Origin of the sequence: Rheinheimera sp. (assembly GCF_037442525.1) — a bacterium.
In the GTDB taxonomy this organism is placed as follows: domain Bacteria; phylum Pseudomonadota; class Gammaproteobacteria; order Enterobacterales; family Alteromonadaceae; genus Pararheinheimera.
This window is the reverse complement of record NZ_JBBIQD010000011.1, coordinates 31092-88762: the sequence shown is the minus strand read 5'-3', so window position 1 is coordinate 88762 and position 57671 is coordinate 31092. Positions and strand designations below refer to the sequence as shown.

The window sequence follows — 57671 nt, the reverse complement described above, 5'->3', positions numbered from 1 at the left end:
TACATATAATTTTTTAATTAATTTATGGTGTAACGTTCAGTACCGCTATATCAATATCTCTGGTATCACCAATAACAAGATAAATAAAACGCTCGTCTGGACTAAGGCTGAAGCGGCTTGTATACAGCTCTGACCCTTCTCCGGTGGCCACTATATTCCGTTCCTTAAAAGAATAAAACAGCACATTGTTGTTATTCTTTTCATCCTGACCACTAAAATAAATTCCTTGTTCAGAAACTTCGATTCGAGGATCGAATACCAGTCTGTTAAGCAATTCAGCAGACAATTCCATTTCTTTATTCTGATACAACAAGCTATATTTTCTGGTTTCCGCATCTCTTGTTAACAAATAATTTCCTTTTCCACTGTGTTCATATAGGTCATCTCCAACAGAAATAAGCTCCGAGCTGTCATTGTCAGGATTGTATTTCATCACCCGCCAACGCCCTAACTGATTGCTTACATAAAAGAAGCTATCGCTGAATGGGTCAACACTAATGTTTTTCATAGGGGAGTTGTCTTCAGCCAAAGCTTTTTTTCCGCCATTTTCAGTAAAGATCCAAAGCTCTTGATCAACCAGCGCCAACAAATAGCGCCCAGATTGGGAAAACTTCAATTGGGAAATAATCACCTGTTTATCAAAATTACTGATCATCTTCTGCTCGCCATTTTTAGAAGATAACCAAATTTGTGGAAGGCCAGTTCTCCTGGATACAACTGCCAAAGGCTTATCAGCTTTTGGATGGACATCAACTAATGTCTCATCGCGATTCGATTTAAACACCGGCTCATTAAATTGTTCTGAGTTAAATACCTTATTGTTGTATTTCTTCACATGATAGGCACCAAAGCGCCCTATACTGCCAATATACTTGCCATCCGGAGCCATCAGGAGTTCATAGATCCTGTTGTCCGTTACTATCGCAGTTTTCTGGACTGGTTCTGCCAGATCAACTTTCTCTATACTGTTGGCAAAGCCCGGAAATAAGATCGTTTGATCATCTTTCGACCAGACAATATCCCCTGGGTAAGCATTTTCTAATTGCAGCAGCATTGCAGTTTCCTGGCTTTTCAAATCCATCAGCCATAACTGCACCGCCTCACTGGCAATATCCCGTAAAAAAGCGATCTGATCGCCTTTATTGGAGTAACGAGCAACAAAATCACCAAAGCCCAAAGGTGATGGTAACAACAGCTGCCTGACGTTCTTGGTTTGAAAATCATAATTGAATATGGCCATCCGTGCTTCTTCAGACTCGGAACTCGAATACAACAAAGAATTCCCATCCGGTGACCAGCTAATTCGGGCTGAAACGCTGTTTTTGCCGCAGTCTGTCAGCTTTTCGTCTTTCAATACGGAGCGGTATTCATCGTCAGCCAGGGTTAATAAGCGGATTTCGCAGCTTTCTCTGAAATGCAGACGTTGGTAAGCAATCTGACGCCCATCCGGGCTGAAACCCGCCCCGAAATTGTCTGTGCCATTGTCCACCAGGGCGTATTTTTGCTGGGTGGTTAAATCCTGCAGCATCAGTGCATGTTTCAACTGGCCGGCTTTGGCATAGCTGTACACCAGATAGCGGCCATCTTTGGACAAGCTTGGGTAGTACTCAAAACCATCCATAGAGGACACCGGAGCCCAATGACCAAACAGGACTTTATCTTCAGTTTTTTCGGGGCCTGGTTGCAGATAAAACCAGCCGAACACCCCGATGATTAGAGCACTGGCAACCCCAACAGCCCACAACCAATGTTTAGCTGTTTTCACTGGTTCAGAGTCAGTAGGCGCAGGGGCTTTGATTTCGACGATTTCCACCGTTGCGATAAAGCGATAACCCCTTTTATTGATCGTTTCGATATAAGTGGGGGATTTCACATCGTCAGACAACACATCACGCAGAATGCTGATCACCCGGGCTATCCGGCCGTCTGTGACCGAACTCAAATGCCAGACTTCTTTTAACAGCTCTTCTTTACTGATCAGACGGCCTGGGTTCAGTAGAAAATAATTCAGCACACTCTGGCACAAATTATCCAGCTCCAGCTTCTGCTGAACCTTTGCCTGTTCATCCAGCTTCACCAGTTTGTCGAGCTGGGGTAAATACCACCAATCCCCAACTTTTAATTGTGCCGAAGGTCTGTTCAATGTGTCTCCGTGTTCAGTCGCAGTCCGATAATGGAAGCCGGGTTATAATCTTAGGCAAAATCAATGCATTATCACAGTAGTCTTCCACTTCCTGACCAGAAAAAACAGAAAAGCGGCCTAATGTTACATCCACAGGTACAGCCCTGAACAAGGAATTCGGAGGTGTCTGGCGGAAGTATTGCGCAAAGAGCGTCAGTGCACCTGAACCACCAGTTAAACCTATCGCTTTGTTGTCATCCCGTCCCAGCCAGATGGTCACCGATGTTTCATGATCAAAACCGGTAAACCAGCTGTCCCGATGATCGCTGGAAGTGCCGGTTTTTCCAGCAAAACGGATTCCGGGGAACTGAGTGGCCAGTGATTTTGCGGTACCACTGCGGGCAGCCTGCTGCATAGCATACTGCAGCAGATAATCGGCTTCTTCTGTAATTCTTTGTTGCACAATGTTTCTGCGCTGATAGATGGTCTGGCTTTGTGGCCCGGTAATGGCCTCAATGGCAGCCAACTGCTGGTATTTTCCTTTATTCGCTATGGTCTGATACAGCTGAGCCACTTCGGCCGGAGTCAGCTCTATCGCGCCTAAAAAGGCCGAAGGTTGCAAGGTTAAATCGCGCTGCAATCCCAGCTGTTGCATACCACTTTTTAATGCAGGTAATCCCAGCATCAATCCCAGCCGCACCGTCGGCACATTCAGTGACTCCGACAATGACTGCAACAGGGTCACATTGCCTCTGAATTTTTTATCGAAATTTTTTGGGACCCAGGGCCCCTGGCTGGTTCGCAACGAAATGGGGCTGTCATCCAGCACAGTCGCCAGACTGAACTCGGCTGGCCTGCTTAAAGCCTGCAAATACAGTACTGGTTTGACAATACTGCCAATTTGCCGCCTCGCATCGAGCGCTCTGTTGTAACCGGCAAAATGCACATCCCGCCCGCCGACTATGGCTTTGTAAGAACCGGCCTGATAGTCCGTCACCACCATGGCTGCTTCAAGCTTATCTGACAACGCACTCAAACGTTGCCGCACCGCTTCCTCCGCCGCCAGCTGAGCCTGTGGGTCCATATAAGTGTAAATTTTTAAACCAGATTGCAGTCTATCCTGCTCAGGAATAATGCTTTTAAGCTCGCGTTTGACCGCATCCAGATAAGCGGGCGCTTTGGCTTTTAAATGTTGCCCCATGGGTATCACTGCCAGAGGCTGCTCAACAGCGGCCTGGTAGTCTGCAGCACTGAGCAGCTGTTCGTCGCGCAGCACTCTGAGTACCAAATCACGCCGATCTTTTGCCCGGGCACCAAAACGGCGCGGATCATAATAGGAGGGGCCTTTGACCAGAGCTATCAGCAGTGCGTATTCGGCAGGTCGCAGTTCATTCAGTGGTTTACCAAAATAAAACTTACTGCCCAGACCAAAACCATGCACTGCATTGTTGTGAAACTGGCCGACAAAAATTTCATTCAGATAAGCTTCCAGAATTTCGTCTTTGCTGTATCTGTAATCCAGTATCAGGGCAATCAGTGCTTCATTCACCTTCCGGATCAGCGTTTTATCTTCCGTCAGGTACATATTTTTTGCCAGTTGCTGGGTCAGGGTTGACCCCCCCTGAACAGTACGGCCAGCCTGCAAATTGACCCAAAATGCCCGTAACACCGACCAGAGCGACACACCGTGGTGCTGATAAAAATCCCGATCCTCGACCGTCAGCAGTGCATCTTTGATCTTTTCAGGTACATCCTGCAGGCTCACCAGTTCACGGTCTTCCTGCTGTTTGGATACCAGATGATGAATCAGCTGAGGCTCAAGCCGCGCCTTGTTGACTGTTTTTTTCAATTGATGATCATAAATGGATGCCACCCGGCCAGCACCAAAACTGACAGTAAAGACCTCCTGCTCATCAAAACCATCGGCAAACTGGGCACTGCGCCGGTAAATAATCACCTGCCCCCCTTTTGTCTGGTACTGGCCTGGACCTGTCAGCTTGTCTACCTTGCGGTACTGCAATAGTTCCAGCTCCTTCAGTAACTGGCCCTGAGTCAGGTTTTTGCCAGGTTTTAACTCCAGACTGCGGGCATAGACCTGTGCAGGAACTTCATACTGATGATTGGAAAACAGCTGGGTAATTTTACTGTCGAGGTAAATCAGGTAAATGCCAAGTGCCAGCATGACCGCCAGGCTCAGTTTAATGCTGAGCCACAGCAGGTAGCGGCCAAAACCTGAGGTCTTTGCTGTGGCTTTCTTTTTTGTCCGGCTGGTTGTTTTGGTTTTGTCTGTCATTGGTGCATAGCTTTTTTGGTTTTATTGGTTGGCATCGCCTGGGCCGGGTCGTCAGGCCAATAATGTTTCGGATACCGTCCCTTCATTTCCTTTTTCACGTCCTGATAGCTGTTGCGCCAGAAACTGGCCAGGTCCTGCGTCAGTTGCAAGGGGCGACGGGCAGGCGATAACAGTTCAATACGTACCGATTTTTTCCCATGAACAACGGTAGGAGTGTCAAGCTGTCCGAACATTTCCTGAATACGGATGGAGAGCAACACTTCACCATCGTCCTGATAATGCAAGGGGATCATAGAGCCTGTAGCTGAACGCCAACTGTCTGGACAGAGTTGCTGCAGTTGCTGCTGGCTCTGGTAGTCCAGCCGTTGCCAAAGCAGCCTGTACAGATCCAGTTTGGTTAAATCGGCCAGCTTATAAGTTCGCCCCAAATAAGGTAACAGCCAATCAGCGGCTTCTTGCAATAAGCTTTGTTCATCCATGGCTGGCAGGCTGCTTGCCGACAGGCGTCGTGCCAGTTCAACCCTGTGTTGCAGCTGTCTGGCCTGCTCAGTCCAGGGTAAGGGAGCCAGTCCCTGTTCCGTCAGATAGGCTAACCAGCCTTGTTGGATATCCTGCTCCGACAATGCCTGCGTCAGAGTTTTGCGTTCCAGCACCAGTTTACCCAGACACAGCTGCTGCTCAGCGATGAAACGCCCGGCTTTGTCATCAAAGCCGACAAAATGCAGCTGTTGTAACTGCGGCTTCCAGTTGATCTTCAGTTCATCCAAAGACCAGGGCACCGCCAGACTGGCAATGGCCGTTTCACGAAACACCACATCGGCCACGACCAGCAGTTCTGCACCCTGCAGGCTGCTGTCCGGAAACAGCTGAACCCCGGCACCATTGGCAAGCAAGTACCCCTTACCGCGTTTTTGCGCAATACGGTCCGGAAAGGCCCGGCTCAGTAATAAAGCGGTCAGATGCAAAGGAAACTGAAATGCGCTGTTGATATTCAACTGGCGGGCCTGCAGCCTGGCCTGTTGTAACAAGGCCGCAGGCAATGGCCGGCTTAGCAGCTGATCCAGGTTCTCCTCGCCACCGGGCCGACGTTGTTCCAATAAGGTCATCAAGACCACGGCTAACCAGGCTGCGCCTTGCTCACCTTGCAGTTCCAGCTCCTGGCCATAGTGCAGCATAGCCGCCAGCCGGGGGTCACTACCTCGTTGCAGTAGTTGGCGGCCAAGCGCAGTAATTTGCTGCTTAGAATCCAAAGCCCCCAGTTGCTGCAACACCCAACGTGCCTGCGACAGATTGGCCGCAGGCGGAGCATCGAGCCAGAACAGCTGTTCAGCAGGACAGCCCCAGGCGGCAGACTCCAGCACCAGACCTGTCAGTTCGGATTGAAGAATGGCAGCTTTGGTATACGCCTGTCGGCGTTGCCACAGTTCGGGGCTGTCAAGCCGGTAACAGAGCCCAGGCCCTAGACGACCAGCCCGACCAGCCCGCTGTGTGGCCGACGCCTGACTGATAGCTACGGTTTCCAGCCGGGTTAAGCCATGCCGCGGATGAAAGACCGCCTCACGCGCAAGGCCGGAATCAATGACCAGGCTGATGCCTTCTATGGTCAGGCTGGTTTCAGCAATATTGGTACAAAGCACTATTTTACGCCGCCCGGCCGGGCTTGGGGCTATCGCTAACTGTTGTTGTTCCAGTGTGAGCGCACCGAGCAAGGCGTAACAATCCAGCCTTGGGTCTTGATGGTGTTCCAGCAAAAATTGCTGAGCTTGTTCGATTTCACGCTGGCCGGGCAAAAACACCAGCAGACTGCCTTGCTGCAGCTGGCTTTCCCGCAGCGCCAACCTGGCACATTGCAGCCAGACAGGCTCGGAGGAAGGAGCCTGATAGCGGATCTCCACCGGGTAACTGCGGCCCTCACTTTGCAACACCGGAGCCTCCAGCTGCTTCGCCATCGCATCCAAATCCAGAGTGGCCGACATAATCAGCAGCTTTAGCTGTTCATTCAACTGCTGTACTTCCAGACACAATGCCAGCGCTAAATCGGCCTGCAATGAGCGTTCATGAAATTCATCGAAAATGATCAGATCGATGCCGGACAGTTCAGGGTCTGACTGAATTTTTCGCAGCAGAATCCCTTCAGTAACAATCAGCAAACGAGTGTGGGCAGAAAACTTCTGTTCATGACGGATCTGATAACCAATACGCTGTCCCAAAGGTTCATTCAGCTGAGAAGCCAGATAAGCCGCAATGCTTTTCGCCGACAGACGCCGGGGTTCCAGCATCAAAATAGTTTTGTGCTGCCATTGTGGCTGTTGCAGCAAAAACAGCGGCAAATAAGTGGACTTGCCTGCCCCTGGTGGCGCAGACAACAGGACTTTGCTGTGACGTTGTAGATGGTCCAGCAGAGCAGGACAAATGTCAGCGACAGGTAAGGTCATCGGGTTCTGCAGTTCAGTTTAGATATACCCATGGTAACGGCTTTTTCCGCTGAACCGAAGCTTGAAAACCCTGACTGCTGAATTGTACAGCAGCCAGCGCTTTAGGAATTGAACTATTCTGCTTGCAGAGTATGGGCGATTAAACGAATGCCCTGGCCTGTGGCACCAGCGCCCCAGAAACCATTGGCACTGCTGTTGAAGGCCGCAGCCAGATCCAGATGCAGCCAGCCTTTGCCGTCATTTGGTACAAAACGGCTTAAGAAACCTGCAGCGTTGCTGGCACCGCCGGTACCCCCGCCTTTAATAGAACGACTGTTGGCCGTATCGGCATAAGGCGAAGGGCACTGCCCCTGATGCCATTTTTCCAGCGGTAATTGCCAGGCCGGTTCTGACACCTGCTCAGCATAGCCCAGTACCCGGCCAGCCAAGGCTTTATCCAACGCAAAAACCGCGTTGTATTCAGTGCCCAACGCCATCATGGCAGCCCCTGTTAAGGTGGCGGCATCAATAATCAACGGCGCTTTGGATTCAGCAGCACACATCAGGCCATCAGCCAGCACCAGACGGCCTTCAGCGTCCGTGTTGACGATTTCGACACTGACGCCATTTTTATAGGTCAGAATGTCGCCCAGCTTGTAAGCACGGCCGGAGATCAGGTTTTCTGCACAGCACAGCACCAGTCGAACCCGTTTGGTTAAACCTTGCAGAATGGCCAAAGCCAATGCAGCCGTGACTGTGGCGGCACCGCCCATATCGCATTTCATGGTGACCATGCCTTCACTGGCTTTGATTGAATAACCACCGCTATCGAAGGTGATGCCTTTACCTACCAAAGCAGCAGCCACTGGCGCATCGGCCTGGCCTGTCGGGTTGTAATCCAGCACCAGCATCGCCGGATCACGGTCGCTGCCTCGCCCTACGGCGTGCAACCCGACCCAACCAGCATCCAGCAAGGCGGTACCCGCAATCACCTGCGAGCTGACACTGCCTTGGGGTGCCACAGAGGTGATAAAAGCAGCGGCCTGCTCGGCCAGCACCTGCGGTGCTAACTGGTCCGGCGTCTGGTTAATAATGGCTTTGGCCCAGCTGAAACACTGGTGCAGCTGCTGCAGTTGTTGCTGTTCGGCTGCAGAGCCGGTCCAGCCGACAGCGCCAAGCTTTTTCGCATTACAAAAGCCCTGATACAAAGCCCACTGCGCATCGACAGTCCAGCCTTCACCCACCAGTTGCAATTGCTGTATACCCAAGCCGTCCAGCTGACGACCGGCTTTTTGCACTGAGCGCAGTAAATCATTGGCGTTGGCATGCAGCTGATAACCGGCAGCAGCAGGCGTGAGTAACACATTTTTACCCCAACGGCTTTCCGCCGCCTGGGTGCCAAAATAAAGTTGAATGGATTCAGACATCACAAAATTCCTATAACTGCAGGCCATGGCCTGCCAGACGGGCCAAGTTTATCACTTTTTAGAGGGCCACTAATACGCTATGCAACATCTTGGCGCTCAGCAGCACCAGTAATGCGGCAAAAATTTTCTTTAAGGTACTGACCGGCAGCCGATGCGCCAGCTTCACCCCCAAGGGGGCTGTGAAGAAGCTGACCACTGAGATACAGACCACGGCAGGCCAGTACACATAACCACTACTGTACTGTGGTGTGTTCTCTACCGCCCAGCCTGACCACAAATAGCCAACAGTTCCCGACAACGCTATTGGCAAACCCACTGCAGCCGAAGTGGCAATGGCATTCTGCAGCCGCACATTGCACCAGGTTAAAAAAGGCACCGTCAGCGAACCACCGCCTATGGCAACTAAGGCAGAAATACCGCCTATGCTCAGCCCGGCCAGGCTGAGCCCACCCCAGCCCGGCAGCTGACGGCTGGCTTTGGGTTTCACATTCAACAACATTTGCAAAGCGATATAACTCATAAAACAGCAGAAAAACACCGCCAGCGCGACCGAAGGTAAAGCACCGGCTATCAGCGCTGCGCCTATAGTACCAGCCACTATAGCCGGGCTTAAACGCCAGACTACAGGCCATAAAATGGCCCCATGCTGGTGATGACTGCGGATACTGGAAACAGAGGTCAGCACTATAGAGGCCATGGATGTCGCCAATGCCAGATGGACAGACTGGTCGCCCAAGCCCTGGGCTAAAAACATGGAGGTCAGGACCGGCACCATAATACCGCCGCCGCCCACCCCAAGCAGACCGGCAAAAAAACCTACCACAGCCCCCAAGGCTAAATAGGCCAGCCACCATTCCCACAGCATCGCCATCTCCATCATGATAAAAATCAATATTTTAATCAAAGATACCACGAAATAACCTGTTGAATTCCGGCGCCAGACAGAGAAAAAGTGTTCAAAATTTCGAAAAGCGGATGACGCTGCCCCTTTGCCTCTGTATACTTCGGCCGCTTTTTTAATAGTGATTGCGGCTGACATAAATTTCTGCTATCACTAGCCGCCAACTTTTTGCTTGGCACTGTTTTACAGGAGATGATCATGCCAGAAGGCAAAACCATAACAACTCTGGGTCTGTTGGCCCTGGCCGGTGTTGAGCCCTACCAGGCAGCACCAGGCGAAGAGTATATGAACTCAAAACAGCTGGAGCATTTCCGTAAAATTCTGGATGCATGGCGTCAGCAGTTACGTGAAGAAGTCGACCGCACCAAAAACCATATGGCGGACGAAGCAGCCAACTTCCCGGATCCGGTCGACCGTGCCGCTCAGGAAGAAGAATTCAGTCTGGAATTACGCGCCCGGGATCGTGAGCGTAAATTATTGAAAAAGATTGAAAAGACACTGCAAAAAATTGAAGACGAAGATTTCGGTTATTGCGATACCTGTGGTATCGAAATTGGTATCAAACGTCTGGAAGCCCGTCCAACAGCCGATATGTGTATCGACTGTAAAACACTGGCGGAAATCAAGGAAAAACAACTGGGCGGCTAACGATGCCTGAGTTGAACTCCCGCTACAGGGGCCGGTTTGCGCCATCGCCATCCGGCCCTTTGCATTTTGGCTCCTTAGTCGCGGCAGTCGGCAGCTATCTGCAGGCCAAATCCCAACAAGGCGACTGGCTGGTCCGGCTGGAAGATATTGACCAGCCCAGGATGGTCAAAGGGGCTGCCGATGCCATTTTGCGCAGCCTCGAACTTTATGGGTTGCACTGGGATGGTGATGTCTGGGTGCAAAGCCAGCGCTTAGAGCGTTACCAACAGGTACTGAACCAATTAAGCCAGCAGCAGTTGGTCTATGGCTGCGACTGCCCCAGAGCCAGAACGTCCCAACTCGCGCAAGGCTACGATGGCCATTGCCGGCAACGTCTGTTGAGCCAGGGGTCTTTGGCGTACCGGCTGAAAGTTCCGCCGACCGCCACTGAATTTACCGACCTGCTACAAGGTCAAACTTTGGTCCCTGCAGCTCTGGCGCAGGAGGATTATATCCTTAAACGTCGCGACGGCCTCTTTGCTTATCAGCTCGTGGTGGTGGTGGATGATATCGACCAGGGCATCACCCAAGTGGTACGGGGCGCCGATCTGATTGACGTCACCACCCGCCAGCAGGCGCTGTTTACCCTGTTGGGCGCTCAGGCACCTTCTTACCTGCACCTGCCTCTGGCGGTGAAAGAGCCAGGCTTTAAACTGAGCAAACAAAACCATGCGCCCGCTATTTCGGACTGGCCCATCAGCCAAACACTGAGCACGGCGTTAAGTTTTCTGGGCCACCCTCCCCCATCAGAGCTGAAAGGCGCCCCCGTTCATACATTATTACACTGGGCGGTCTGTCACTGGGATCTGGCTGCTGTACCTGCAGTCAGAGAATTGCCACTCACCATGACGCTTCCTGCGCTTTAACCTTTCATTTTCTCCTTACGCTGCGGTATCATAAGCCGCTTTTTTCAGCGCTTGTTCAGGAGCATTATCATCATTTCGCGTGTTTTGGAATTCTGCCGCCGCACTTTCGGCCAGAGAGCATCAGAGGCAGCCGTCAAGGTAAAAGACGGTGAAAAACGCAGCACAGTGTTGCCTGCGATGAAAAAAATCCCCCGTGACGCCCATGCAGTGTCTCGCAAAGATATCAGCCCTAATGCGTTAAAAGTCTTGTACCGGCTGAAAGACGCAGGTTATGAAGCTTATCTGGTCGGTGGCTGCATCCGCGACTTGCTGCTGGGACTGAAACCGAAAGACTTCGATGTGGTCACCAATGCGCACCCGGAGCAAATCCGCCAGGTATTTAAAAACTGTCGGCTGATTGGCCGGCGTTTCCGTCTGGCGCACGTGGTGTTTGGCCGTGAAATCATCGAAGTAGCGACCTTCCGTGGTCACCACAGCGGCGATGAAAGCACCCCGAAATCCAGCCAGAGCGATGCCGGCATGATCCTGCGTGACAACGTCTATGGCAGTATCGAAGAAGATGCAGAACGCCGCGACTTCTCGATCAATGCACTGTATTATTCGGTCAATGATTTCTGCATTTATGATTTTGCCAACGGCATTGAAGCCATAGCCGAGCGCAAAATTGAACTCATTGGTGACCCCGAAACCCGTTACCGCGAAGACCCGGTACGGATGCTGCGTGCCGTTCGTTTTGCCACCAAACTGAATATGCAAATCGCCCCGGACACACTGGCTCCCATTCAGGAGCTGTCGGTGCTGCTGAAAAACATCCCTGCTGCACGGATGTTTGAAGAAGCTCTTAAGCTGTTCCTGGCTGGCAAAGGCTTTGACAACTTTATGCTGTTGAACGAGCTTGGCATCATCAAGCAAATTCTGCCTGGGGTAGCAAAAAGCCTGAAACAGGACAGTGAAGGCAAAATGCTGCAGCTGATCACCAGCGCCATGCAGGACACCGACGAGCGGGTTGCTATCGACAAACCTGTGACACCGGCTTTTACCTTTGCGGCTTTGTTATGGTACCCGGTGGAAGTGCGGGCTCAGACCTTACTGATTGAAAGCGGCCTGAACGAGCTGGACGCCTTTAATATTGCCATGATGGAAGTGCTGGACGACGTGCAGCGCAGCATCGCAATCCCGAAACGCTTTACCCTGACCATCCGCGATATCTGGTCTTTGCAGTCCCGTTTAAGTAAAAGAGCTGGCCGCCGTGCTTTTAAGCTGCTGGAGCAGACAAAATTCCGCGGCGCTTACGATTTCCTCTGCCTGCGGGCTAAAGCCGAAGGCGGTGATTTACTGGAGCTGGCCCAATGGTGGCAACGCTTCCAGCAGGAAGATGAAGCCGGCCGGGAACAACTGGTGCAGCAGTTGGGTAAAGAAGGCATTGAACGTCGGCCAAAACGCCGCCGTTCTTACAACAAAACCCGGCGCCCCCGCACCGATCAGAGCGGGTCATGATCCGCTGTTATATCGGCCTTGGTGCCAATCTGGACCAACCAGTGCTGCAGCTGGAACAGGCGGTGCTGGCGCTCAGGCAGCTGCCTGACACTGAGCTGGTTGCCGTTTCGGATTTCTATGGCTCCAAGCCTATGGGACCGCAGGACCAGCCGGATTATGTCAATGCAGTGGCAGCGCTGAATACCGAACTGGCCCCGGAAGCCTTGCTGGACCAATTGCAACAGATTGAACAGCAACAAGGCCGGCAACGCAAAGCCGAACGCTGGGGCCCCCGCACACTGGATTTAGACCTATTACTTTACGGCAACCAGTGCATCAACACAGAACGCCTGACCGTGCCGCACTACGGCATGAAACAACGTGAATTTGTGCTTTACCCTTTGCACCAGTTGGCTCCCGCTCTGGTCTTGCCGTGCGGAACCGCACTTGCCAGCCTGCTGGAGCTGGTCCCTGAAAAGGGCCTGACGATACTTTAACCCTTGCTGGCAGCGTAAAATTATGCGAAGGTTCGCGCCGAAAACTCCCTTCGTGGTCGGATGAGAACAAGATGGCCAAAATTACCACTTCAGCTCTGCTGAAAATGAAACAGAAGGGCGAAAAAATTACCGCCCTCACCGCTTATGACGCCAGTTTTGCCAAGCTGTTTGCTGACGCTGGTGTAGAAGTACTGCTGATTGGCGACTCGCTGGGCATGGTGTTGCAAGGGCACAGCGACACCCTGCCGGTCACCACCTCCGATATCGCCTACCATACCCGCAGCGTCCGTGCCGGTGCGCCTTTGGCTTTTGTGATTGCCGATATGCCTTTTATGAGTTACGCCTCGGTCGACCAGGCACTGCACAACGCCACTCCGCTAATGCAGGCGGGCGCCAATATGCTGAAACTCGAAGGCGGCGACTTCTTATTACCCACCATCAAAGCCATGACAGAACGCGGCATTCCGGTCTGCGGCCACCTGGGTTTAACGCCTCAATCTGTGCATGTGTTTGGCGGTTTTAAAGTGCAGGGGCGGGACGAACAGGCGGCAGAATCCATGTTGCAACAAGCCCTGGCTTTGCAGGACGCCGGTGCTCAGTTGTTGGTGCTGGAATGTATACCCTCCACCCTGGCGAAACGGATCAGCCAGGCCCTGACCATTCCGGTGATCGGCATAGGCGCCGGTGCCGACACCGATGGCCAGATTTTAGTGATGCACGACTTACTCGGCATCAGCTCTGGTTATATTCCGAAGTTCTCGAAAAACTTTCTGCAGGAAACCGGTGATATTAAGCAGGCGATTGGCAAGTATATTCAGGACGTCAAATCCGCTGCTTTTCCTGGCGCAGAGCACAGTTTCAGCTGAGGTCGGTATGAAGATTATTCAGGATATCCACGAGTTACGTGCCACAGTTCGCGCCTGGCGTCAGGCCGGTGAGCGCATTGCTTTTGTGCCCACCATGGGCAACCTGCATCAGGGCCATTTCAGCCTGATTGATGTTGCCCGCCAGCAGGCTGATCGGGTCATTGCCAGTATTTTTGTCAATCCGATGCAGTTTGGCCCAACCGAAGATTTGGATAATTACCCAAGAACCCTGCAACAGGATTGCGAAGGTTTAACTGCCCACCAGGCCGATGCAGTTTTTACCCCGACACCACAACTGATGTACCCGCGTGGCCTGGATGTGCAAAGTTATGTCGAAGTGCCCCAACTTGGTGATCACCACTGTGGTGGCAGTCGTGCCGGCCATTTCCGTGGTGTATCCACCATAGTGACCAAGCTGTTTAATCTGGTGCAGCCCGATGTCGCCTGTTTTGGTCAGAAGGACTACCAACAGCTGGCGATTATCCGCCAGATGGTGACCGACCTGTCGATGCCTATTGAGATTATTGGCGTGCCGACCTGTCGTGCAGAGGATGGCCTGGCGCTGAGCTCACGTAATGGCTACCTGAGCGCAGAACAACGGGCCGTTGCACCAGCGCTTTACCAAAGTCTGCAATGGTTAAAAGCCCAGTTGGTTTCGGGCGCAACAGATTTGCGCGCTTTGGAGCAGCAAACCAAACAACGTTTGCAGCAAGCAGGCTTCAGACCGGATTACCTGAATATCAGCAACCAACTGACGCTGGAACCGGCCAAGTTGGCCTCTGAGCCGCTGGTGGTACTGGCTGCCGCTTACTTAGGCACCACTCGCCTTATCGACAATATTGAAATTTAAATCTGGCCCCAGGGAACACCAGTCTTGGTCCCTGGGAGTTCCCCCCTGAGTCAATACTCTGCTTGCCTGAAAATCTGTTCAGCCACAATTCATTAACAAATGTTTATAACACGACAGCTCACTCCACACAGGCAGTTCATTGACTCAGTGCGGAACAAGAGGTTGAAACTCCCCCTATTGACGATCACAAGGAATCTTAAGTGAATAAACATCTGTTATTTTCTCTGGCGTTATTATCGTTTTCTTCTCTGGCTGACGACCAAATCGGCCTTTCCATCGGTACCCCGGCGGCAATAAACTTTGTCTACAAAGGCGAAATTGCCGACTTACCGCTGCAATTGTCCGGCGGTTATTGGGGAGATGCGGCCCGGGGCATCGAACTGGGTTATCGATTTATGGAGCAAGACTCAGCATTCTCCAGCGCTCAGTTTTTAGTCGGTTACTCCAGAACTGAAGATAGGCATGATGAAGTCGACGAATGGTCTTATGTTGGGGTATCCGCCACATTTACGTACAAAGGATTTTATCTGGAGCCTGGTTTGTCCATCGGTACGGGTGACTACTCCAACCCTCAGCTGCTGTTGCAAGCTGGTTATATGTGGAGTTTCTGATCCGCCCGTACGGAACAAGGATGTCAGTCACTGACACCTTGTTCCAGTCAGTTAATCCGATTTTGGCATCAATAACCACAACACCAGATACACCAGAATACCCGGGAAGGCCGCAGACAATACGCTGACCAACACATACAGCAGCCGCACCGCGCCCGCAGACCAGCCAAAATAATCGGCAATGCCACCACAAACCCCAAAAATCCATTTGTCGTTGGACAGTTTCAGTACTTTTTCGCTCATCAGCAATCCCCTTTGGCCTTTTGCTCTACCCTAAAGGGCCTGGTGCTGAACTGCAAGCGGCAAAACGCAACAAAATTTGTCTGAAAAAAAACAGCGGCAAGCCACTGTTTTAGATTCTGTTCGCTGCCTTTATTCAAGCTGCACTGTCACGCACCAGCTGCAACAACTTGGGTAAATACTCAGTGTCCTGTGCCGCGATCTGTTGTTGCTCAACCAACACATCCTGCAGGATCTGATCAGTCGTCAGCGGGTTGGCCAGTACCACCCGGAATACCACTGTGCCTTGCCTGTGGTATTGTGCTGGCTGAATACGGGTACGGGACACAAAAGACAGACCCTCTTCGCGCTGACGTTTCTGAATAAAACGGGTCAGGCCGTTGAGCAGCTCATTAAATTTTTGCAGTCGCTCAGCAGTAGCCCCTTGCATAGCGGCCTGAACTTCGGCCGGTACATAACGGTAAGTCAGCAGGCAGAGTTCAGGTTCTGTGATCAGTTCAAATTCGCTGTGCTGCTGAATTAATCCGGCAAAATAACGCGCTTTGTCCAAAGAGCGGTTAATCAGAATTTCATAACCTTTGCGGCCAATCACCTGCAGACAGGCATGCACCAGCATCGCCATGCCGGGACGGGACCCCTCCAGCGTCTGGCTGCCTAAGTCTTTGGAGCCTTTACGCAGAATATATTCGGCATGATGTTCAATCACATGGGCGGATGACGGGTGTTTAAACACCACCATACCAGCGCCCATTGGCACATACATTTGTTTATGAGCGTCGATAGTGACCGAATCAGCCCGCTCAATACCAGAGAGCAAGTGGCGGTATTTCTCAGAAAGTAAGGTCGCGCCCCCCCAGGCGGCATCCACATGGAAATGACAGCCCAGTTCGTGCGCTAAATCAGCCAGTTGATGCAAAGGGTCGACATTACCGGTTTCAGTGGTGCCGGCCACGCCAACAATCGCCATCACCTTAATCTGCTTGCTTTGCAGCTCTGCTGCTACCCGGCGCATTTCATCAAGCCGGACTTTATTGTTCTCGTCAGTCTGCACCGGCACCAGGTACTCACGGCCTATGCCTAACAAGTCGGCTGCTTTGCCCAGTGAATAATGACCACGCTCCGACACCAGAATGGCCAAACCTTCATAGCCATAATGCTTCATGGCGCGGAACAGCCCTTCTTTGGCGACACCTTTAAAGTCGCCGTCGGCTTTTAACAAACGGTTACGGGCTATCCAGAGTGCCGTGATATTGGCAATGGTGCCGCCAGAACAGAAAGCGCCCAGTGAGTGGTTGGCGCTGTGCATCCATTTTTTATAAAAACCGTCCGTTTCGCCGTAGACCAGATGGTGCATCATGCCCAGTACCTGACGCTCCAGCGGGGTAAAGGCTTTGGAGGTTTCAATCTTCACCAGATTCTGGTTCAGCCCCACCATCATTTTCGACAGTGGCAACACAAAATAAGGCAAAGCCGAGGTCATATGCCCAATAAAACTGGGCGCGGCCGTGTGGACTGAATGCGCCACCAGTTGCTGCATAATCTGTTCAGCATAGTCAGAAACAAAACGCGGATCGGCCGGGATTTGATGCGCCTGAAAATCACGTTCAATTTGCCACAGGGGTTTTTCAACTGCGACAATACTTTCACGCAGAAAACCCGCCAGATTCTGCGAGATGTTCTGTTCAATAATGCTTAGCGTAGAATCTGGTGCCTCAGGCACAGTAAAAATCCGCCACAGTGCCTCTTCTGAAGCCGTGGCCAGACGTTTGCTCTGTTCTGTCATTCTATCCTGTCTCGCCGGGTCGGAACTGGCCTGTAATTTTTATTCAGGTGGCCAGATTTTCAGGTCGTTCTAAAAGTCGCCACTGTAATCAATTGCCCGGAAAATGTCTTTAAAAAAATTCATCTGGCAGTCATATTGCGGTGACTGGCAGAAATTGTGCAAAGTCAGTGCAGAGCCAGAAATCAGCTAAAAGGCTGTCAGGCCGAACGAAATCGGCTAAGCTATCAAAGCTTTGTTTTTAATTCAGTTTTTTTGGGAACATTCATGCTGCGGATCCGTTCAGTGCCTTTTGTGTTGTTTAGCCTGGTGGTCTACCTGGCTGCAGTCAGTGTGTACTGTTACCAGCATTACCAGCACAACTTCCAGAGCCGTCTGGCTCAGGTGGATCAGAAATTGCTCGACGCTGCTCAGGCAGTTCCTTATTTGCTTGGCGAAAACTACCACAACGGCATCCAGGGTGCGCAGCATATCTCACGCAGCCGTTATCTGGAGCTGGCGAAAAACCTGAGTGATTACGCCAAAAAAATCAATATTCAATACCTGTATTCGATGGTGCTGGTGGATGGCAAGGTGCATTTCACTTCGTCCAGTTATACAGAAGAAGATTTACTCAAAGGCCAGTTAAGTTACTTCTACGACTACTACCCTGAAGCCACCGAAGCGAACAAAGCCGCTTTCGCCTCCACCACACCAGTGTTTGAACAATCCGAAGACCTGTTTGGTGAATTCCGTTCCGTGTTGGTCCCCATGACGAGTTCAGATGGCACCGTCTACCTGGTCGGAGCGGATATAGCGCTGGCCGACATTGAGCAGTGGCTGGTGCAAAGTTTAACGGAAGCCATTTCCTCCAGCGCCGTCTTCTTCGCCCTGGCATTATTATTGGCGCTTTGTTATGCCACTTTGCTGCGGTACAACCTGACGACAGATCCCTTATCCGGCTGCCGCAATGGCCTGGCGCTGGAAGATCATTTACGCAGTGGCAGGCCGTCAAACAGCCAGCTGGCCATAGTGCAGGTCAACAATCTGGAAGAAATCAGTCACCTCTATGGCACAGCAGTAGCAGAACAGGCCATGCAGCTGTTTATCCTCAAGCTGCAAAACCATACCGGTGACGCCTTCAGTATTTACCGGCTGGCCTTTGAAAAACTGGCTATCCGACGCACCCGTGCCGTGCCTGATCAGGAATTGCATGAGCTGCTGACCCACTTTGATTTCAATGAAGCGGTGTCAGACGACCCTTACCTGATATTCACTGTAACTTTGGGCATTGCACAGGGGGACGCTCAGTCAGTGCTGGAGAATGCGACTCTGGCAGTCAACTCAGCCCGACTGCAACAGCAACCGCTGCTGGTCTATTCCGATTCGTTATTAGCATTAAAACAGCACCTGCACACCAATATCAAAATGGCCCGCGAAGTGCGTGAAGCCATAGGCCATGAGCAAGTGGTGCCTTATTTTCAGCCAGTGGTTCATATCAGTACCGGCGAGATTTATCAGTATGAATGCCTGGCGCGGATTTTACGCAGTGACGGCAGCATTCTGACACCGGATCAATTCTTAAGTATTATCAACCGCAGCTACCTTGATGCCGAACTGACCAAAATGATGTTTATCAAAAGTGCCAGTCAGTTTGCCCAGTCTCAGGTCAGCTGGTCGATGAATATTAACTGCCGGGATTTGCTGGATGATGACTTGCAGCAGTTTTTCCTCGACTATCTGTCGCATTATCCGCAGCCACAACGGGTCTGTTTTGAACTGGCCGAGGCTGGCGTATTGCCACAGCTTGATCGCTGTAAAACTGCGGTGAAAGCCTTGCAACAGGCGGGAGCCAAAGTAGTGCTGGACGATTTTGGCAGCGCCAGCGGCATTGGCCTGGCCGATTTACTGCAACTGCATGTGGATGGTCTGAAACTGGATGGCAGCCTGACAGAGCTAATCAGCCACGACCCGGACGTGCAGCTCTTTATTGAACATATCAGCTCCTTCGCCCGGCAAACCAATTTACTGCTGATTGCTGAAATGGTCGAAAGTAAACAGGCGCTGGATATGCTGGAGCGCAGCGGTATCCGCTATGCTCAGGGCTATTATTTTGGCCCGGCCGCGCCGGTGCCGCTGCGTTACCACGAACAAGGTCTGTAATTAGACCAAACCAGTGGTCAGCGCCGCTAACTGCTCGGGGTCCAGCGGGATCTCAAGCAGCAGCGCCATAACATAGAGCAGCAGCGATTCCTGCGCATTGAGCAATTGGTCGGCCTTGACGGCCGCCTGCAGCATCTGCCAGAGCTGCTGTTTGACAGCCGGCGCTGAATGGATCAGCACAGGCAAGGCCTGGCTAAGCTGTTCCAGACTGGCTTCAGACACCGCAGTGTCGGGTGCCAGCCTCAAAGCCTGCAAGCCTGCAACCCGGCTTTGCTGCTGTAACTGTTCAGACTCCGCCAGCCCGGCACAGGCCGCCAGCAATACAAGAGCCTGAGGCTGGATTTGGCTGAGCTGCCGGCAACTGTCGCTGCGGTGCAACAACTGGGCATCAAACTGCGCCCCCACCGTATGCTGCAGCCAGCTGATCACACACCACTCATACAAATCTGTCTGCTGGTCATGTCGCACCAGCTGCTCACAAAGCACTGACAACTGGCGAAACTGCGCCGCACTGAGTTGCTTTAAACCAGGCACAGCCACTTGCAACAACTGCAATTTGTGCAGCGCACTCAGTGGCATCACATCAGGCAACAAGCGCTCAACACTGCGGGCAAACTCCTGCCCCAGCTGCCTGGCTATCAAGGCCAGCTGGTTATCTTTCTGGGGTTGTTGCAGCAAACAGGCACAACAGAGTACCGGCGCCTGCGCTGTCTGCCGAAGCTGACTTAGCAGCACCAGCGGCAAAGCGGCAAATGCGCTGGCTGCCTTCGGCTGTGGCGTTTTAGCCACTGCGGGTGTCGCACTGGCAGTTGGGTTGATGGACGAACCATCCCACTGTGGGTCCAGCCGTAAAATACGTTCTTTCAGTGGCGGATGGGTGGCCAGCAACCGGGTAAAACGCGGCAAGGCATCGGCGAAAAACAAATGACTCATTTCAGCGGCATTCGGATGACGGAGCCGGCCATGCTCAGCCAACAGACCAATCCGCTTCAGCGCACCGGCAATACCGGCCGGGTTGCGGGTAAACTGCACCGCACTGGCGTCGGCCAGAAACTCACGCTGCCGGCTGACCGCGGCTTTAATCAGGCTGCCAAAAAACACCCCCAAGTAGCCCAGCAGCATAAGGCCAAGGCCTAACAGCAGCAGTGCGTTGCCATTATCTTTGGAATTTGAGCTGCGGCGGCCGCCGCCATGACGCAGCAAAAAGTAACCACTATGGCCAATAAATTCGATACCGTGCAGCAGTGAAATCAGCCGGATATTCAGCCGCATATCGCCGTTGAGGATATGGCTGAACTCATGGGCTATGACCCCCTGCAGTTCATCCCGGTTCAACTGGTCCAGACAGCCTTGTGTCACCCCCACCACGGCATCTGCAGGTGAATAACCAGCCGCAAAAGCATTGAGGCCCTGCTCAGGCAGCAGATAAACAGGAGGCACAGGCACACCTGAAGCAATCGCCATTTCTTCCACCACATTGAGCAGTTGGCTCTGCGACGCATCAGCCAAAGCCCGGTCCAGCCGTTGGCCACCTAATGCCTGAGCCACGGCTGGTCCACCCTGCCCCAAGGCCGCCTGTTTAAACAAAATGGCAAGAAGCACAGCGCCACAGACAGCTGCGCTCAGCACACCCATAATGCCCCAGGGCAGGCTATGCAGCCAACGGCCATCAGCCCACTGGTGCAGATCCTGGTACTGTGCCGGTTCCAGCAGCCCCAAGGTCACCAGTAGCAACAGATTGGTCACCAGCAGCAATAACAACAAGGCCACCCCAAACAACAACACCAGAAGACGGGTATTGCTGCGGGCCTTGTCCTGCTCGGCAAAAAAATTACGCATCGCAGTACTTAGAAGCTGACTTTAGGTGCGGCCTGAATAGCGGCACTGTCGGCAAACTCCAGCAATCGGGCGTCCTGTTGATGACCAAACAGGGTGGCAAAAATCAGCGGAGGGAAACTTTGTTTGTAGCTGTTGTATTCGGTGACTGCATCGTTAAAGGCCTGCCGGGCGAACGCCACTTTATTTTCGGTGCTGGTCAGCTCTTCCGACAGCTGCATCATGGTCTGATTGGCTTTTAAATCAGGGTAGGCTTCCATCACCATGCTGAAACGGCTCAGTGCGCCTTGCAATGCCGACTCAGCACCAGCCAGCTGACCAATAGCCGCCGCATCCGCAGGCTGAGCAGCCGCTGCCTGCAATGAATTGCTGGCACTGTTACGGGCGGCAATCACGGCTTCAAGGGTGTCGCGCTCATGCGACATATACCCCTTGGCGGTTTCAACCAGATTGGGGATCAGGTCATAACGGCGCTTCAACTGCACTTCTATCTGGGCAAAGGCATTCTGGAAACGGTTTTTCAGCAGCACCAGCCTGTTGAAGATACCCACCGCATAAAACACCAGTATCAGTGCTACCACTGCGGCAACAATCGCAACCCACATAGCCACTCCTTGTTTATCTTTTAACCGATAAGTTCAGCTTTTGTCTGATAAAGCAGCAATGTAGCACCGATACTCTGGAATAAACAGTCTAAGGTCTGCGGCGCAAGGTGCAGCCATGCACAGCGTAATACAGGATCATCGCATAACAAGGCAGCATGATGCTGTAACCGGCAATGGCGCCAAACTGCTCAGACAAAGCGCCGTAGCCCAACGGTAACAAAGCCCCCCCAGCAATGCCCATAATCAATAAAGCCGATGCCTTTGGGGTTAAGGACGCCAGACCAGACAGCGCCAGTGGCCAGACCGCGGGCCACACCAGCGCATTGGCCAGCCCCAGCAAGGCCACCCAGGCCACAGGGTCTGGCAAAGTGCCGATGCCTGCCCAGCCCCACAGCAGCTCAGACACCCCATCACTCTGCGGGCTTGAGCCTAAAATGCCAAAGGTGCAGACCAAACCCAAGAGGGCAGAAGCCGCCAGCGCCTGGCGTTGTGACAGGAAACGAGGGACCAGTAGCAAGCCAAGGCTATACCCCAACACCATAAAGGCCAGGGTGTAGGACGTCAGAGTGGTGACATTGGGCAGCTGCAATGCTGCACCCAGCATGCCGATGGTGTCACCGGCAATCACCTCCACACCAACGTAACAGAACAGGGTCAGCACACCCAGCAGCAAATGCGGGTACTGCCAGACCGACAAGGTCTCCCCGTCGGCTGAGGCCGCGGGTTCCTCCGGCAAATCGGGTAATGCAGAAAAACGCAGCGCCACCGCCAGCAGCAGCATGGCGAGCGCTATACCGGCATAAGGCCATATCAGCTGATGCGCCAGCTGCTGCAACGCCTGCTGTTGTTCAACCGGCGCCATCGCAGCCAGACTGCTTGCGTTCAGATGGCCCAAATCCGCCAGCACCAGCCAGGTAAAGACGATAGGCGCCAGCACCCCGGCACTTTTATTCAGAATGCCCATCAATGAAATACGGGCCGCCGCCGACTGCTCTGGCCCCACCCGCACCAGATAAGGGTTGGACGCGGTTTGCAGCAAGGTTAAGCCTGAGCCCACCACAAACTGGGCCAGCAAAAATACCGAAAACTGTTGGCTCAGTGCCGCCGGAATAAACAAAGCGCAGCCCAGAGCAATCAGGCCCAAGCCAATGGACATCGCGTTTTTATAGCCAGACCAGGCCAGTACTTTGGCCATTGGCAGTGCCATCACGACATAGGCAATATAAAAGCTGAAGGCAATCAGCAAAGCTTCAAACTCACCCAGCTGACAGACCAGCTGCAAAAAGGGGATCAAAGCGCCGTTCAGCCAGGTAATAAAACCAAACATAAAAAACAGCACGCCAATAATGGCGATAGGTTGCAGGCTCTGCTGCGGAGTCACGGGATGGGTCATTCTGCCTTCCTCTGAGTTAGCTGTTGGGGTTCGCCATGCAACCAGCACTGGCTGAGGTTCAGTTGCGGGTCCAGCAGCAGCATGGAGGCTGAGCTGCCAGCCGCTAATACGCCAAGCTGCGACAAGCCCAGCATACGGGCCGGATTGGTACTCAGGGCTTTTAATGCAAAGGACAATGGCAGTACCAGGTCGGTGCAAAAATGCTGCAGCGCCGTCATCATGTCCAGCGCCGAGCCAGCCAGGGTGCCATCCGGCAGGGTTAACTTCAGGCCGTCACGGCGGATCTCAGTGTCCAGATAGGCCAGGGTCTGCAAGGGGCTGCCGGTATGAGCCATCGCATCTGTCACCAAAATCAGCTTGTCTTCGCCTTTGCAGCGCGCCGCCAGCAGCGCTGACAACGGATGCACATGCAAATGGTCCAGGATCAGCCCACAATAGGCCGGGCTGGTCAGCGCCGCGCCGACCATGCCTGGCTCCCGGCTGGTCAGTGGCGACATGGCATTAAACAAATGGGTAAAGCAGCAGGCTCCGGCATCCAGTGCTGCCAGGGCCTGCTCGGCGGTGCAGGCCGAATGCCCCAGACTGACCAGCACGTCTTCGGCGCACAGCTCACGGATTTGGCTGACCGGCACCGTTTCCGGTGCCACAGTCAGCAGCACTTTGCCGAGATCTCGCCGGCACACCAGCCGCATTTCAGCGTCCGTCAGAGGCCGGATCTGCGCGGCAGGGTGAATACCGCGGCGCGCCACCGACAAATGCGGACCCTCAAAATGAATACCCAGCACCGTATGACCGGTTTGCGGCAACAGCTCGGCGACCGCATCGGCGCCTTGTTGCATCACCTCAAGGCGGTCGGTGATCAGCGTTGGCAGCAGACCCGTCGAGCCAAACTGCAGGTGGGCATCACTGATCTGTTTAAGCGCCGCCACAGTCGGCTGCTGGTTAAACAACAGCCCACCGCCACCATTGACCTGAATATCAATAAAACCAGGGCACAAGGTGCCTTGCAACTGGATCTGCTCCGGCGGCGGCCGGACTCCGGCCTGCACAGCCAGGATCCTGTCCTGCTGCCAGTCGACCCGGACGTCGCGCAGCAACTGCTGGCCATCAAAGCAATGGGACACGTACAGGCTGTTCATCGGGTTATGGTTACCTTATTCAATCCCACAGGGGCATCCGGGTTTTTCCCCATGGCCAGCGCCACAGCTTCAATATCCAGATAAAAACGCTGCATCAGCAGCAAGGGCTGCAAGCGTGAATGCACAGCAGACAGACCCGGTATTAAATGCAGTACCTTGCCACCACGGCGCTGTACTTCAGCAACCTGCGCCTGATGGGCTTGCAGCGTCTCGTCACTCAGGTCCACGTCCAGCAGGGTCAGTGGCTGATTGAGCAACGAAATAGGCCCGTGCAAAAACTCAGCGCTGCTGAAGGCTTCGGCCTGAATGCCACAGACTTCTTTAATCTTTAACGCAATTTCCCGTGCTATCGCATACCCAAAAGCCCGGCCAAGCACTACAGAATGGCGCAGTTCCTGTACCTGCTCCGCCTGCAGCTGAGCTGGCTGGCTTAACACCTGTTGCAACTGAGCTGGCAGTTGCTGCAGCGCGCCCAGCAATTGCTCGTCTTGCTTCCAGTGCGCCACCAGCGACAACAAGGCCGACAAGGTGCACAGGTAACTTTTGGTTGCGGCGACCGCTTTTTCCGGGCCAGCCAGCAACGGGATGGCATAGTCCGCCAGTGCAGCCAGTGGCGAGCTGATGTCATTGACCAGTGCCACCACCAGAGCACCACTTTGTCTGGCGGCTCTGGCCTGCGCCAATAAATCTTCACTGCGGCCAGATTGTGAAATCAGCAGCACCAAAGCGCGCTGCAACCGCAACTGCTGGCCAAACAGGCTGGCGACAGAGGGCGCAGCAGCTGCCACCACCACGCCCAGCTCCACTTCAATCAAATACCGGGCAAACACGCCGGCATGGTCAGAGGTTCCGCGCCCGACAATGTACACAAAGGCCGGGTCAAACTGGCGGATCTGCTGCGCTATGGTCTGATACAAGGCCGCGTTGTCTCTGATTTGCTGTTCAATCCGCTGCCAGCTTTCGCTGGCTTCCTGACGCATTAAGGTCATACCGAAGTCTCCATAAAAAGTTGTCGTGCCAGCGTGACTGCACCGGCTTCAGCTGAGCTCAGCACCGGGCTGAGTTGTTGCGAAAATGAGTCGGGCAACAGCTGGCTCCAGGCTGGTGCCAGGCCGCCCAGCATGGCAATCCGGTTGGCGCCGGTTTGCGCTAGCCGCTGCAGCAGTGCCTGGATATAAGCCCGCCCCTGCTCCACTATGGCCATAGCCTTGGCGTCGTGCTGCTGGTGCCACTGCAGTACTAAAGGGGCTAAGGCGGCAAAGTCGGCCGCTTTGTAAGGCAGGCAGCAGGCAATCAAATCCATATTGCTCTGCACCGCTAAAGTACGGCACAACGCCTGGGTCAGACCGCTGGGCGGCTGCAAGCCATCCAGTACGTCCAGGGTGGCACCTACAGCCTGCCAGCCCAGCCAGGCCCCACTGGCGCGGTCGCCAAGCGGAAACCCCTGGGCACTGAATATGTGCTGCTCACCAGCAATGCTCGAAAAGGCTGAAGTGCCGGTACCGGTGATCAGAATGCCGCCGTCCTGGCCACCATGGGCACCGACGCAGGCAATATGTAAATCAGTGGTCACCCGCATCCGGCCAAAGGGATGCCCCCATTGCTCCATCTGTCGCAACGCCGTGGGCACATTGACACCAGCCAGACCCAACACCACCTGGCAGTTGCCAAGCGCCGATTCAGTAAAACCTGCGCCCGCCAGCGCCTGGCGACTGGCATCCAGCACTGAGGCAATCGCCTGCTCCGCATCAGTTGCCGGATTGGCAGGCCCGGATAATGCCTCCGCCAGCAGATAACCTGATGCACTTTCCAGTCGGGCCCTGCATTTGGTGCCACCACCATCGATCCCGATAAAAAGTTGTTGTTTGCGCAGCACAGTTCCCCCTGTGGTTGAAGCCGCTGATTTTGGGCAAGCCGAGGCCATTCCCCCCTTCGTCAGGGAGAAGTCCTGCAACACTGCGTTAAATTTTTACGAATATCTTGCGCTTGTAGAGCCACCAGACCGGCAGGTAACACAGCAGCAAAAAGGCCACTATCCAGAGCGCTGCACTAAAGAACTTATCCAGTCCCAGCTGCTGGGCAAACTGCAGATAAGCCTCATGCACAGAACTGCCGCCGAGCGGCACTTCCAGCAGTTTTTCCAGCGCCACATGCAGCACATAAGCCACAATGGCATTGGCGCCGAAGATCAGCGGCACCCTGGTGCCGTACTGGTAACCGCGCACGTCGGTGTACCAAATCAGCAGCCCCAGTACCATACTGGCCATGCCGCTGGTCACCAGTACAAAGGAGCTGCTCCAGATTTGTTTGATCAGCGGGAAGGACAAACTCCAGAGCAGGCCCAGCAAAAAGCTGGCAAAGCCCAACACAAAAAGCGCCATCACCAATTGAGGCAAGTCCTGCTTATAACGCAGCACCAGCCGGCCCATTAACACGCCGAACAAACCACTGGCGATGGCAGGCCAGGTGCTGAGAATACCTTCAGGATCCCAGCTGCCACGCCACAACATGCCCGGCAGATAAGCACTGTCAAACCAGTTAATCAGGTTCGCCCCCCGTTCCAGCTGACCGGCAGCCAAGCCAGGCGCCGGTACCCATAAAATCAGCAGCCAGTAACTTAACAAAATGCCTGCCATCACCTGCACCAGCCGTTTGCTGCTGCAATGCAGTGCCAAAAAGGAACAGGCCATATAAACAAGCGCAATACGCTGCAGTACCCCCAGCAGCCGGATGTCACTGAACTTCAGGTACATCAGGTTCACCACCAGCCCAAGAACAAACATGATCAGGGTGCGGCGCAACACCTTGAGCCGCAAGGCCGATAACTCAGCACTGCTGCGCTCTGCTGGCCGGAAGCCAATCGCAATGGCTACACCGACGATAATCAGGAAAAACGGGAAGATAAAATCTGCAAAGGTGACGCCGTCCCAATAGGCATGGGAAAACTCACCATAAGTGTTGGGGCTGTTGACCATAATCATCAGAATAATGGTCAGGCCGCGGAATAAATCTAACGCCAATAAACGCTGGTTCTGCATAGTTCTGTCCTGGCCGCACCTGAGCTGCGGCCGAAAAAAGGTTTACAAGTTAGACGGTGGCGCTTTGCTGTCGCTGATCAACTGCTGAATTTGCTGCACGGCGGTATAAGGGTCAGCCGGTGCCACCAAAGGCGCAGCCAGCGGCTGCTCAAGCCAGGCCTGTTCAAAGGCCAGTAGTTTCTGCTCTATCAGGGCTTCGTCCAGCTTTTTGCCTTGTGTGGCAGCCTGCTTCAGTTCGTCCAGCATCAGCTCCCAGCGCGGCAGGTAATACTGGGCGTACAGGCCATGCCAGGCTTTGGAGGCATAGTCTTTCAGCTTATTACCGCCCCAGCGGCTGACCTGTAACCTGGCGTTGCGTTCGTACAAAGCCGCATCGGCGTCATTGTCCGCATAAGCTCTGGCATCAGCCACCCAACTGAACAGGCTTTCCTGTTGACCTGCCATCAGGGCATCGGTCGCCAGCATCAGTTGCCTGGCCTGCTGGCGCCGCAAGTCGCCCTCTGCCACTTTGTGCTGCTGATAAGCCAGCATGCTGTGCTGCAACAGCATATCGATATGCTGTGACGCGGCATGACGGGCAAAATCTACCAGGTCGTAACTCAATAAGGTTGAACGTTCAGCGGCAGGCAGCGCCGCCAGTTCCCGCACCGCCTGATCCAACAGCGCCAGATTGCCCGGTGCACCTGTGTAGCGCAGGTATTCCAAAGACGGCCGTTTTGCCAGCAGATAAGCACCGGCTGAACCTTCCCACCAGCGTGGTTCCCAGTATTTGGTGCTGAGCACCGCTTTGTAGACTTTATTCCAGGCCGACAATAAGGCCGGGCTGGTCTGGCCGTAGCGGGCTTTCAGGTACTGTTCCAGCCAGCTCAGCGTCACTTCAGCCTGCCCTTGCCAGGCCAGGTCAAACATAAACTCGTAAGCGACCGAATTGCTGTGAATGCCTTCAGGGAACACACCATAACCGGTCAGTTTGCCATTGTCCGGATGCTGCATGGCGACGGCCACTTTATCCCGGTAATAATCCAGATCGGCATACACAGGGTTACTGCCGCCATAATTGTGGATAAATCCAAACACCCACTGCTTGTTGTAAAAACCTTTGGCTTTTTGCCAGACATCAAAGCGGTCATTGCCAATGTCGTGGATCATCAGTTTTTGATCCGGCACCCGGCTTAAAAAGGCTTCAATTGAGGGCAAGTCCCAGAAATGCTGATCAGAACCAAACATCCAGCCCTGCATCACCCACACCGCATTTGGCGCCGCCTGCGCCAAAGACTGATACAAGGCCTCACCGTAACCGGCCAGATCCTGATAGCGGTGCTGCTCGGATACCGGCGGCAGCATCTCGTTGAAGGCATCCATCAGGTAGTACTGCTGGGCACCGTATTCGGCGTTGTAGAGCTCAATAAAACGTTTGGCGACTTTGGCAAACAAGGGGTCCGCCGGGTCCAGCCAGTAGGTTTCATGGGCAAAGCCAGACCATTTCGGCATAGCGGAAATTTTTGCCTGTGGAAACAGCGTTTTAAACTCTTTTGGCACATAACCGGAAAATGCTGGCACCACAGGTTTCATACCGTAGTCGCTCATGCGGCTGAGAATTTGTTTTTGCAGCGCGCGTTTTTTTTGAATGTACTGCGCAGGCAACGGCCCTTCATGGCCTTCAATATTGCCCATACGCTGCCAGGGCGTAAAAGCCGGGCCTGAGAAATAACTGGCCAGTTCGCTGTCGGCCACACCAAATTCGTGCCACAACTGTTGCCAGATATATTCCTGGCCTTCCATAGCAACCGGGTTGTTGACGCCGTGCAGCGCCATCCAGTCCAGTTCCTGTTGCCAACGGTCCCAACCCCACCAGGGGCTGGAATAACCATAAGCACAGACATTCAGATAAGCGCGCTGGGCAAATAAAGACGTCACCCGCTCGGCCGGATAATCGGCAAACTGTGCCGGTAATGCCACCCGGCTGCCTTCCCAGCTGACCGATAAAGCGCCGGTTTGGCGCAGGTATTCGTAAGTGCCGTAACTCAGCGCCGTCAGCGCATTGGCACTGACATAAAGCTGACCGTCTTTGGCTTCCAGCTGATACCAGTCAGGCTGATTGTCCTGCACCAGTGCCAAATGCAGGTTGGTTGGCTGTAAGCCGGTCACGCGCTCAAATAAATCCAGGACTGGTTGTACCCCGCTCTGCTGCTCTGCAGCGCCGATTTGGGGTTCGCTGCTTTTTACCTCTGGGGCTGGCTGACAGGCACTCAACAGCCCGGACACCACACAAGCAGCCACCAGAGTCAGGGAAAACTTTGGTAAATACATCGGGAAAATCCTGTTACGTCGGTTAAACAGAGCAGCCCGGCATTGCTGCGGGCTGCTCTTGCTGGTTACAGATTAAAGTTCACACCCAGGTAATAGCTGCGACCAATCACACTGGTGGTTTGCCAGGCGCGGGTCAAATCGTCCCGGTAGGCTTCTTCATCTTTACCATTGAGGTTCAGGGCGCCGAAATTCACTGCCCACTGCTCGTCAATGTTCCAGCCTAACAGCAGATCCACCTGGTTACGACCGGCCACAGTGCGGCCTTCACGGGCAAAGAAGGCATCACTGCTTTCCTGCACATAAGGGCTGCGGTGGTTCAGAGCCACCCGGGCGCTGAAGCTGTCGTTTTCCCAATAGGCGGTGATGTTCCAGGTTTGCTCGGATGAGTTGGTCAGGGTAAAACCTTCACTTTCATCCACCAGAATGCGGGTGTAGTTCGAGCTTAAACCAAAACCCGGCACTGGCAACCAGGCGCTCAGGCTCTGGTTCCAACCCACCTCGTAGCCTTTTACGGTCAGCTCAGAGCTGTCGTTATAAATGGCTGTGATGTCGTAGATATTGCCTGTGCTGTCGACACACTCTGAGCCGGACATCGACAACGCGGTGCCGTTGTAGGACTCCGGGCAGACCAACTCACTGACCGTGCCATTTTTGATGTCTTTCTGGAACAGGTTGACCGTCAGTGAATCCCCTTCGCTGTAATACCATTCCCAACCAAAATCCAGCTGGTTGGCGGTCAGCGCTTTCAGCTCTGGTTGACCCAGGTTCACTGTGTAAGTGCGGCTGCCAACAGAATTGGATGCTGAAGTTTCAGACGGTGCCAGTTGCGTATTGGAAGTCAGTATAGGGCGTACCAGTACTTTGGCCGCAGCCAGACGTAACTGCATCTCATCATTTAATTCCAGCACCAGGTTGGCGCTTGGTAAGAAGTTGCTGTAGTCATAGCTTTGGGTCAGCTCACCAATGGCCAGCTTAATTTCTTCGTTGTCCGGGTGCGTATCACCGGTCAGGTAGGTGTTGACGTCACGGTCAGTTTGCTCATAACGACCACCAAAATTACCACGCAGCGGCATGCCGGCAAGTTCAGTTTCAAAGTCAGCCATCAGATAAGCTGCCATAATTTCGCGGTCCATTGAGTAACTGGACTGAGCAGCAAACAAGGTAGGTACTGTCACCCCCTCAGCGGCCAGCGCGTCACGGTAGGCCTGAATATTGGGTGCAATCCAGCTGTGCTGAATGCCCATTTTGTTGTCGAGGAAATCTGTCACCAGATAACCTGTTGCCGCCATCGAAGGCAAGTCAGCCGGGTCCGCATCGCCAATAGTGGCACGGTCGGTACGGAACACTTCACGGGCCAGTGTTTCTTTACGGTACTTCACCCCTGTGGTCAGGCGGGTAAACCAGCCCCAGTCCAGACCACGGGTGGCGTCAAACTGCGCCGCCGTTTCATCCGATTCCATCAGACGGGTGGCGCCATTCGGGTATTCATTGCGGGGCATCACAGCCGGGTACAGCGCCGGATCGGCCAGGTTATCTGCAATGTCAAACAGCACGTTGGACGGATTGGAAATATCCAGAGTGGCCTGTGAAATCACAGTGGCCAGAATAGCCGCTTCTTCATTGTGGGTGGCATCGCCTGAGGTGTAATGCAGCACCGAACTGAAAGTCCAGTCTTCCCAGTCATAGTCCATCTCCAGAGTGTAAGCGTCAGAAGTCGCGTCTTTCTCCTCAAGTTGGCGGTTATTTTCTGTGGTGAAGTTATTAATTTGAATTTGGTTGTACACGCCATTCTCAGCCGCCCCCAACTGGGTGATCTGGTTGGCGTTAAACAGGAACACCTGTTGATTCAGATCCTGCCTGGTGTCGTCCCCCGCATAGACAGCAGTCAGCTTGGCTTCAAACGCACTGCTCGGACGCCACTGCACAGTCCCGTTAAACAACTCACGATCCGTCTCGCGATCAATACGGCGGTAACGCGGACGGCGCGGAGTGACATCCCCGGTGGCTGAATCGACAAACCAACGATCCATCCAGAAGTTGTCCACTCTGTCATCCAGTTCCTGGTAGCCCACATTCAGCAGCACGCCGACAGTGCCGTCGGCAAACTGGTCAATGTAAGTCGCATTGGCTTTGGGGGTAACATCCTCGGTCGGAGAAAACTCGGAGTACTGACCTTTGGCAGACAACAGCACTTTGCGGTCAGAAAAAGACAAAGGCGAAGCGGTATCAATATTGATGGTGCCGGATAAACCACCCGCATCCATATTGGCCGATGGCGACTTGATCACTTCGATGGTGGACGCCAGTTCAGTCTGAATAATGTCAAAGCGGAAACCGCTGGTAAAATCAGCGCTGGCCATACTCTGGCCATTTAAGGTGGTGCGCGCATACTGCGAACCCAGACCGCGGACACTGATGGTTGAACCGCGGCCATTGACGTTAGAAATCTGCACACCAGGAATACGCTGGATGGCTTCGGCGATATTTTCACTGGGGAACTTACCAATATCTTCTGTGGTGATGGCGTCTGTGACTTTGGTGTCCTGACGTTTGATATCGGCTGCCGCAGCCAGACTGCCGCGGAAACTCACCTGTATCACTTCAATATCTTCATCCTCAGTGGCTTTCGCCTGTTGCGCCTGAGCCAAAGCCGGCACCAGTAACGTTGCCATCAGTGATGCGAGAATAGTCTTTTTACCTAACTTGTATTGATTCAACCTGCTCATAACCTGTGCTCTCTCGTTGCCAATCGTTGTTTTTGTGATCGCCTCTCCTTCGATCCGGAGCGTTTTGATCGGTGATTTATTCATCACTCTGAGTTCAAGTTAGCAGCAACCTGTCAACGTTATCAATAAAAATACTGACAACGTTGACAGTTATTTTAATTTGATAATTTTCAATTACTTAGCCAACTTTTCCACAGAATCACGGATGACAAGTTGCAAATGAAAGCCACAATGCGGGGGTTGTTCGTCAGGCTCCAGCATCAGCGCAATCAGCATAGCAGCTGCTTTTGCGGCCATGTCCGCATTCGGCTGATGTACTGTGGTGAGCTTGGGCCAGGTTTGGCGGGAGAAGGGGCTGTTTTCAAAGCCAACGATGGAAAGGTCGGCCGGTACCGCCAGTTGTTTCATCCGGGCTGCAAATAATGCACCGGCAGCAATTTCGTCGTTACAACCAAACAAAGCAGTGGCAGGTTCAGGTAATGCCAGCAACTGTTCCGTCATAGCGACACCAGAATCAAAGGTAAAATCACCACTGATCACCAGCTCTGAGCTCGTTGCAATACCAGCATCTTCTAAGGCGGCGCAGTAGCCACGATAACGGCCAACCGAAGAGCGGTGATCGGCGCGATAGCCCAGAAAGGCGATACGGCGATGGCCTTGGGCCAACAAGTACTCGGTCATAGCGCGGCCAGCCGCCTCGTCATCCACATAAATGGTCGGGCAAAGTTCATCCGGCGGCGCAGCCCCTGATACAATGCGAACGACTTTAGCCTGCTGGGCCAGCAGCTGTTGCACCAGTTCGCTGTTTTCCGACAGTGGAGGCGTCAGGATCACCCCCCCTACCTGATTACTGCCAATCATGGTACTGAGTTCCTGCCGCACCAAATCAGACCCGGAGTCCGTCGGGTGGATCACCAGTTCAAATCCTTTGCGACGGCATTCAGATAAAATGCCGTTTTGCATTTCAATCACATAGTGACTGTTCGGGTTGTCATAAACAAAAGCGAGCGAAAAAGGCGCAGTACGCATCAGGCGGGCTGTGCGGTTAGGCTGATAGTTCAGCGTCTCGATCACGGCCTGAACCTTGGCTTTGATTTCATCACTGACCCAGGCTTCGTTATTCACCACCCTGGACACAGTTTTGAATGACACGCCAGCCAGGCGTGCCACATCTTTGATGGTAGGTTTTTTAGCGGTCATAGCTTCCATTCTGCTGTGCAGATGTCACTGAACGCCAATCGATCAGGATACTGCCGGGACAATCTTAACAGTAAGAGACCTTCCGACTTTATACCCTCAACGCCTGACTGTCCAAGCCTGTTTGCAGCCCTTAGCTTGTAAGAGCTGCATTTCACCGGGCTAGCTGCGCAAGCCTCTGCCTGTGCTGATCAGGTACATAGCAAAACCAAAAAAGGCGGCAATAAACAGCAAAATCACGCCAAACGCCAGGCCCAGATGCACATCACTGACCCCCAGAAAACCATAACGGAAGGCATTCACCATATACACAATAGGGTTGATTTGTGACACCCCTTGCCAGAATGGTGGCAGCAGACTTAAGGAATAAAACACCCCCCCCAGATAAGTCAGCGGTGTCAGCACAAAGGTCGGAATAATACTGATGTCATCAAAGGTTTTGGCATAGACCGCATTAATCAGCCCGGCCAGCGAAAACAGCATGGCCGTCAGCACCACAGTGGATACCAGCACCAGCGCATGATGCACCTGAATATCGACAAAAAACAGCGACAGCAGGGTGACAATCAGCCCCACCAACAAACCACGCGCCACACCGCCACCCATATAGCCCAGAACTATAATGTAATTAGGCACTGGCGCCACCAACAGCTCTTCGACATTGCGCTGAAACTTGGCGCTGAAAAAGGACGACGCAACGTTGGAATAGGAGTTGGTGATTACCGCCATCATAATCAGGCCTGGCACAATAAATTCCATATAACTGAAGCCACCCATATCACCAATTCTGGAGCCGACCAGCGCACCAAAAATCACAAAATACAAGGTCATGGTGATGGCTGGCGGCACCAGGGTCTGCACCCAGATCCGCATAAATCTGTTGGTTTCTTTATACAGAATACTTTGTAAGGCGATACGGTACTTCATGGTTTGGCTCCCCGCCCTTGTTCCACCAGACTGACAAATAACTCTTCCAGCCGGTTGGCTTTATTGCGCATGGACAGCACAGTAATGCCCTGTGCTGTTAAAGCACTGAACACTGCGTTCAGGCCTTGCGACTTTTCCACATCCACTTCAATACTGTGGTCATCCAACTGACGCCATTGGTACTGTTCCAGCTGAGGTGTCGGGCCACCAACGGCCATATCCAGTACAAAAGTCTCTTTGGTCAGTTTGCCCAACAAGGCTTTAATGCTGGTGTTTTCCACAATTTCGCCTTTGTCGATAATGGCAATATTGCGGCACAAAGATTCGGCTTCTTCCAGGTAGTGGGTGGTCAGGATAATAGTCACCCCCTGCTGGTTAATCTCTTTGAGAAATTCCCACATGGAGCGGCGCAGCTCGATATCCACGCCAGCGGTCGGTTCATCGAGGATCAGCAGTTTGGGTTCATGCATCAGCGCACGGGCTATCATCAAGCGACGTTTCATACCACCCGACAGTTCACGGGAACGGGCATGGCGCTTTTCCCATAAACCGAGTTGCCCCAGATATTTCTCAGCCCGAACCAGCGCCAAATCGCGTGGCACCCCATAATAACCAGCCTGGTTCAGCACAATTTGCAGCACAGTTTCAAACTGATTAAAGTTAAATTCCTGCGGCACCAGGCCCAATTGGCTTTTGGCATCTTCCAGTGCGCTATCCAGGTCGTAGTCAAACACCTGCACTGAGCCACTGCTTTTGTTCACCAGGGAACTGATAATGCCAATGGTGGTACTTTTGCCGGCCCCATTGGGGCCAAGTAATGCAAAAAAGTCACCCTGTTTGACATCCAGATCAATGCCTTTGAGCGCGACAGTGCCGCTTTTGTACTGTTTTTTCAGACCACGAATACGTAACGCCAACGTCATTTATTCTCTCCATAACCCCAGCGTGGGATTAACTGTTGGGCCAGCCCCAGATGATCCAGAATGCGGGCGACCATAAAATCTTCGATATGCTGCAGCGTTTTTGGCTGATGGTAAAACCCAGGCGATGCTGGCATCACCACAGCACCGGCTTTACTTAAATTGAGCAAATTTTCCAGATGAATGGTACTGAGCGGCGTTTCGCGTGGCACCAGAATCAGCTGTCCCCGTTCTTTCAGCACCACATCGGCGGCACGTTCAATCAGGTTGTCACTTAAGCCATGGGCAATAGCTGCCGCAGTGCCGGTAGAGCAAGGGCAGATCACCATCTGTTTGGGTGCAGCCGAGCCAGATGCGCAAGGCGAAAACCAGTCATCTTTGCCATACACCGCCAGCAATTCTGCTGGCGCGCCAAACTGTTGCAAAATAAAGTCGCGACAGGCTTGCGGCCCCCCCGGCAACTTAATGTCGTGTTCTGTGGCAAACACCACCCGGGCGGCGCTGGAGATCAGCAGATGCACTTTCACGCCTTGCGCCAGCAGGTTTTGTAGCAGGCTCCAGCCATAACCGGCACCAGAAGCGCCGGTAAAAGCCAGAGTAATTTCTTTGGTCATTGTGAATTTTCCAGTGCATCCAGCAGCTTCTGATGAATGCCACCAAAGCCGCCGTTACTCATCACCAGGATATGGTCGCCAGCAGAGGCTTTTTCAACCAAAGCAGCCACTAATAATTCAATGGATTGAAATACATAAGCACGGCCCGGCATCTGCGCGGCCACATCGACCATCGACCAGCCGGAATTGGCCGGTTCAAATAAATACACCTCGTCCGCCAATTGCAGTGATTCTGGCAAGGCAGCTTTATGCACCCCCAACCTCATGGTGTTCGAGCGGGGCTCCAGTACAGCCAGGATACGCGCCTTGCCTACATTGGCACGCAGGCCTTGCAGAGTGGTGGCTATGGCCGTTGGATGGTGGGCAAAATCGTCATACACCGCCACCTGCCGTTTCACGCCTTTCAGTTCCAGCCTGCGTTTAGGCGCGACAAATTTATGCATAGCTTCCAGCGCCACCGCCACAGGCACACCGGCATGACGGGCTGCCGCAATCGCCATCACCGCATTTTCCACATTATGCTGACCTAACAAAGACCAGTGCAGTTCGCCCTGCAGTACCCCCTGATAACAAAGGGTAAAGGCCGACCCATCGGCTTTCAGCAACTGTACAGTCCAGTCCTGGCCATAACGCTGCTGCTCACTCCAGCAGCCCAGCGCCAGGGTTTGATCCACAGCCTTAACATAAGCCGGGCTTAATACCAGACCAGTCGAAGGCACCATCCGCAATAAGTGGTGGAACTGGCGCTGAATAGCGGCCAGATCCGGGAAAATATCGGCATGGTCATATTCAAGGTTATTAATCACCAGAGTACGGGGCCGGTAATGCACAAACTTGGATCGTTTATCAAAAAATGCGGTGTCATATTCGTCAGCTTCAATGACAAAAAACGGCGAGTCCCCCAAGCGGGCAGACACCTCAAAATTTTGCGGAATACCGCCAATCAGAAAGCCTGGGGTCAGGCCGGCGTAGTCCAAGATCCAAGCCAACATGCTGCTGGTGGTGGTTTTACCATGAGTGCCGGACACAGCCAGCACCCAGCGTTGATGCAGCACTTCTTCAGCCAGCCACTGTGGGCCAGAGCTGTAGGGAATGTTCTGGTCCAGTACATACTCTACCGCAGGATTACCGCGTGACATCGCATTGCCGATAATGACTAAATCCGGCGCGGGCTCCAGCTGAGCCGGGTCATAGCCCTGTGTCAGTTCAATGCCCAGTTGCTCCAGCTGGGTGCTCATTGGCGGGTACACATTAGCGTCGGCCCCCGTCACTTTGTGACCCAGACTTTTGGCAATAGCGGCTATTCCGCCCATAAAAGTGCCACAAATCCCCAAAATATGAATATGCATACGATCCATCCTCACTACAGCGTTACGGCATTCTATACCCAAACGAAGCGAAGATGCAGATAGCAGCTCGCTGAACTATGACTGACATAAATAAAACCATGGCTTCACTGCAAATTGCGCTGAACTTGATTAAACTAGCAACCGTCAGTCCCACACCTACCCTACACAAAAACGGGGCTACTTATCTAACCTCTGACTAAATAAAGGATTTTTTATGCGTCGTTTGGCTCCGGTACTGCGTCAGGATGGCGCTGATGCAGACCTTATCAGCTTAATCAAAACCATTCTGGCTGCCTGTAAAGAAATTTCATTCCGGGTGGGACAGGGCGCCCTGTCCGGTGTTTTAGGCTCGACACTGGATGAAAATATTCAGGGAGAAACTCAGAAGAAACTCGATGTGCTGGCCAATGAACTGCTCAAAGACATGATTCTGGAAACCGGTCTGGTGATGGCGATTTCCTCTGAAGAAGAAGAAAGCACAGTCGCAGGCAACCCAAATGGCCAGTTTCTGGTCACCTTTGACCCGCTGGATGGTTCGTCCAATACCGACATCAACAGCCTGATTGGCACCATTTTTTCTATTTTGCCAGCGCCCAAAAACGCTGACCCGGCCGACCCGGCCATTTTCCTGCAACCGGGCACAGCGCAAATTGCAGCCGGTTATGTGCTGTATGGCCCTTCCACCATGCTGGCACTGACCACAGGTAAAGGCACCCGTCTTTATACGCTGGATAAAACTTATGGCGGATTTTTGCTGACGCAGGAAGAAGTGGCTATTCCGGGTGTGACGGCCGAGTTTGCCGTCAATATGTCGAACCAGCGTCACTGGGAAGCACCAATGCAAGCCTATATCCATGATTTGTTGTTGGGTAAAGCTGGGCCTCGCGGCAAAAACTACAATATGCGCTGGATTGCCGCCATGGTTGGTGATGTGCACCGTATTTTATGCCGCGGTGGTATTTTCGCCTATCCACGTGATTTAAAAGACCCGAATAAACCCGACAAACTGCGCCTGATGTACGAAGCCAACCCGATGAGTATGCTGGTGGAACAGGCCGGTGGCGCCAGCAGCACAGGCTATCAGCGCATTATGGAAATTCAGCCGGTGGACATTCATCAGCGGGTTGCGGTGATTCTGGGCTCGCGCCATGAAGTGGACAGTTGTCTGAATTACCACAAAGCAGACAGCAGCAAACCATAGCCATTTTTACGGCCGCCGTTATAATAGGCGGCAAAATTCAGTAAAGAGGATGAATCCATGAGCTTAAGCCAGGTGGCTGCAGGTAAAAACCTGCCAGATGAAATCAACGTTATTATCGAAATTCCGGCCAATGCCGACCCGATCAAATACGAAGTGGATAAAGACACCGGCACAGTTTGGGTAGACCGTTTTATGGCGACCCCCATGTTTTACCCATGCAACTACGGTTTCGTTAACCAGACGCTGTCGTTAGACGGAGACCCGGTCGACGTGCTGGTGCCGACGCCGTACCCATTGGTGCCAGGTGCTGTGATCAAATGCCGTCCTGTGGCCGTGCTGAAAATGGCCGATGAATCGGGTGAAGACGCCAAAGTACTGGCGGTGCCAGTCAGCAAACTGACCAAAATTTATGACCACATTCAGGACATTGGCGATGTGCCAGAACTGCTGAAAAACCAAATCCAGCACTTCTTCGAACGTTACAAAGAACTGGAACCAGGCAAGTGGGTAAAAGTGATTGGCTGGGGCGACAAAGCCGAAGCCAAAGCGGAAATTGTCAGTTCTTTTGAACGGGCTCAGCAGAAGTAACAAACTGCTTCATTTAAAAAACGGCGCCTGCAGGTGCCGTTTTTTATTGGCGGAAAAAAAAATTCCGCCTAAAGGGCAAAACGGATAAAAAAGCGGTGACAGATCTGTTATGTTCACCACTCGCCTGAAGCTCGGTGAACCAGCCAAAGGCACAGAGACAATAACAACAACAGATACTGCCAATGCAGTCAGGGTAGCATTTTATGGGTTTGTTCAGTTCTGCGCTTACGCGTTGCCTTCTCCTTCCTTTTTTTGTCGGTCTCGCTGCTGTGTTGACTTTAGTGCTGACAGGCACTGAGTTATCCGCCTGGTGGACTCTGGGTCTGGTCCTGCTGCTCTGTGCTCAGTGGCTGTGGCAACTGCTGTTGCTAAGCCCCTTTGCCACAGCCCAACAACAACAGCAGGACTGGTTAGTGGCTGCACTGCGCCAGGACAGCAGTACACTTCAATCGCTGACTGAAACCGGACCACTGGGCCGGCAACAGGCTTTACTGAACCAATGGTGGCAGCAGCATCAGGCTACGCAACAGCGGGTTCAGCTGCAGCAACAGCAATTGCACCAGTTATGCCACGAGCTGCAACAATTGTCCCATCAAGACAAGCAACAACATCAGCACCAGCAGCAAGCCGTGCAACAAACCCGTCAGATGATTGAGTCGATGAACCAAAGTGTGCTGGATGAGGTGCAAAGTGCCAATCTGGCAGCGGAAGCAGCCAATCATTCCAACCAGGTCGCGCATCAGGGACAGAAAATTGTCGAAGCCACGGTAGCCAATATTGGCCAGTTGGCCGACTACCTGACTCAGGCGTCCTCCACTATTAGCCAGCTGGAACAGGACACCCATCAGGTCGGTGCTGTGCTGGAAGTGATCCGCGGCATTGCCGAGCAAACCAATTTGCTGGCACTGAACGCCGCGATAGAAGCCGCCCGTGCTGGCGAGCAAGGCCGTGGTTTTGCCGTGGTGGCCGACGAAGTCAGAACCCTGGCGTCCCGTACTCAACAATCCACCCAACAAATTCAGCAGACGATAGAACAGTTACAAAATGCCGCGAAAGGGGCTGTGCAGAAGATGCAGCTGAGCAGTGAGCAGGCCAATGCCAGTGTACAAAGCGCCCATCAGGCCGGTGATGCACTGAAAGACATCACCGACAGCATAAGCCAGATTTGTGCGATGAATCAGGAAATTGCTACCGCCACTGACGAGCAGCAGCATTTAACCAAAGCGATGGTGGGGTATATTCGCACCATAGATGACGCCATGCTGCAATCTGCAGAGCGTCAGCAGCAATTGCAAAAAACACTGCAGACTCTGGTGGGTTAAACGGAAAGTCGGTCAGGTTGGCGCTTGTCCGCCATACAAAGAATCCAGCAGGCCTATAAGGGCCTGCGCTTCATGGCTATGCAAGCGGTAGTAGACGGTTTGAGCGTCCCGGCGGGTTTTCACCAGTTTCTGCCGACGCAGCACAGCCAGATGCTGCGACAAAGCCGACTGACTCAACCCCAACTTTTCATTCATCTCTGTGACCGATAATTCGTTTTCCAACAAATAACACAGGATCACTAAACGCCTTTCGTTAGCCACGGCTTTTAACAGACGCGCAGCCTGCGCGGAGTGGGTCAGCATCTGTTCTAAATTCATCTGTGCCATAACACCTCAAAAACAGAGACAGCATTATGCCGCGAAGCCAAATAACCAAACAATATGAGGTGTTCTCGTTTGTCGCGTATTCAGGCCCTTTGGGCTTAGCCTGGCAAAGAGAGGCGGCTTGCTTTCAATACAGGCTGGACCACCTGGTGAATTCGCTCTGAGGCAAAAGGTTTGACAATAAAGGCACCGGCACCACCTGCGACGGCATCTTTGAGGTTTTCCACTGAGGAATACGCAGAACAGATAAACACCTGGCAATCTGGCTGTTGTTGCTTCAGCTGACGTAACAACTGACGGCCATTCACGTCAGGCAGTTGAATATCCAGAAACACCATATGAGGCTTGTGCTGGTTAAACAGCAGGTTGCCCTGGTAACCATCGGCCGCTTCATAGACAGGACCAACGCCCAGATGCTTCAGAATTTGACATAAGTAACTGCGAACTGCCGCAGTGTCATCGATGATCAGGGCCGAACACCAAGAGGAAGTCATTGTTTGTCCTTAAATCTTTTGGCCGCATCACCTTGCTGTTAGTCGAAACAGCACTGCAGCGATTGAACATCCCGTGTTAGAGTCCGGTTAATTTAACAACTACACCATGGAATGAAAAGATGAAAATTCGCTCACTGCTGTTCGGCCTGAGCCTTAGCGCAATTTTTCCCCTGTTTGCAGCCACAACAGTTTTAAATCAGGATCTGGCGTATCAGTTAGTCGAATCGCTGACCACTGAAATCGGTCCACGTATCGCAGGCAGCGAAGCCGACCGCCGGGCCGCGGACTGGGCTGTGCGTCATTTTAAAGCCCTGGGTTATGACAAGGTCTGGACAGAGGCATTTGAGATGCCGGGCTGGACCCGTGGCCAGGCCAGCCTGGAAGTCGTCAGCCCTTTTCCTCAGCCTTTAGTACTGACCTCGTTGGGCGGCTCCATTGGCACTCCGGCACATGGCATTAGCGCAGAAGTTGTGATGTTTGACAGTATCGAAGCGTTGCAGCAAGCAAACAAAAGCCAGGTGCAAGGTAAAATTGTCTTTATTAACAAACCGATGCAGAAAGATAAATCCGGCTCTTTTTATGGCCAGGTGGTCGCAGCACGGGCACGTGGTGCGGTTGAAGCCGCCAAACTGGGCGCCCAGGCTATCCTTATCCGCTCCGTGGGCACCAGCAACAACAGATTCGCCCATACAGGCACCATGAAATATGATCCGGCTGTGCCAGCTATTCCTGCCGTGGCGGTGTCCGTTCCGGATGCACAAAATCTGGCCCGAATGCTGACCAAGACAGACAAACTGGTGCTGAAACTGCAGATGAACAATCAGCTGGAACCCGCCAAAAGTCAGAATGTAATTGCTGAAATCACTGGCTCTGAACGGCCAGAGGAAATAGTGCTGATTGGTGCTCACCTGGATTCCTGGGACCAGGGTACCGGCGCCCTGGATGACGGAGCTGGCGTTGGTCTGGTGATGGCGACGGCTGCGTTGCTGAAGCAACAGCAACGACCCAAACGCACGGTCCGGGTTGTGCTGTATGGCAATGAAGAAGGTGGTTTGTTGGGTGCCCGTGCTTATGCAGAGCAACATCAGCAGGAACTGGCGAAGCATGTAGTGGCTGCAGAATCAGACTTCGGCGCAGGGAGGATCTGGCAGCTGCAAAGCCGCTTTGGTGAGAAGGCCCTGCCTTTTGCCAAGAGCCTGCAGCAAAAAATGGCCCATCTGGGAATTGAGCCAGGAGGCAATGACACCCATGGCGGGCCCGACGTATCAGTGCTGGTTCCGGCTGGTGTGCCTGTGATTGGCCTGATGCAGGACGGCACCGACTATTTCGATTATCACCATACACCAAACGACACGCTGGACAAAATTGACCCGCAGGCACTGAAACAAAACTTGCAAGCCTGGTTGCTGATGACCGACACTGTCGCTAATAGTACTGTTGATTTACGCAAATAATGGCAAAAGAACTGAAAAAAACCTCCTTACTTTCGGAGGCTGAAAAGCAGAAATTACTGAAAAAAGGCCAGGCAAAAAAACCTGTTGCCGCAGCATCGGCGGCACCAGCACGCAGTGGCTATGTGGGCTCAGCGTCGGCCCCTGCCCGTGCTGAAGCCGTCACAGAACCTGAAGTCAAACCCAGTAAAGCCAAATACTGGCTGGGTCTGGCCGTTCTGCTGCTGGTCGCTGTGGTGATTTGTCCAAAACCTCAGCTGGTGCATTACCAAACGGCTGGCATGACCACCTCCAGTGTCTACATGCCAGGCTGGTTTGGTGGCGAAGGACGTATTCTGGACACCAAGCAAAGGGCTGTATTATCAGAACAGGAACAAAGTCTGTATTTGTGTTTTTCCGAACAAAAAACCGAGCAATGCATCAAATATCAGGTGAAACAACAACAGGGTCCGGTGGAAGCGCTGCTCTACCTGAGTCGTCAGTAAATGCCTTTGGTGCGGCAGCTCAGCCTGCTGCACCAAAACTGCAAACCAAATACCAGAGCAACCACTGCCGGCAGGGACCAGAATCCATTCGGCCCCTGCCCTAACAGCACCAGACCACTCAGCATTAACACAAAAGGGTAAAATTCATACCACCAGAAAGGCCAGCCTGCTTTGGTCTGAAAACGCAATGCATATGAATTCCGGCGTTTTTCTGTGCGGATGACCCAGGTCCAGGCACCTGTGGTAAACAGCAGCATGGCTGGCAACAAAGTAAAAAATGACTGGCTGCATAAGGTTGTCACACCTCCGCAGGCCAGATACAAATAAGGCAAAGCCTCATACAATTTATCGGGTAACATAAGCGCCTCCTTGCGACAGTTACCTGTTAAGCGTAGTTCATATTAACAATTTATTATCTTTTAACTGCCTGACCGCAGTACCAGAGCAGGTGGAGAGTGCAGCAATGCAAGACGAAGATCTGGAATTATTCCTACAGGAAATGGCTGGCGTCAAACGGCTGAAAGCCGATGCTTTAGCCGACCCCAATGGGGAACATCAGCCCAGTCTGGCACAATTGGCCAGGCGGCAGGCGGCCGAACAGGAAATGGAATACGATCCCAATTACCTGAGTATGGAATACGTCGATTTGGTCAAACCTGATGAAGTGCTGGCTTATAAAAAAGATGGTGTACAGGAAGGGGTTTACCGTAATCTCCGGCTGGGTAAATACCAGCTGGACGCCACTCAGATGTTATTGGGCAAAGGTTTGGTTGAAGCCAGGGCGGCACTTTTTCAGTTTGTGCATGAATGCCATCAGCGCGGAATTCGGACCCTGTTGGTGCACCACGGTATGGGTAAAGAAAGCAAACCGCACCCAGCGATACTAAAAAGCTATTGTTTCAAATGGTTACAGCAAATACCTGAAGTTTTGGCCTGCCATACTGCACAAAAACAGCACGGAGGTTATGCCGCCACTTATATCCTGCTGCAGAAAAACGCCGATCAGAAGCGGGAAAACCGCGAACGTCACCAAAAACGTTAATTTATTCAGATTGCTGCACCTGAACCTGGTCAGCAGGTGTAGCTTCTGCTTTGGTTAAAAACGCTGACAATGCCATTAACCCCACCAAAATGGCGATTGCAGTAAAGCCAAAACCCCGACTGGACGCTTTACGCATACTGAAAACCTCAGTTAAAAATATGTAATTCTTCTTGATTTTTCGGAATTGTGAACAATCCGAAGTCCAGTGTAGACAAGTTATTGTTTAGTTACAAGATTTACATTGAATTACATCATTTTTCTGTGGTTCGGCTGTTTCCCTTCGTCAAAGGCCGGTATTTTTCTCTGATAAACGCTGTTGAAGAGCTGCAATAGCTTCACGGGCAGCTGGTTGCTGAATACTGTAAAACTGCTGCTGAAACTCAAATTCCACCGCTTGGGCATGCTGATGGCAATGTTGCAGTTCACGCATCGATTGTTTGGTCTGGCGAAGCAGCTCAGCGGGGACTATCGCCAGCTCAGCAGTCATTTCCAGCGCCCGTGGCCATAACTGCTCGGCGGCCATCACTTCTTTAACCAAACCATATTGCCAGGCTCGCTCAGCACTCAGGCGTTCGTTGCAAAACAACATCGCCATCGCCTGTTGCCAGCCAATCAGTTGTGGCAATAACCAGCCATGGCCTCCGCCCGGATGCAACGCCAGCTGGAAAAACCGGCTTTCAAACCAGGCATCTTTGCTGGCGAGCCGAATGTCGCACACCATCGCCAGATTCATACCGGCCCCAACCGCAGGGCCATTGACCAGAGCTATAGTCAGTAGCGGCGAATCGGCCACAGCGGTAAAGGCCAGATACAACTGTTTCAGTTCAGAGCCATCGCCGTCTGCGGCATGTTGCAGCACAGACAGATCGGCCCCGGCGCAAAAAGCTTGTTCAGAACCCTGCACACACAACACTTTAATTTCTGGTTCAAAAGCCAGTTGTTTCACTGCGGCCGCTATTTCCATTGCAGATGGAGGTGTCAGCAAATTACGTTTCTGACCGGATGTCAGACTTAACAGCGCCACATGCTGGTGGCGGGACAGTTCAAAAGCAGCCATCAGTAGCCCCTGATTTTATCCACAAGATGCACTAAAGGTAGCCCATTTAAGGTCCGGTGATAGTTTTCAGCAATTTGTGCCACAGCTGTATCCACATTTGTCACCGCCGAACAATGCGGAGTGACCAGCACAGCAGGATGAGACCAATATGGATCTGTCGCTGGTAAAGGTTCCTGCCGAAATACGTCCAGGCAGGCTGCTTCCAGCTGACCAGTCTCCAGTGCCCGGAGTAAAGCTTCATCATCCAGCACGGCACCTCGGGCCACATTGACCAGAATAGCGCCAGCTTTGCACAGCGCCAGTCGGTCAGCGTTCAGAAAGTTCTCTGTGTCTGCTGTCAAAGGTAACAGGCAAATCACCAGATCAGCGTCAGCCACAGCCTTTGCATACCCTTGCTCAGTGGCGTAGCAAGTCACTCCCGTCAACCGCTTTTGTGAACGGGCCCAGCCGGACACCTGATAGCCCAGAGAAGCGAAATGGCATGCAGCGGCAGCGCCGAGCTCGCCCAGCCCCAGCACCGCAATGTGCCTGATCGGCCGCGGGCTTTTCGGCTTCCACTGCTGTTGCTGCTGTTGACGCCCAAACAGGTCCAGCCGGTTCTGATAATACCCCAGCACCGACTGCAGATACCCCAGCATCGATTGAGTCAGATGCGGGTCCACAATACGACTCAGTGGCAGGTCCGGCAGAGTCGGGTCCGACAGAATGTTATCCACACCGGCCCCAAAAGACTGCAGGCTTTTCAGTTGAGTCAATGCCGCCAGCGACCCTGCAGGCTGCTTCCATACCACGGCCATCTGCACCTGCTGCGGCGCGCTGTAATCCGGCCACTGCTGAATCAGTACCCCTGGCAACAAAACCTGCAGTTTATCGACCAGGGTTCCCAGTTTACGGTCGGGGATCACCAAAGCTAACGACATCTCATCACCAAAAGTTCAACGACCTGTCACACAGATGACATCAGAAAAAACCATTCTAGCTCAGGCACCTCGCCCCAAACCAGCACTGAAAGGGAGACGTCGCATGTTGCTCTGCAGAACCATCTTTTTATCCGACATTCATTTAGGAAACAAAGACTGTCAGGCACGCTATCTGCTGCATTTTCTGGAAAACAGCAAAGCACAAACCATTTATTTGCTTGGCGACATCATCGACTTATGGGCGATGCGCCGTCAGGTCTGCTGGACACCGGAACAGAATCTGGTGATTAAAACCTTGCTGGCGAAGGCTGAACAAGGCTGTGAGCTGATTTATATTCCGGGCAACCATGACGAAGAATTCCGCCACTGGGCTGGCCGCGAATTTGGCGAAATGAAAATTCAGCTGCGTGGCTGTCACACCACTGCCCTGGGTAAAAAACTGCTGCTGCTCCACGGCGACGAATTTGATAAAGAAGTGAACTTTGGTCGCTTTCATGCCTGGCTGGGGGATCACCTCTATGATTTTCTGCTGTTTTTAAACCGCTGGAGCAACAGAGCCCGCCGCGCAATGGGTGGCCGTTATTTCAGCCTGGCTGCCTTTATCAAAAGCAAAGTGCCTGGTGCCCGCGACGCCATTGCCCGTTACCGCAATGCCGCTGTCAATAAGGCCAAACGCAGTGGTTTTGACGGTGTGGTTTGTGGCCATATCCATCACCCTGAAATCTCCTTGCAGGACGGCCTGATCTATTGCAATGACGGCGACTGGATTGACAGCTGCACAGCCTTGGTGGAAGAGCTGGATGGCAGTCTGGCGATTTACCACTGGACGGAGCAGAGCCATACCATAGCGGCTTTGCCACTGGCGGAAATCAAAGCCGAAACTGCCGCTCAGCAAGCAGCCTGACCAGGTTAAAATTTCCTCAAATTGCCATACTGCTGACGCTTTTTTGTCATACAAACCCTCTAGCTTGTCTGGAAAGAACAGAGAGTCTGGTTGAGGAAAACCTATGATTAGCGTTGAGCAAATGATCCAACAACATATGCCGGGGTTGCAGCAAAAACCCTGGCTGCAAACCCCGGTCAGAGGTGCATTACGGCACTTGTTGCATGAGCAGGAGTTTGTCGAATTTGCCCGGCGTTATCCACACCTGCAAGGCATAGAGTTCGTCGAGCAGGTGCTGGATTATTTCCAGTTTGCTTATCAGGTGCGTGACAATGAAGTGGAACGCATTCCCAGTACCGGCAAAGTGGTGATTATCGCCAACCACCCTATAGGTTCTCTTGATGGCCTGGCCTTAATTAAGCTGGTCAGCGACATCCGCCCGGACGTCAAAGTCATTGCCAACCAATTGCTGATGGCGATAGACCCGCTGCATTCGTTATTACTGCCGGTCAACAATATGTCTGGTGGCACCGAACGTAGCCGCATTGACCGCATCAGCGACCATCTGCAGCAGGAAGGTGCTTTAATTCTGTTCCCTGCCGGTGAGGTCTCCCGCCTCAAGCCAAACGGCATTCGTGATAACAAATGGCATGGGGGTTTCTTGCGTTTTGCAATGGCCGCCAAAGCGCCTATTCTGCCGATTTACATCGACGGTCGTAATTCAGCACTGTTTTATGGCGCGTCCATGCTGTACAAGCCGTTGGCCACCATGCTGCTGGTGCAGGAAATGTTTAAGCAAAAACGCAAAAACATCGGTATGCGTATTGGTGAACTGATCCCTTACGACAGTTTTGCCCAGTTACCACTGGAAACCGCCGCCAAGGTCAAACTCTTTAAAAAACACTTGTACCGGCTGGCCAAGGACAAAGAGCCTTTATTTAAAACACAAAAAGCCATCGCCCATCCGGAAGACCGGATCCTGCTGAAAAAAGCCGTGGAAGCCTGCCCTTTGTTAGGTGAAACCAGCGACGGCAAACAAATTTATCTGTATCAATACCAGCAAAGCTCGCCAGTATTACGCGAGATTGGCCGACTGCGGGAAGTGGCGTTCCGCGCTGTTGGCGAAGGCACAGGGCAACGCCGCGATATTGACCTGTACGACAGTTACTATGAGCAACTGATCCTGTGGGACAAAGATGATCTGGAAATTGTTGGCGCTTACCGCTTTGCCAATACCGCCAAGGTGATGGCAGAAAAAGGCTTAGCTGGGTTATACACAGCGTCGCTGTTTCGTTTCAGCGAGCGTATGACCCCTTATCTGGCCCAAGGGCTGGAACTTGGCCGCAGCTTTGTGCAGCCGCGTTACTGGGGCAAACGCAGTCTGGAATACCTGTGGTACGGCATCGGGGCTTACCTGAAACAAAACCCGGACATTCGTTATCTGTTTGGCGGTGTCAGCTTGTCCAACAGCTACCCCAAGGCGGCACGGGATTTGATGGTGTACTTTTACAGCCTGTATTTCCGCTGTACCGAACAAAGCGCCGCCCCGAACCTGCCTTATGAGCTGCCGCCTGAAACTCTGACCCAGTTGCAGCAGCACTTTACTGGTGACAACTACACTCAGGATTTTGTTCAGTTGAAACACCTGTTGGCCAATATGGGCGTGAGTATTCCGACTTTGTACAAACAATACAGTGAGCTGACCGAACCTGGTGGGGTGAAGTTTCTGGCTTTTGGTGTGGACCCGGACTTTGCCGATTGTGTCGATGGACTGGTTCTGGTGGATATGAACCAATTAAAGGCCACCAAAAAAGCCCGCTATATGCCCGTTTAAGTCACGGGTTGCAAAGGAGTTTGTCAGGAATAAAGCCACCCATCAGGTTAATGCCAGTCAGTTAAGCTGACTGGCATTTTCTTTTGTTAGCTATTTCAACTGATTCTCTAACCACGACATGTACGCACGTAACTATGCGAAATACGGAGACTGCCACCTAAGGGGATTATGCACCCAGAGTCAGAATTGAAAAAAGCAAAGGAGGTATCCAGAGCGAGGAAAGGCAGAGAACTAAGCTGCCCCTGTGAGGCATGGAGCCGAACAGGAGCCTACAGGGACGTATCCACGGCGTGGCAGCGTGGGCTTTGCCTTTCCCGCTGCAGCTGAACCAACTAGTGAATAGATAAGCTGTTTTTAATAAAAACTGCTTATCTGACTGGCTTTAACCCATCAGGTGGCTTTTTTGTTTTAAATCAAACTCTGCCGCTGATGGTGCACTGTCAACCCTGCTTTATTGATCCAGCCCAAAGTTTTTCTCCGCACAAAGCGCACACTGGCGCCAGCTAAACGCAATGAGGAAAATAGGATGAAAAGGTTTAAATACGCGGTTCTGGTTTCAGCTCTGCTCGCCGCTCCGGCCTTCGCCAACTGGTCAGTGAATGTAGGTGCCATTGGTGTCAGCCCGGATGACAGCAGCAGCCATCTGAACGTGGTAGAGGCAGTGGCGGGTTTGCCTGCCAACTCCACCGCCGTCGGTGTCAACAGCAATACGCAACTGGGCCTGACCATTGATTACAAGCTGAGCCCAAACTGGACCTTCGAACTGGTAGCCGCCACCCCGTTCAGTCACGATATAGCAGTTGAGGGCTCAGCCATTGATGGCCTGCCCATTGGCAAAACCAAACATTTGCCCCCTACCCTGCTGGCGCAATACCATTTTGTGCTGCAAGACAGCCGCTTTGATCCCTTTGTTGGTCTGGGGCTGAATTACACCAAATTTTTTAATGAGAAAGTGTCGCCGGAGCTGACAAGCACATTGCAGGCACTGAATGTCACCACAGCATCAGACGATGTCGAGTTGACACTGAAAGACTCGGTGGGTCTGGCCATACAGGCCGGTCTGAATATTCAGCTCGACAGCCACTGGGGTATGCATCTGATGTTAAGCCGGATGGACATTGATACCACTGGCAAAGTAAAAGTGAATGGCAGCACCATCCAAAGTGTGGATGTAGCTATCGATCCTTACGTCTGGATGCTGGGTGTACGTTACAGCCTGTAACTGTTCTCTGCCGGTTCAGCAAGCTCTAGCTGGCTTGCTGAACCAGTTGTTCCAGCCTGTATTGCGGTTCATTGAACTGAATGCCAATCGACAAGCCCCGTTCGTCGACTTTTGAGTTGCGAACTTCACCTGAAATAGCAATAGGGTCGCCCAGTTTCGGGTTTTCCACTCTGAGCAAAACTGGCGCAAGCTGCACCTTATTGCCTTTGTATTCAGCATCAAATAAAAAGCGGCAACCGCTGCTGGACACGTCCACCAGATGGCCGTTAAAACTGCGGGCATTTTGCAGCACTTCAATATTCAGCCGCACTGTGGCAGGTAAAAACAGACTACTGCGTTTTTCCAACCTTAAACCTCGGCGCTGTACGGCGTTTGGAAAGCTGATCGCAATCAGGCGGTCAGGTAACCTGAGCAGCTGCAATAATTCCGATTTAAATGCCAGGCATTCACCAACAGTGTCTTCCAGCAGGAAGCGGCATACCAGAATCAACCCATTCTGAAAAAAACGTTCCGGCACTGAATCATCGGGTTTGAAAAACAGATAACGGCCCGGTTTGTAACCAATCAACTCAGCGCTACAGCGGGTCTTTAAGTGATCAAGCAACTGAATATCAAAGCGTTGTCCAACTTTGACGTGACTTAACCAGTGTTGTTGTGTGTCAAATTCAACAGAACTATCAAGTGACTGCATACCTATTCCATGGACGCGCGAGATTAACCACTCAGGTATTCTGAAAAAGAACCGCAGGAATATCAAGCATAAAATGATAAAAAACGAAACTTTGATAAATACATTACAAGCATTAACAATTCAGACAAAGCGTTTTGCCTGCCGCACTGAAAAAAAGCCCCGGCTTTTGCCGGGGCTCCATGGTTTTAGCTCTGACTTAACCTAACCAGACCCGTGCATTGCGGAACATCCGCATCCAGGGGCTGTCTTCCTGCCAGTCATCCGGATGCCAGGAGTTCGCCACAGTACGGAACACCCGTTCCGGGTGCGGCATCATAATAGTGACACGGCCATCACGGCTGGTCAGTGAGGTAATGCCGTTGGGTGAACCATTTGGGTTCGACGGGTACTGGGTGGTGACATCCCCGTAGTTATTGACAAAACGCAGTGCCACAGTGCCGCTTTGTTCTGCGGCCTGCAATGCTTCAGCCGACGCAAACTCAGTATGACCTTCACCGTGTGATACGGCGATTGGCATTTGAGAACCGGCCATGCCTTTGAAAAATAACGATGGACTGTCCTGCACCTGCACCAGGCTGAAGCGGGCTTCGAAACGCTCTGATTTGTTGCGGACAAAACGTGGCCATAAATCAGCCCCTGGGATCAGGCTCTTCAGATTCGACATCATCTGACAACCGTTACAGACCCCTAAGCTGAAGGTGCTGTCACGTTCAAAGAATTGCGCAAACTGCGCACGGGCCTGCTCATTAAACAGAATCGATTTGGCCCAGCCTTCACCGGCCCCTAATACGTCCCCGTAAGAGAAGCCACCACAAGCCACCAGGCCATTGAATTCCTCCAGCGTACGACGGCCAGACAGAATGTCACTCATATGCACGTCAATGGCGCTGAAACCAGCCCGGTTAAAGGCAGCCGCCATTTCCACATGCGAGTTCACGCCTTGCTCACGCAGTACGGCAATCTTCGGCTGCACGCCTTTGATGATATAGGGCGCGGCGATGTCCTGGTTCAGATCGAAGCTCAGTTTCACATTCAGACCCGGATCTTCCGCATCCGATTTCGCCACAAACTCTTGTTTCGCCCCTTCCGGGTTATCACGGCGCAGCTGCATCTGGTAGGTGGTTTCAGCCCAGATCGAACGCAGCACAGTACGGCTGTTGCTGTAGACCAGCTGGCCTGCGCGTTTGATCTCAATCTGGTCGTCCGTGGTGACATGGCCAATCAGGTGCGACACGGCCGTCAGCTGGTGTTTCGCCAGCAGCGCCTGCACTGCAGGTAAATCGCTGTTACGAACCTGCAGCACCGCGCCCAGCTCTTCGCTGAATAAGGCGGCCAGGTCGTCTGCACCTAAAGCGGCGATATCAACACTCACACCGGCTTTACCGGCAAAGGCCATTTCCGCCAGAGTGACAAACAAACCACCGTCCGAACGGTCGTGATACGCCAGCAGTTTGTCGTCGGCCACCAAAGCCTGCATCGCCTGGTAGAAATTCATCAGCAGTTGTGGGCTTTCCAGATCCGGCGCTGTCTGACCTAATTGCTTGTACACCTGAGCCAGACAAGACGCGCCTAAGCGGTTTTCACCCTGGCCTAAATCAATCAGCAGCAGACTGCTGGCGCCTTTGTCGGTGCGCAGTTGTGGTGTCACGGTACGACGTACATCTTCCACCCGGGCGAATGCAGAGATAATCAATGACATCGGCGAGGTGACAGTGTGTTTTTCACCGGCTTTGTCCCAGCTGGTTTTCATCGACATTGAATCTTTACCAACCGGAATGGTCAGGCCCAGCGCCGGGCATAATTCTTCACCGACCGCTTTCACCGCCTGATACAGACCGGCATCTTCCCCAGGGTGGCCCGCAGCAGACATCCAGTTGGCCGAGAGTTTGATGTGTTTGATATCACCAATTTGCGTCGCGGCAATATTGGTAATGGCTTCAGCCACCGCCAGGCGGGCAGATGCGGCGAAATCCAGCAGCGCCACAGGCGTACGCTCACCCATCGACATAGCTTCACCATGGTAGGTGTCGTAAGAGGCTGCAGTGACGGCACAGTTGGCCACTGGGACCTGCCATGGGCCTACCATCTGGTCACGGGCCACTAAGCCGGTAACAGAGCGGTCACCAATGGTGATCAGGAAGGTTTTTTCCGCAATAGTCGGCAGACGTAATAAACGCTCTGCGGCCTCAGCCACTGTGACGCCAGTCAGTTCCAGTGCTTTGCCTTCAGTGACGGCAGTTTTTACATCGCGGTGCATCTTTGGCGCTTTGCCCAGCAGCACACTCAGAGGTAAATCAATAGGGGTATTGCCGAAGTGCTTGTCGGACAAACTCAGGTGCAGCTCTTCGGTCGCTTCACCAATCACCGCATAAGGCGCACGCTCACGTTGACAGATGGCTTCAAACACGGCCAGTTTGTCGGCCGGAATGGCCATCACATAACGTTCCTGCGACTCATTACACCAAATTTCCAGTGGCGACATGCCCGGTTCATCGTTTGGCACGTTACGCAGTTCAAACTTACCACCGACACCGCCGTCATTCACCAGCTCAGGGAACGCATTCGACAAACCACCGGCACCCACGTCGTGGATAAAACAGATTGGGTTGTTTTCACCCAGCTGCCAGCAGCGGTCAATCACTTCCTGGCAGCGGCGTTCAATTTCCGGGTTTTCCCGCTGCACTGAAGCAAAATCCAGATCTTCAGCTGACTGCCCTGATGCCATGGAAGAGGCGGCACCGCCACCCAAACCTATATTCATGGCCGGACCGCCCAAAACCACCAGCTTGGCGCCCACCGGCATCTGGCCTTTTTGCACGTGTTCAGCGCGGATATTGCCGAGACCACCAGCAATCATAATAGGCTTGTGGTAACCACGGACTTCTTCGCCATTGTGGCTAGGCACTTTTTCTTCAAAAGTCCGGAAGTAACCTAAGATATTGGGCCGGCCGAATTCGTTGTTAAAAGCAGCACCACCCAGGGGGCCCTCGGTCATAATATCCAGCGCCGTGACAATACGGTCTGGTTTGCCGAAATCCGTTTCCCAGGGCTGTTCAAAACCAGGAATGCGTAAGTTCGATACTGAGAAACCGACCAGACCCGCTTTTGGCTTAGCTCCAACACCGGTCGCACCTTCGTCACGAATCTCACCACCAGAACCTGTCGCCGCACCTGGATACGGTGAAATAGCAGTTGGGTGGTTGTGCGTCTCAACTTTCATCAACACATGAATGTCTTCATGGTGGTAGTTGTATTCGCCTGTGGTGCTGTCCGGGAAAAAACGGCCAGCCTTAGAGCCGGTCATCACAGCGGCGTTATCTTTGTAGGCAGACAATACGTGCTCTGGTGTTTTTTCGAAGGTGTTTTTGATCATCTTAAACAGCGATTTTGGCTGTTGCTCACCATCGATGGTCCAGTCGGCGTTAAAAATTTTATGGCGGCAGTGCTCCGAGTTAGCCTGCGCAAACATATAGAGTTCGATGTCATTCGGGTTGCGGCCCAACTGTTTGAAGTTGGTCAGCAGGTAGTCGATTTCGTCATCGGCCAGTGCCAGCCCCATCTCGATATTGGCTTTAACCAGTGCCTCGCGGCCACCCGCCAGCACATCAACGCTGGCCAGTGGCGCAGGTTGAGCTTTCTGGAATAAAGCCTGGGCTTGCTGCAGTTCGGCAAACACAGTTTCCATCATGCGGTCATGCAATAAGCCTTTCAGGCTTTGCAGCTGGTCAGCCTGCAATGGGGCAGAGGTTTCCACATAATAAGCCAGACCACGCTCCAGCCGTTTTACCTGCTGTAAACCACAGTTTTTGGCAATGTCCGTCGCTTTGGAAGACCAGGGCGAAATGGTACCTGGCCGTGGTGTCACCAATAACAACAAACCGCTGGCCTCATGGCTGCTGATGGTTGGGCCGTAAGTCAGGAGTTTTTCCAGCGTGGTCAGTTGGGCAGCGTCGAGTTCTGAACTCAGGTCAGCGAAATGCATGTATTCCGCATAAATTCCTGTTACAGGCAGGGCCGCTTTGGCACAGTGATCTAAAAGTTTCTGAACTCTAAATTCGGACAGTGCAGGTGCACCACGCAGGATCAACATAAATTTGTTTCCGTTAGTTGAACGTCGATGGGAGCCAAAATCAGGCGCTGTATTATAAAGAAAAAAGCCGGGTCATGGTATGACGGCACGACCGAATTTTGATATAAATGGCGCTGAAACTGAACAAGAACAGGATTTGCATGAGGCGACTTGGGGTACCTTTTCTGCTGGCGTTTTTACTCTGTGGCTGTGCCCCGGAGCCTCAACCTTTGCAATTACATCAAATTTATCAACGAGATACTCTTCGTGTTGGCATTTTAAACAGCCCAACCAGTTATTACATTGCCGCTGACGGTCCGGCCGGGTACGACTACGAACTGGTGCAAAGCCTGGCCGACAAACTTGGGGTGGAACTGGAGCTTTTTCCCAGTTATCAGCGGGAAGATTTGCTGCAAAAACTCGACTCAGGCCAGGTTGATCTGATCGCGGGCGGTCTGGCAGTGACCGAAAGCCGCAAGCAAAAATACCGGATAGCGCCAGCTTATCTGTATCGCAGTGAAGTGGTGGTGTACCGCAAAGGCGGAACTCAACCGAAAAATTTTGCCGATCTGACCGAACCTTTACTGGTCCCCAAAGACAGCTCTTTGGCCGAAACGCTGCAGGAAGCGACCCAGCAGCATCCAAACCTGAACTGGCAGGAAAGTGAACTGCTGGATACCGAAGAGTTATTGCAGCAGGTTGAAGATGGCAAAATTCCTTATACCCTGGTCGATTCCAACCTGCTGGCGGTCAATCAGCGTTTTTATCCGAACCTGACGGTGGCGTTTCAGGTGAAACGGCAACAACCAGTGGCCTGGTTACTGAACAAACAGGCCGACGACTCTTTTTGGGCTGTGTTGATAGAATTTTTTGGCCAGAATTATCAATCTGGTGATTTGCTGAGCCTGGAAGACAAATACTTTGGTCATATCCGCCGCTTCGATTACATCGCCACTGTGGATTACATCAAAGCCATTGAAAAAGATTTGCCGCGTTACCAGCCACTCTTTGAAAAATATGCCGGATCCTTTGACTGGCGCCTGCTGGCCGCCATTGGTTATCAGGAATCCAACTGGCGTCCTTCCGCCCGCAGCTCGACCGGCGTCGTCGGCTTAATGATGCTGACAGTTTCCACGGCACAGGCCATGGGCGTCAGCAGCCGCCTGGACCCGGCGCAAAGTATTAAAGGGGGCGCCAGGTATCTGGAACGTATGCTGGAACGTATTCCTGAACGTATTCCGATGCCAGACCGGCTTTGGTTTGCCATCGCGGCTTACAACATTGGCTGGGGCCATGTCGAAAGTGCCAGGGTACTGACCGAGCGGGACGGTGGTAACCCGGATCAGTGGCATGAAGTGAAACAACGCCTGCCCTGGTTGCAGCAAAAAAGGTATTATCAGAACACCAAGCTGGGTTATGCCCGGGGTGCTCAGGCCGTGTATTATGTCGAAAACGTACGCCGTTTCTATGACACCCTGTTATGGGTCGATGAAAAGAAAAAGACCGAACAACGGCTCGATCAGCAAAAACAAATGCTGAATCAACAATTTGGTGATATGCCGCCAACAGACCCTAAAACTGAAGGGAACAGCAAAGGCAAAACCGGGTCGAAATAAGACAATGTCAGTAGTTGATTAGAGTGGGAACATAGATGCTGAAACGCAAAAAACCTAAAATGTTGCGAAAACGCCGTCTGATTGACGTGGCGTCCGGCCGTCGTCGTATTGCCCGTAATATGGCGATACTGAAACTACACAGAAGACGTCGTGATTACCAGGCATTGTCTACTGAACCACAAAGTAACGAAGCCATCGCCTAAGGTTCGTTTTTTCGTGCCGCCTTTTGTTCCGCCCTTCTGCGCTTAAAAAAATCTGACAATTTAGCTGCACAACGGTCCGCCATCAACTCCGCCGTCACTTCCAGCTGATGGTTCAACACCGGGTGGCGGACTATGTCGATTACTGAGCCCGCAGCGCCGGTTTTCGCATCTCTTGCACCAAACACCAGACGTTTGATCCGGCTGTGAACCAATAAACCGGCGCACATGGCACAAGGCTCCAGTGTGACATACAAGGTACAGTCCAGCAGACGGTAGTTCCCAATACGCTTGGCCGCCTGACGAATGGCCTGCATTTCGGCATGAGCCGAAGGATCATTCAACTGAATCGACTGGTTCCAGCCTTCGCCCATCACTTTGCCATCTTTGACCAGCACGGCTCCAACCGGAATTTCACCACTTTGTTCTGCTTTATCCGCCAATTGCAGCGCGTACTGCATCCAGTACAAATCCTGCTCTGAATTCACCCGTTCGTCCTCTTGCCCTGCATATAGCCAATTTTACCAGCTTGGCTGGTGAAATTAACCAGTCATTAGTGATTTTCACTAACCCGCCAGCTGAAATATTTTGTTAACTTATTGATTTAAATAAGTTGTTATAACTGGTATCCCACTTGCTATAGTAACAGCGTCACACCACATCAACAGAGGGATCATCATGGGAGTTTTCGACGTAGGTTTTGTCGCAGTCATTGGCGCTTTTGCATACGCCTTTTATGAAAACCGCAATAAAACCAAAATTAAACTGGCGCAAAGTCAGGGAGCAGGCAGTTCGGATGAAGTCAAAGCTGAGCTGGAAAAGCTGAAACAGCGTGTGGCCACGCTGGAAACCATTGTCACTGACAAGTCCTATCAGTTAAAAGACCAAATCAGCAAACTGTAAAAAAACGCTGCGACCGCAGCGTTTTTGTGTTTACGCATCAACACTCTGGCAAAGCTGTCCAGCGGTTCAGTGCCGGGAGCCTACATCAGTAGGTGACCGGTCTGAGCTGCGCAGACAATGCCGCCAGCGTGGCGAGGATGACG

The 57671-nt window shown here is 52.6% G+C and carries 50 protein-coding genes; 20 read left to right on the top strand and 30 right to left on the bottom strand.

Annotation, left to right across the window (positions count from 1 at the left end; translation table 11 throughout):
* Window positions 1-22: 22 nt before the first annotated feature.
* The 5 genes from WKJ03_RS14965 to WKJ03_RS14945 form a co-directional block, all read right to left on the bottom strand.
* Window positions 23-2143, bottom strand: a complete 2121-nt coding sequence (locus tag WKJ03_RS14965) for a winged helix-turn-helix domain-containing protein (RefSeq protein WP_337843038.1) — start codon at window positions 2141-2143, stop codon at window positions 23-25.
* A 13-nt stretch (window positions 2144-2156) separates the two neighbouring features.
* Window positions 2157-4415 carry a penicillin-binding protein 1B gene (mrcB, locus tag WKJ03_RS14960; RefSeq protein ID WP_337843037.1) on the bottom strand — a complete coding sequence of 753 codons (2259 nt, stop codon included), beginning with the start codon at window positions 4413-4415 and terminating at the stop codon, window positions 2157-2159.
* Window positions 4412-6850 carry an ATP-dependent helicase HrpB gene (gene hrpB, locus WKJ03_RS14955; RefSeq protein WP_337843036.1) on the bottom strand — a complete coding sequence of 813 codons (2439 nt, stop codon included), beginning with the start codon at window positions 6848-6850 and terminating at the stop codon, window positions 4412-4414. The genes mrcB and hrpB overlap by 4 nt, the downstream gene beginning before the upstream one ends.
* Window positions 6851-6963: 113 nt before the next feature.
* Complete coding sequence (gene pepB / locus WKJ03_RS14950; RefSeq protein WP_337843035.1) at window positions 6964-8256, bottom strand: aminopeptidase PepB; 1293 nt, start codon at window positions 8254-8256, stop codon at window positions 6964-6966.
* Window positions 8257-8314: 58 nt separating this feature from the next.
* Window positions 8315-9121 carry a sulfite exporter TauE/SafE family protein gene (locus WKJ03_RS14945; protein WP_337843034.1) on the bottom strand — a complete coding sequence of 269 codons (807 nt, stop codon included), beginning with the start codon at window positions 9119-9121 and terminating at the stop codon, window positions 8315-8317.
* Between the two features lie 234 nt (window positions 9122-9355).
* On the opposite strand from WKJ03_RS14945, the gene dksA reads away from it, so the two are divergent.
* The 7 genes from dksA to WKJ03_RS14910 all read left to right on the top strand — a co-directional run bounded on the left by dksA (window position 9356) and on the right by WKJ03_RS14910 (window position 15010).
* Window positions 9356-9805, top strand: a complete 450-nt coding sequence (gene dksA / locus WKJ03_RS14940; RefSeq protein ID WP_337843033.1) for an RNA polymerase-binding protein DksA — start codon at window positions 9356-9358, stop codon at window positions 9803-9805.
* 2 nt (window positions 9806-9807) lie between these two features.
* Window positions 9808-10710, top strand: coding sequence for a tRNA glutamyl-Q(34) synthetase GluQRS (gene gluQRS, locus WKJ03_RS14935; protein ID WP_337843032.1), 903 nt, complete (start codon window positions 9808-9810; stop codon window positions 10708-10710).
* 177 nt (window positions 10711-10887) lie between these two features.
* The gene (gene pcnB / locus WKJ03_RS14930; RefSeq protein WP_337843031.1) at window positions 10888-12207 is read left to right on the top strand and encodes a polynucleotide adenylyltransferase PcnB; all 1320 of its coding nucleotides are present in this window, start codon (window positions 10888-10890) and stop codon (window positions 12205-12207) included.
* Window positions 12204-12683, top strand: coding sequence for a 2-amino-4-hydroxy-6-hydroxymethyldihydropteridine diphosphokinase (gene folK, locus WKJ03_RS14925; RefSeq protein ID WP_337843030.1), 480 nt, complete (start codon window positions 12204-12206; stop codon window positions 12681-12683). The genes pcnB and folK overlap by 4 nt, the downstream gene beginning before the upstream one ends.
* Window positions 12684-12754: 71 nt before the next feature.
* Entirely contained in the window at window positions 12755-13549 is a 795-nt protein-coding gene (gene panB, locus WKJ03_RS14920; protein ID WP_337843029.1) for a 3-methyl-2-oxobutanoate hydroxymethyltransferase, read from the top strand.
* A 7-nt stretch (window positions 13550-13556) separates the two neighbouring features.
* The gene (panC, locus tag WKJ03_RS14915; RefSeq protein WP_337843028.1) at window positions 13557-14399 is read left to right on the top strand and encodes a pantoate--beta-alanine ligase; all 843 of its coding nucleotides are present in this window, start codon (window positions 13557-13559) and stop codon (window positions 14397-14399) included.
* Between the two features lie 200 nt (window positions 14400-14599).
* Complete coding sequence (locus WKJ03_RS14910) at window positions 14600-15010, top strand: hypothetical protein (RefSeq protein WP_337843027.1); 411 nt, start codon at window positions 14600-14602, stop codon at window positions 15008-15010.
* A gap of 51 nt (window positions 15011-15061) precedes the next feature.
* Here WKJ03_RS14910 and WKJ03_RS14905 read toward each other — a convergent pair whose 3' ends face one another.
* Both WKJ03_RS14905 and panP read right to left on the bottom strand, forming a co-directional pair.
* Window positions 15062-15253, bottom strand: coding sequence for a PspC domain-containing protein (locus WKJ03_RS14905; protein ID WP_337843026.1), 192 nt, complete (start codon window positions 15251-15253; stop codon window positions 15062-15064).
* Window positions 15254-15386: 133 nt separating this feature from the next.
* Window positions 15387-17033 (bottom strand): pyridoxal-dependent aspartate 1-decarboxylase PanP, encoded by a 1647-nt coding sequence (gene panP, locus WKJ03_RS14900; RefSeq protein ID WP_337843025.1) that lies wholly within the window; start codon window positions 17031-17033, stop codon window positions 15387-15389.
* Between the two features lie 264 nt (window positions 17034-17297).
* Between panP and WKJ03_RS14895 the strand changes: the two genes are divergently transcribed.
* On the top strand, window positions 17298-19172 hold the full coding sequence (locus tag WKJ03_RS14895; RefSeq protein WP_337843024.1) for an EAL domain-containing protein: 1875 nt from the start codon (window positions 17298-17300) through the stop codon (window positions 19170-19172).
* On the opposite strand, the gene WKJ03_RS14890 is transcribed toward WKJ03_RS14895, so the two are convergent.
* From WKJ03_RS14890 to mpl, 14 genes are all read right to left on the bottom strand, one after another.
* The gene (locus tag WKJ03_RS14890; protein WP_337843023.1) at window positions 19173-21011 is read right to left on the bottom strand and encodes a M48 family metallopeptidase; all 1839 of its coding nucleotides are present in this window, start codon (window positions 21009-21011) and stop codon (window positions 19173-19175) included. It lies immediately after the preceding gene.
* Between the two features lie 8 nt (window positions 21012-21019).
* Window positions 21020-21613: a LemA family protein gene (locus WKJ03_RS14885; protein ID WP_337843022.1), complete on the bottom strand. Its 594-nt coding sequence runs from the start codon at window positions 21611-21613 to the stop codon at window positions 21020-21022.
* A gap of 88 nt (window positions 21614-21701) precedes the next feature.
* On the bottom strand, window positions 21702-23006 hold the full coding sequence (locus WKJ03_RS14880) for an MFS transporter (protein ID WP_337843021.1): 1305 nt from the start codon (window positions 23004-23006) through the stop codon (window positions 21702-21704).
* Window positions 23003-24145 carry an N-acetylglucosamine-6-phosphate deacetylase gene (gene nagA, locus WKJ03_RS14875; protein WP_337843020.1) on the bottom strand — a complete coding sequence of 381 codons (1143 nt, stop codon included), beginning with the start codon at window positions 24143-24145 and terminating at the stop codon, window positions 23003-23005. Before nagA ends, WKJ03_RS14880 begins: the two co-directional genes overlap by 4 nt.
* Window positions 24142-25134 (bottom strand): SIS domain-containing protein, encoded by a 993-nt coding sequence (locus WKJ03_RS14870; protein ID WP_337843019.1) that lies wholly within the window; start codon window positions 25132-25134, stop codon window positions 24142-24144. The genes nagA and WKJ03_RS14870 overlap by 4 nt, the downstream gene beginning before the upstream one ends.
* Window positions 25131-26021 carry a BadF/BadG/BcrA/BcrD ATPase family protein gene (locus WKJ03_RS14865; protein WP_337843018.1) on the bottom strand — a complete coding sequence of 297 codons (891 nt, stop codon included), beginning with the start codon at window positions 26019-26021 and terminating at the stop codon, window positions 25131-25133. The genes WKJ03_RS14870 and WKJ03_RS14865 overlap by 4 nt, the downstream gene beginning before the upstream one ends.
* Window positions 26022-26106: 85 nt before the next feature.
* Window positions 26107-27183, bottom strand: coding sequence for a hypothetical protein (locus WKJ03_RS14860; protein ID WP_337843017.1), 1077 nt, complete (start codon window positions 27181-27183; stop codon window positions 26107-26109).
* 42 nt (window positions 27184-27225) lie between these two features.
* Window positions 27226-29493, bottom strand: coding sequence for an alpha-N-acetylglucosaminidase TIM-barrel domain-containing protein (locus WKJ03_RS14855; RefSeq protein WP_337843016.1), 2268 nt, complete (start codon window positions 29491-29493; stop codon window positions 27226-27228).
* A 65-nt stretch (window positions 29494-29558) separates the two neighbouring features.
* Window positions 29559-32219 (bottom strand): TonB-dependent receptor, encoded by a 2661-nt coding sequence (locus tag WKJ03_RS14850; RefSeq protein WP_337843015.1) that lies wholly within the window; start codon window positions 32217-32219, stop codon window positions 29559-29561.
* Window positions 32220-32393: 174 nt separating this feature from the next.
* Complete coding sequence (locus WKJ03_RS14845; RefSeq protein WP_337843014.1) at window positions 32394-33419, bottom strand: LacI family DNA-binding transcriptional regulator; 1026 nt, start codon at window positions 33417-33419, stop codon at window positions 32394-32396.
* Window positions 33420-33578: 159 nt separating this feature from the next.
* Window positions 33579-34343: an ABC transporter permease gene (locus tag WKJ03_RS14840; protein ID WP_337843013.1), complete on the bottom strand. Its 765-nt coding sequence runs from the start codon at window positions 34341-34343 to the stop codon at window positions 33579-33581.
* Entirely contained in the window at window positions 34340-35266 is a 927-nt protein-coding gene (locus WKJ03_RS14835) for an ABC transporter ATP-binding protein (protein ID WP_337843012.1), read from the bottom strand. The genes WKJ03_RS14840 and WKJ03_RS14835 overlap by 4 nt, the downstream gene beginning before the upstream one ends.
* Window positions 35263-35877, bottom strand: a complete 615-nt coding sequence (locus WKJ03_RS14830) for a flavin prenyltransferase UbiX (protein WP_337843011.1) — start codon at window positions 35875-35877, stop codon at window positions 35263-35265. The genes WKJ03_RS14835 and WKJ03_RS14830 overlap by 4 nt, the downstream gene beginning before the upstream one ends.
* On the bottom strand, window positions 35874-37226 hold the full coding sequence (gene mpl / locus WKJ03_RS14825) for a UDP-N-acetylmuramate:L-alanyl-gamma-D-glutamyl-meso-diaminopimelate ligase (protein WP_337843010.1): 1353 nt from the start codon (window positions 37224-37226) through the stop codon (window positions 35874-35876). Before mpl ends, WKJ03_RS14830 begins: the two co-directional genes overlap by 4 nt.
* Window positions 37227-37440: 214 nt before the next feature.
* On the opposite strand from mpl, the gene WKJ03_RS14820 reads away from it, so the two are divergent.
* The 3 genes from WKJ03_RS14820 to WKJ03_RS14810 all read left to right on the top strand — a co-directional run bounded on the left by WKJ03_RS14820 (window position 37441) and on the right by WKJ03_RS14810 (window position 40337).
* Window positions 37441-38427: a class 1 fructose-bisphosphatase gene (locus WKJ03_RS14820; RefSeq protein ID WP_337843009.1), complete on the top strand. Its 987-nt coding sequence runs from the start codon at window positions 37441-37443 to the stop codon at window positions 38425-38427.
* A 57-nt stretch (window positions 38428-38484) separates the two neighbouring features.
* On the top strand, window positions 38485-39015 hold the full coding sequence (gene ppa / locus WKJ03_RS14815; RefSeq protein ID WP_337843008.1) for an inorganic diphosphatase: 531 nt from the start codon (window positions 38485-38487) through the stop codon (window positions 39013-39015).
* A gap of 269 nt (window positions 39016-39284) precedes the next feature.
* The gene (locus WKJ03_RS14810; protein WP_337843007.1) at window positions 39285-40337 is read left to right on the top strand and encodes a methyl-accepting chemotaxis protein; all 1053 of its coding nucleotides are present in this window, start codon (window positions 39285-39287) and stop codon (window positions 40335-40337) included.
* A gap of 12 nt (window positions 40338-40349) precedes the next feature.
* Here WKJ03_RS14810 and WKJ03_RS14805 read toward each other — a convergent pair whose 3' ends face one another.
* A complete protein-coding gene (locus WKJ03_RS14805) occupies window positions 40350-40655 on the bottom strand; it encodes a metalloregulator ArsR/SmtB family transcription factor (protein ID WP_337843006.1) in 306 nt (101 codons plus the stop codon).
* Between the two features lie 104 nt (window positions 40656-40759).
* Complete coding sequence (locus WKJ03_RS14800; RefSeq protein ID WP_337843005.1) at window positions 40760-41155, bottom strand: response regulator; 396 nt, start codon at window positions 41153-41155, stop codon at window positions 40760-40762.
* Between the two features lie 119 nt (window positions 41156-41274).
* On the opposite strand from WKJ03_RS14800, the gene WKJ03_RS14795 reads away from it, so the two are divergent.
* Together WKJ03_RS14795 and WKJ03_RS14790 are read left to right on the top strand one after the other, a co-directional pair.
* Window positions 41275-42609, top strand: coding sequence for a M20/M25/M40 family metallo-hydrolase (locus WKJ03_RS14795; protein WP_337843004.1), 1335 nt, complete (start codon window positions 41275-41277; stop codon window positions 42607-42609).
* On the top strand, window positions 42609-43091 hold the full coding sequence (locus WKJ03_RS14790) for a hypothetical protein (protein ID WP_337843003.1): 483 nt from the start codon (window positions 42609-42611) through the stop codon (window positions 43089-43091). Before WKJ03_RS14795 ends, WKJ03_RS14790 begins: the two co-directional genes overlap by 1 nt.
* Here the strand turns inward: WKJ03_RS14790 and WKJ03_RS14785 are convergent.
* The gene (locus WKJ03_RS14785) at window positions 43085-43450 is read right to left on the bottom strand and encodes a hypothetical protein (RefSeq protein WP_337843002.1); all 366 of its coding nucleotides are present in this window, start codon (window positions 43448-43450) and stop codon (window positions 43085-43087) included. The genes WKJ03_RS14790 and WKJ03_RS14785 overlap by 7 nt on opposite strands.
* Window positions 43451-43554: 104 nt before the next feature.
* On the opposite strand from WKJ03_RS14785, the gene smrA reads away from it, so the two are divergent.
* Window positions 43555-44133, top strand: coding sequence for a DNA endonuclease SmrA (gene smrA / locus WKJ03_RS14780; protein ID WP_337843001.1), 579 nt, complete (start codon window positions 43555-43557; stop codon window positions 44131-44133).
* A 1-nt stretch (window position 44134) separates the two neighbouring features.
* Here the strand turns inward: smrA and WKJ03_RS14775 are convergent, their stop codons facing one another.
* From WKJ03_RS14775 to WKJ03_RS14765, 3 genes are all read right to left on the bottom strand, one after another.
* Window positions 44135-44269 carry a hypothetical protein gene (locus WKJ03_RS14775; RefSeq protein ID WP_337843000.1) on the bottom strand — a complete coding sequence of 45 codons (135 nt, stop codon included), beginning with the start codon at window positions 44267-44269 and terminating at the stop codon, window positions 44135-44137.
* Between the two features lie 147 nt (window positions 44270-44416).
* Window positions 44417-45190 (bottom strand): enoyl-CoA hydratase-related protein, encoded by a 774-nt coding sequence (locus WKJ03_RS14770; RefSeq protein ID WP_337842999.1) that lies wholly within the window; start codon window positions 45188-45190, stop codon window positions 44417-44419.
* Window positions 45190-46110, bottom strand: a complete 921-nt coding sequence (locus WKJ03_RS14765) for a glyoxylate/hydroxypyruvate reductase A (protein WP_337842998.1) — start codon at window positions 46108-46110, stop codon at window positions 45190-45192. Before WKJ03_RS14765 ends, WKJ03_RS14770 begins: the two co-directional genes overlap by 1 nt.
* 103 nt (window positions 46111-46213) lie before the next feature.
* Here WKJ03_RS14765 and WKJ03_RS14760 point away from each other — a divergent pair, with 103 nt between their 5' ends.
* From WKJ03_RS14760 to WKJ03_RS14750, 3 genes are all read left to right on the top strand, one after another.
* Complete coding sequence (locus WKJ03_RS14760) at window positions 46214-47014, top strand: UDP-2,3-diacylglucosamine diphosphatase (protein ID WP_337842997.1); 801 nt, start codon at window positions 46214-46216, stop codon at window positions 47012-47014.
* 103 nt (window positions 47015-47117) lie between these two features.
* A complete protein-coding gene (locus WKJ03_RS14755; protein WP_337842996.1) occupies window positions 47118-48827 on the top strand; it encodes a lysophospholipid acyltransferase family protein in 1710 nt (569 codons plus the stop codon).
* A gap of 526 nt (window positions 48828-49353) precedes the next feature.
* Window positions 49354-50049: an OmpW family outer membrane protein gene (locus tag WKJ03_RS14750; protein ID WP_337842995.1), complete on the top strand. Its 696-nt coding sequence runs from the start codon at window positions 49354-49356 to the stop codon at window positions 50047-50049.
* Window positions 50050-50074: 25 nt separating this feature from the next.
* Here the strand turns inward: WKJ03_RS14750 and WKJ03_RS14745 are convergent, their stop codons facing one another.
* Entirely contained in the window at window positions 50075-50740 is a 666-nt protein-coding gene (locus tag WKJ03_RS14745; RefSeq protein WP_337842994.1) for a PilZ domain-containing protein, read from the bottom strand.
* Window positions 50741-50936: 196 nt separating this feature from the next.
* The gene (gene purL / locus WKJ03_RS14740) at window positions 50937-54830 is read right to left on the bottom strand and encodes a phosphoribosylformylglycinamidine synthase (RefSeq protein WP_337842993.1); all 3894 of its coding nucleotides are present in this window, start codon (window positions 54828-54830) and stop codon (window positions 50937-50939) included.
* A 107-nt stretch (window positions 54831-54937) separates the two neighbouring features.
* Between purL and mltF the strand changes: the two genes are divergently transcribed.
* Complete coding sequence (gene mltF / locus WKJ03_RS14735) at window positions 54938-56425, top strand: membrane-bound lytic murein transglycosylase MltF (RefSeq protein WP_337842992.1); 1488 nt, start codon at window positions 54938-54940, stop codon at window positions 56423-56425.
* A 35-nt stretch (window positions 56426-56460) separates the two neighbouring features.
* Window positions 56461-56628: a hypothetical protein gene (locus WKJ03_RS14730; RefSeq protein WP_337842991.1), complete on the top strand. Its 168-nt coding sequence runs from the start codon at window positions 56461-56463 to the stop codon at window positions 56626-56628.
* Here the strand turns inward: WKJ03_RS14730 and tadA are convergent.
* Complete coding sequence (gene tadA, locus WKJ03_RS14725) at window positions 56625-57113, bottom strand: tRNA adenosine(34) deaminase TadA (RefSeq protein ID WP_337842990.1); 489 nt, start codon at window positions 57111-57113, stop codon at window positions 56625-56627. The genes WKJ03_RS14730 and tadA overlap by 4 nt on opposite strands.
* Window positions 57114-57303: 190 nt before the next feature.
* On the opposite strand from tadA, the gene WKJ03_RS14720 reads away from it, so the two are divergent.
* On the top strand, window positions 57304-57528 hold the full coding sequence (locus tag WKJ03_RS14720; protein WP_337842989.1) for a hypothetical protein: 225 nt from the start codon (window positions 57304-57306) through the stop codon (window positions 57526-57528).
* The last annotated feature ends 143 nt before the right edge of the window (window positions 57529-57671 follow it).

Coding starts and splice junctions, on each gene's coding strand:
- WKJ03_RS14805 (WP_337843006.1), bottom strand. CDS start 40,655: ATGAATTTAGAACAGATGCTGACCCACTCCGCGCAGGCTGCGCGTCTG.
- panC (WP_337843028.1), top strand. CDS start 13,557: ATGAAGATTATTCAGGATATCCACGAGTTACGTGCCACAGTTCGCGCC.
- folK (WP_337843030.1), top strand. CDS start 12,204: ATGATCCGCTGTTATATCGGCCTTGGTGCCAATCTGGACCAACCAGTG.
- WKJ03_RS14775 (WP_337843000.1), bottom strand. CDS start 44,269: ATGCGTAAAGCGTCCAGTCGGGGTTTTGGCTTTACTGCAATCGCCATT.
- panB (WP_337843029.1), top strand. CDS start 12,755: ATGGCCAAAATTACCACTTCAGCTCTGCTGAAAATGAAACAGAAGGGC.
- pcnB (WP_337843031.1), top strand. CDS start 10,888: ATGAAAAAAATCCCCCGTGACGCCCATGCAGTGTCTCGCAAAGATATC.
- WKJ03_RS14745 (WP_337842994.1), bottom strand. CDS start 50,740: ATGCAGTCACTTGATAGTTCTGTTGAATTTGACACACAACAACACTGG.
- WKJ03_RS14755 (WP_337842996.1), top strand. CDS start 47,118: ATGATTAGCGTTGAGCAAATGATCCAACAACATATGCCGGGGTTGCAG.
- dksA (WP_337843033.1), top strand. CDS start 9,356: ATGCCAGAAGGCAAAACCATAACAACTCTGGGTCTGTTGGCCCTGGCC.
- WKJ03_RS14765 (WP_337842998.1), bottom strand. CDS start 46,110: ATGTCGTTAGCTTTGGTGATCCCCGACCGTAAACTGGGAACCCTGGTC.
- WKJ03_RS14760 (WP_337842997.1), top strand. CDS start 46,214: ATGTTGCTCTGCAGAACCATCTTTTTATCCGACATTCATTTAGGAAAC.
- panP (WP_337843025.1), bottom strand. CDS start 17,033: ATGACAGAACAGAGCAAACGTCTGGCCACGGCTTCAGAAGAGGCACTG.
- WKJ03_RS14820 (WP_337843009.1), top strand. CDS start 37,441: ATGCGTCGTTTGGCTCCGGTACTGCGTCAGGATGGCGCTGATGCAGAC.
- WKJ03_RS14770 (WP_337842999.1), bottom strand. CDS start 45,190: ATGGCTGCTTTTGAACTGTCCCGCCACCAGCATGTGGCGCTGTTAAGT.
- pepB (WP_337843035.1), bottom strand. CDS start 8,256: ATGTCTGAATCCATTCAACTTTATTTTGGCACCCAGGCGGCGGAAAGC.
- WKJ03_RS14880 (WP_337843021.1), bottom strand. CDS start 23,006: ATGACCCATCCCGTGACTCCGCAGCAGAGCCTGCAACCTATCGCCATT.
- WKJ03_RS14840 (WP_337843013.1), bottom strand. CDS start 34,343: ATGAAGTACCGTATCGCCTTACAAAGTATTCTGTATAAAGAAACCAAC.
- WKJ03_RS14800 (WP_337843005.1), bottom strand. CDS start 41,155: ATGACTTCCTCTTGGTGTTCGGCCCTGATCATCGATGACACTGCGGCA.
- WKJ03_RS14795 (WP_337843004.1), top strand. CDS start 41,275: ATGAAAATTCGCTCACTGCTGTTCGGCCTGAGCCTTAGCGCAATTTTT.
- WKJ03_RS14830 (WP_337843011.1), bottom strand. CDS start 35,877: ATGACCAAAGAAATTACTCTGGCTTTTACCGGCGCTTCTGGTGCCGGT.
- WKJ03_RS14945 (WP_337843034.1), bottom strand. CDS start 9,121: ATGCTGTGGGAATGGTGGCTGGCCTATTTAGCCTTGGGGGCTGTGGTA.
- WKJ03_RS14845 (WP_337843014.1), bottom strand. CDS start 33,419: ATGACCGCTAAAAAACCTACCATCAAAGATGTGGCACGCCTGGCTGGC.
- WKJ03_RS14785 (WP_337843002.1), bottom strand. CDS start 43,450: ATGTTACCCGATAAATTGTATGAGGCTTTGCCTTATTTGTATCTGGCC.
- WKJ03_RS14895 (WP_337843024.1), top strand. CDS start 17,298: ATGCTGCGGATCCGTTCAGTGCCTTTTGTGTTGTTTAGCCTGGTGGTC.
- WKJ03_RS14790 (WP_337843003.1), top strand. CDS start 42,609: ATGGCAAAAGAACTGAAAAAAACCTCCTTACTTTCGGAGGCTGAAAAG.
- mpl (WP_337843010.1), bottom strand. CDS start 37,226: ATGCATATTCATATTTTGGGGATTTGTGGCACTTTTATGGGCGGAATA.
- WKJ03_RS14855 (WP_337843016.1), bottom strand. CDS start 29,493: ATGTATTTACCAAAGTTTTCCCTGACTCTGGTGGCTGCTTGTGTGGTG.
- WKJ03_RS14720 (WP_337842989.1), top strand. CDS start 57,304: ATGGGAGTTTTCGACGTAGGTTTTGTCGCAGTCATTGGCGCTTTTGCA.
- mltF (WP_337842992.1), top strand. CDS start 54,938: ATGGCGCTGAAACTGAACAAGAACAGGATTTGCATGAGGCGACTTGGG.
- ppa (WP_337843008.1), top strand. CDS start 38,485: ATGAGCTTAAGCCAGGTGGCTGCAGGTAAAAACCTGCCAGATGAAATC.
- WKJ03_RS14750 (WP_337842995.1), top strand. CDS start 49,354: ATGAAAAGGTTTAAATACGCGGTTCTGGTTTCAGCTCTGCTCGCCGCT.
- gluQRS (WP_337843032.1), top strand. CDS start 9,808: ATGCCTGAGTTGAACTCCCGCTACAGGGGCCGGTTTGCGCCATCGCCA.
- WKJ03_RS14890 (WP_337843023.1), bottom strand. CDS start 21,011: ATGCGTAATTTTTTTGCCGAGCAGGACAAGGCCCGCAGCAATACCCGT.
- WKJ03_RS14835 (WP_337843012.1), bottom strand. CDS start 35,266: ATGACGTTGGCGTTACGTATTCGTGGTCTGAAAAAACAGTACAAAAGC.
- WKJ03_RS14730 (WP_337842991.1), top strand. CDS start 56,461: ATGCTGAAACGCAAAAAACCTAAAATGTTGCGAAAACGCCGTCTGATT.
- hrpB (WP_337843036.1), bottom strand. CDS start 6,850: ATGACCTTACCTGTCGCTGACATTTGTCCTGCTCTGCTGGACCATCTA.
- purL (WP_337842993.1), bottom strand. CDS start 54,830: ATGTTGATCCTGCGTGGTGCACCTGCACTGTCCGAATTTAGAGTTCAG.
- mrcB (WP_337843037.1), bottom strand. CDS start 4,415: ATGACAGACAAAACCAAAACAACCAGCCGGACAAAAAAGAAAGCCACA.
- smrA (WP_337843001.1), top strand. CDS start 43,555: ATGCAAGACGAAGATCTGGAATTATTCCTACAGGAAATGGCTGGCGTC.
- WKJ03_RS14870 (WP_337843019.1), bottom strand. CDS start 25,134: ATGACCTTAATGCGTCAGGAAGCCAGCGAAAGCTGGCAGCGGATTGAA.
- WKJ03_RS14850 (WP_337843015.1), bottom strand. CDS start 32,219: ATGAGCAGGTTGAATCAATACAAGTTAGGTAAAAAGACTATTCTCGCA.
- WKJ03_RS14885 (WP_337843022.1), bottom strand. CDS start 21,613: ATGTGGGTTGCGATTGTTGCCGCAGTGGTAGCACTGATACTGGTGTTT.
- WKJ03_RS14860 (WP_337843017.1), bottom strand. CDS start 27,183: ATGCAGAACCAGCGTTTATTGGCGTTAGATTTATTCCGCGGCCTGACC.
- WKJ03_RS14905 (WP_337843026.1), bottom strand. CDS start 15,253: ATGAGCGAAAAAGTACTGAAACTGTCCAACGACAAATGGATTTTTGGG.
- nagA (WP_337843020.1), bottom strand. CDS start 24,145: ATGAACAGCCTGTACGTGTCCCATTGCTTTGATGGCCAGCAGTTGCTG.